This is a genomic window from bacterium, assembly GCA_035549195.1.
Taxonomy (GTDB): Bacteria; Oederibacteriota; Muellerivitia; order Muellerivitales; family Muellerivitaceae; genus DASZRK01.
This window is the reverse complement of the sequence record DASZRK010000018.1, coordinates 1-56,810: the sequence shown is the minus strand read 5'-3', so window position 1 is coordinate 56,810 and position 56,810 is coordinate 1. Positions and strand designations below refer to the sequence as shown.

Here is a 56,810-nt window from a genome sequence, read left to right as displayed (position 1 = left end):
TCACTATCACCACCCACAGCAAGGATATCCGCCCCGGAGGGATGTGGCATTACACCATGCACGGACCCGACGGCGTCGACTACGTCAACAAGACCCGGTATTTCGAGGTCGAGCCCTTCTCCAAGATGGTCTATGACCACGGCGGCAACGACGAGCAAAAGCCCCTGTTCCGGGTCACGGTCCTCTTCAAGGAATTGGACGGCAAGACCCACCTGGACATGACCATGGCCCTGCCCACGGCCGAAGCGGCCGCGGAAACCCGCAAGTTCATCAAGAAGGCGAACGGCGATTCCACCTGGGACCGGTTGGCCGAATACCTGGAGAAAGGGACCTCGCGCAAAGAGATCTTCGTCATCAACCGCTCTTTCCAGGCGCCCCTGGAGTTGATGTACGACCTTTGGACCCGCCCCGAACATGTCGCCCGGTGGGTTCCCCCGACCGGGTTCACGATGAAATTCATCGAGGTGGACATGCGGCCCGGCGGCAAGAGCTTCTATTCCATGACCGACGCCAGCGGCCAGCACACGATGTACGGCAAGACCCAGTACCTGGAGTTCACCAAACCGAACCGCATCGTCTATACCCAGCAATTCGCCGATGCGAAAGGCAACGTGGCCAAACACCCGATGGCCCCCACTTGGCCCGAGACCATGCGCACGACGGTGTTGCTCACGGCCGAGGGTCCCGAACAGACCCGGGTGACCGTTATCTGGGAGCCGGTCGATCCCTCGGCCGCGGAGACCGACACCTTCATCAAGGCCCGTTCCGGCATGCACGGCGGCTGGACCGGTTCCTTCGACAAATTGGACGAATACATTCCGGAACATCAAGGAGCGGCAAAATGAAAAAGGAACAAATGGTCGAGGTGACTTATTTCTTGCTGAGGGTGGTGGCCGGACTGCTCTTCCTCCAGGCGGGCGGGGTCAAGATCCTGGATTGGTTCGGGGGCGTCCCGGCTCAATTTGGGGGCCATCCTCACTTCCCCGCAGAGGTTTGGTTCGCCGGGATGCTGGAATTGATCGGCGGGACCTTGATCCTCTTGGGGCTTTTCACCCGCTGCGCGGCTTTCGTCGTTTCGGGCGAGATGGCGGTGGCCTATTTTCAGGCTCACTTCCCCCAAGGCTTTTGGCCGGTCCAGAATCACGGCGAAACGGCGGTGCTCTTTTGTTTCGTCTTCCTCTTCTTCGCCGCTTATGGAAGCGGAGCTTGGAGTTTAGACACCTTGATCGCCCGTAAACGGGGCCGGTAAAGCCCGTGCTTCATGCCTACTGGATCTTCTGGGAACAGGCCCTGGACCGTTTAGAGGCTTACTTAAATAGCTTTAAAAATAGAGGAGGAAATGGGCGATGGAACTGAGCAAAATGAAGGATAAGGTCATCGTGTTCAAAAGGACCTTCCAGGCCCCCCGGGCCCTGGTCTTTGAGGCCTTCACCAAACCCGAGCATGTGAAGAACTGGTGGCCGCCCAAGCCCTATACCATGCCGGTCTGCACCATGGACCTGAAGGTCGGCGGGGCCTGGCACTATGTCTTCCGCTCTCCCGAGGGCCAGGAACACCCTTGCGACGCCATCTACGAGGTCGTCGAACCGCCCGCCAAGCTGGTCATGACCCAGGCCGTCCCGATGCCGGACGGAAAACCCTTTTTCAAGATCCGCCAGACCATCACCTTCGAGGAAAAGGATGGAGCCACGGCCCTCACCTTTGAGGTGAGGATCCTGGAAGCCAACCCGGGCAGCGAGCCTTTCCTGGGCGGCATGGAACAAGGCACGAACATGACCCTGGACAACCTGGCCGAATACTTGGCCGGCAAGAAATAGCTACGCTTTCATCGCCCTTCTCCCTTGAGGGGAGAAGGCCGGGATGAGGGTGATGATGACCAGTTCAAGTCACCTCTCACCCTCCCCTAAGGGGCGGGGTCAAAGACAAGGAGAAATAAAATGCAAAAGATCACCAATTGCCTTTGGTTCGACAAGCAAGCCCTGGAGGCGGCCAAGTTCTACGTCTCCATCTTCAAGAGGGGATCCAAGATCCTGGATGTTTCCTATTACGGCAAGGAAGGCCGCGAGGTCCACGGCATGCCCGAAGGGACCGTCCTGGTCGCCGAATTCAGCCTAAGGGGCCAGCGTTTCACCGCCTTGAACGGCGGTCCCCTCTTCAAGTTCACCGAAGCCATCTCCCTCCAGGTCCATTGCAAGGACCAGAAGGAGATCGACCATTTCTGGAAAAAGCTCTCCCAGGGGGGCGATCCCAAGGCCCAAGCCTGCGGCTGGCTCAAGGACAAGTACGGCGTTTCCTGGCAGATCGTGCCGGCCGCCATGAAAAAATGGATGTCGGGCAAGGATCCGGTGCGCCGGGACCGGGTCATGAAGGCCTTCCTTCCCATGAAAAAACTCGATATCAAGACCATCCAAAGGGCTTACGAAGGCCGGTGACCCATTGTTTTCCGCCAGCCGTTCTTTTAGCATTCCCTGCCCCCTCACCGGGACAGGATCATTCCTCAAGGAGAGAGACTCATGTTCAAGAAGATACTGATCGCCTTGGCCGCGGTCATCGCCGTCATCCTCGTCGTCGCCGCTTTTCAACCGGCCGACTTCACCGTCGCCCGTTCCGCCACCATCGATGCTTCCCCCGCCAAGGTCTTTGCCCAGGTCAATGACCTGGGCAACTGGAACAACTGGGACCCCTGGGCCAAGATGGACCCGGCCATGAAGGTCACCTTCGAGGGCCCCGCCGCCGGCATCGGCGCTTCCTACGGTTGGGTGGGCAACAGCAAGGTGGGTGAGGGCAAACTCACCATCACCGGCAGCAAACCCGCCTCCGAAGTGGCCCTGCGCCTGGATTTCGAGAAGCCCATGAAGGATACCTGCAACGCCGACTTCACCTTCAAGCCCGAAGGCAAGGGGACCCAGGTGACCTGGACCATGACCGGTAAGAAAGCCTATCCGGCCAAGGTCATGTGCCTCTTCATGAGCATGGACAAGATGATCGGAGGCCAATTCGAGAAGGGCCTGGCCGACATGAAGACGGCCGCCGAGAACGCCAAAAAGTAGGCGCCACCCACCGGCCGGGCGCGGACCGCCCGGCCCCACCCCGAAGGAAACCCATGGCCCCCGCCGCCGTCGACCGCAAGAGATTGGTCCCTTGGATCAACTACCTCATCTTCTTCTGCGTGGTGAACGAGACGGTCTTCAACGTCTCCACTCCCCGCATTTCGGAGCAGTTCGGCCTCACCCCCGCCGGGGTCAGCTGGATGATGACCTCCTTCATGGTCTTTTTCGGGGTGGGCTCCCTCATCTATGGGAAGCTTTCCGACATTTACAGCCCGAAGGGCCTCATCTTCATCGGCACCGTTCTTTATAATTTCGGCTCCCTCCTCGGGTTCCTCTTGCGGGATTCCTACGGCTGGGTCCTGCTGGCGCGCGCCGTCCAGGGCATGGGGGCTTCCGCCATCCCCGCCCTGGTCTTCGTGGTGGTGGCCCGTTATTTCCACCCGGACGAAAGGGGCAGGGTCTTCGGCGGCATCACCTCCACGGTCTCTTTCGCCATCGGCGTGGGCCCGGTCCTGGGGGGCTTCGTGTCCGGGTCCCTTCATTGGTCCTACCTCTTCCTGGTCCCTTTTTTCACGCTTGTTTCCCTCCCCTTCTTCAACCGGGAACTGCCCTGGGAGGAACGGCGGGAAGGGGGCCTGGATATCCTGGGCGCGGTCCTGGTGGCCTGCACGGTGGGCACCTTGGTCGTCTTCCTGAACTTCAACCGTGGGACTTACCTCATCCTCTTCCTGGCCGCCCTTTCCCTGTCCCTTGGGCGGATGTTCACCGCCCGGTCCCCTTTCATCCCGCCGGATCTCTTCCGTAACGTCCGCTTCCGTAATGGGGTCGTGGTGGGGCTCGTCCTTTTCTCCATCGTCATGGGGATCTTCTTCCTGATCCCCTTGATGCTCCACCAGGTCCACGGGTTGGGCACGGCCCGGATCGGGCTCATCCTGTTCCCGGGCGCCATCAGTTCGGTCTTCTTCGGCCCCTATGCGGGGCGATTGGCCGACCGCCGCGGCAACCCCTTCGTGGTGGCCATCGGGCTCACCCTGGTCATCGCCAGCATGGGCCTGATGGCCCTCTTCCTGGGGTTTTCCCCCACCGTCATCGCGGGCTCGCTCCTCTTGACCAATGTTGGTTTCGCCTTTTTCCAAACCGCGCTGATCAACAGCGTCTCCCGGACGCTGGGGCCCCAAGAAACGGGCATCGGCATGGGCGTCTTCAACCTGGTGGCCATCATCTCGGGGGCCCTGGGAACGGCCCTGGTCGGAAAGGTCCTGGATGGCGGCTGGTTGGACCACCCTTTCCTTCCCACCCTTTCCCGTGGCCATGCCTACGGCAATCTCATGCTGATCTTCGCGTTGATCTCCATCGGAGGCTGGATCTTCTACCAATTCAGCTACGGGGAACAAAAGGGGACCCCTTCCGGCAACGGCGCTTCCTTGGATCCTTCCGGCGATTAGTTGCGGATTTCACCCGGTCCTGTTTCGGACTTGTTACAAATACCCGGCCCAAAGCGACAAAATTAGTTCATTTTGGCCCTTTCCATCCCGCCCTTCCGTCCGACCGATAAAAAGCGGGCCAAAAAATTGACCCGGCGCCAAATACCCCTACAATCCATAGGTCATTTCTTTGGAACCGGTCCCAAGATCCGCATATCCACTGGACCGATATCGGCGGGAACCCATGGACGATAATTTCGACCTGAACGACAACCTGGAGATAACGGATAAGTTCTTCGAGAAGGAAGGGACCGCGCTCCTGACGGTCCGAGGCGAGATCAACTCGGTCACCGTCCACGGGTTCGAGAAGAAGCTCCTGTCGGTCCTGGGCGAGGGCCGCCTCAAGGTGATCCTGGACCTCCGGGACGCCACCTACATCAGCAGTGCGGGCTGGGGCATCCTGGTCAGCCAGATCAAGAGGATCCGGGGCCTGCAAGGCGACCTGATCCTGACGGGAATGCGGGTGGAAGTGGAGGAGATCTTCAAGCTTTTGGATTTCCACCGGCTTTTCAAGGTATTCCCGGACCCCCAAGCGGCCCTTAAGAGCCTCTGATCCGTCCTTTCTCCACCCTAATGCCCAACTCCTTCCCTTCTGGTATAAGTAGGTCATGATCCGCCACGACCCACGCTCACGGACCTTCCAATTGGAGGGACAGGGTTTTTCCTACCTTCTGGGCGTTTCTCCCCGGAAGGACCTCCACCATCTCCATTGGGGCGTCCCGCTTTCCCCAAAGGCGAAAAGAGCCCTTCTTTCCGATTGGGAAAAAAGGGCCCTCGAGGACGAGCACCACATCAGCCGGGAGTTCCAACGTCGGGAATTCCCCGACTTCGGACACAACGACCTCCGGACCCCCGCCTTTCTCCTGGAACACACCGACGGCACCCGGGTCAGTGAGTTTCTTTACGATTCATTCAAGGTCCTTCCCGGAAAGCCCGATTTTGGGCCAGGCCCCGCCTCCCGGTCCAAGACCGGGGACCAGGCGCAGACCCTCAAGATCGTCCTGGTGGACCAGCTCCAAAAGCTGGAGTTGGACCTCTACTACACGTTCTACCCTTCCTACGGGCTCCTCGTCCGTCGGACCATCCTGCGGAACCAGGGCCGCAAACCGGTGGATATCCTGAAGCTCGCAAGCGCCTCCCTCGACCTTCCGCCCGGCCCCTGGAACCTGGTGCGCTTCCCCGGTAAATGGGCGGGGGAACGGCAAATGAAGGACGGTCCCCTCCAGGAAGGGACCGTCCGTCTGGAAAGCCGCCGGGGTATCTCCTCCCACGAGATGAACCCCTTCGCCATGGTCACCCGGGGCGAAACCTCCGAGGAAAAGGGGGAGGTCTTCGCCTTGGCGCCCGTCACTAGCGGCAATTGGCTGATCGAGGCGGAACTTTTCCGGGACCGATCTCTCCGGATGACCGTGGGCCTGAACGACTTCGGGTTCAAATGGCGCCTGGAGCCGGGCAAGGCCTTCGTGACGCCCGAATCCCTCCTGGCCTATTCCGGGGACGGCTTCTCCAACTTGAGCCTCCGGCTCCATCGTTTCGTCAAGGACCGGGTCCTGGGCGGCCACTGGCAAAAAAGACCCCGCCCCATGCTCATCAACAACTGGGAAGCCACCTACTTCAAGTTCGACCAGGAAAAACTGCTCAAGATCGCGAAGGCGGGCAAGGATGCCGGCCTGGAACTTTTCGTCCTGGATGACGGCTGGTTCGGGAAACGGAACGACGACACCACATCGCTGGGGGATTGGACCGTGGACCGCCGCAAATTGCCGGAAGGACTGGGGGGCCTTTCGGAGCGCATCCATGGGATGGGCCTGAAGTTCGGCCTCTGGATCGAACCCGAGATGGTCTCCCCCAAGAGCCTTCTCTACAAGAAGCATCCCGATTGGTGCCTGCACGCCCCCGGCCGGGTCCGTCGGGGCTCCCGCAGCCAGTTGGTGCTCGACATGGGAAGGCCCGAAGTGCGGGATCACCTGTTCAAGGTCCTCACGGCCGCCCTGGAGGAAGCCAAGGTCGATTACGTGAAATGGGACATGAACCGCTCCCTTTCCGAGGTCCACAGCGCGGCCCTCCCCCCCGACCGGCAAAGCGAGGTCTATTTCCGATATGTCATGGGGGTCTATGACCTGATGGACCGCCTTAACCGGCGTTTCCCCCGGGTGCTCTTCGAGGGATGCTCCGGGGGTGGAGCCCGCTTCGACCTAGGAGTGCTCAACTACCATCCCCAGATCTGGACCTCGGACAACACCGACGGCCTGGACCGCCTCAAGATCCAATACGCCACCTCCTTCGCCTACCCGCCGCTGGTCATGGGCGCCCATGTTTCCAGCGTCCCCAACCACTTCACCCATCGCTCCCTTCCCTTGAAATGGCGCGCCTTGGTCGCCATGTCGGGCAATTTCGGGGTGGAGGCGGACCTGACGAAATGGAGCAAGAAGGACCTGAAGGAATTGGCCGGTTATATTTCCCTCTACCGGGAGATCCGTCCCCTGGTCCAATTCGGGGACTTCTACCGGCTGGAGAGCCCTTTCGCCGGGCCCCGGGCCTCCTGGCTCTTCGTGAGCCCGGAGCGGTCCCAAGCCCTTCTTTTCATCTTCCAGACCGAACCTTGGAAGAGGGGAACGAAGGTTCCCCCGGTCCGCTTGCGGGGGCTGGCCCCTTTGCGGCACTACTCCATCGAAGGGGCCGGGAAGTTCAAGGGAGACCGGTTGATGGAGGTTGGTTTCCTGCCCGCCCCCTTCCGCTCGCCTTCCCAAAAATTCATCTGTGGGCTTTACCACCTGAAGGGATAGGCCATGGCCAAGCACTACAACCAGATCGCCGGGGGGAACCACGAACGCCTGGCCGCCCTTTCCGACGGCCTTTTCGCCATCGCCATGACGCTCTTGATCCTCGACCTGAAAGTTCCCGAAGGGACCCTATCGGGTGATGGAGAATTGGCGGGGATACTGCTCGCCCTTTTTCCCCGCTTCGTGACCTTCCTGATGAGCTTCCTGACCCTTGGCATCTTTTGGGTGGGCCAACAAACCCAGTTGAACCAATTGGTCCGGGCCGACCGGGACTTCACCTGGATCAACCTGGCCTTCCTGGCCCTGGTGGCGGTCGTCCCCTTCTCCACCGCCCTGCTCGCCTCCCATATCCACCTGCGATCGGCCCTCCTGTTCTATTGGCTGAACATCCTGCTGTTGGGGGTCGTGATCCTGGCCAGTTGGAGCTACGCCTGCCGGGCCAACCTGCTGGGGAGGAAGAGCACCGAAGGGGTCTACCATGCGGTACGGCGGCGGGTCCTGGTGGCCCAGGCCTACTACGCCTTCGGGGCCGCGCTCTGTGTTTTTGGGACCGCCTGGAGCATCGCCTTCATCGTGTTGGTCCAGTTGAACTACGCCTTCGCGCCGAAGTTCACGGCCAAATGGACGGCATAACGGCAAAGCTTCGGCCGCAAATTTACGCAAATGAGCGCGGATTCAAAAAGCCGACCCAGGCCCGAATGACTTTTATCTTCAGGTTTTAATTCGCGAAGATCCGCGCCAATTCCCGGCCATCTTGTTAGAAGATCTTCCCGCATTGAGGGCAGGACCAGCGGGCCCGGAACCAATGCTCGCCGCCAGGGGCGGCGTCGGGGAAGACCTCCAACCGGACGGAAACCGCGCAGGCCGGGCACTGGTTATCCTTGCCTAAGCTGAGGATCTGCCCGACCTTGACCGCATCGGCGCCCGAAGGATCGACCATCAGCTTGAAGGAGGTCTCGGAGGGCCCGACCTCGCTGGTCTGGACCAGGTTCTTCACCTTGCTGAGGATCTGGCGGGGAGTGTAGAAACCCTTGATGGTGTAGTCGTTGGCCCCCATATCCATGGCCTTCTTGATGTCCTTCTCGTCGCCCATGACCGAAAAAATGATGATGGGAATGGACCGGGTGGCCTCGTCCTCCCGGATGCGCTTCAGCACCTCGAAACCGTCCATCTTGGGAAGCCCCAGGTCCAGCAGGACCAGGTTGGGCTTGCGGTCCCGGATCATCTGCCAGCCCTTTTCCCCGTCCTCCGCTACCACCACTTCGTAACCCGCATCGGACAGGACATCCTCGTAGATGCGCCGGAAACCCGGTTGGTCCTCCACGATCAGGATCAAGTTCTGGCTGGTCATGTTCCCATCCCTTCCTGTCCCGTGGCCTTGGGGATCGTGACCCGGAAACAGCTTCCCTTTCCCAGCCGGGACGTGACGGTCACATCCCCTCCCTGGAGCTTCATGAAACGCTTGGCGATGAAGAGGCCCAGGCCGGCCCCGGCCCGGGAGGCTTCGGCGCCCAACACCCGGTTCTTGGTGAAGAGGCTCTCCAGTGTGGTGGGGGACATCCCGAGGCCCGTGTCCTCCACCTCCAAGGCGACCTCGGCGCCCTGGTCCAGGACGCGGACCGTGATCGAACCTTGATCGGTGAACTTCAAGGAATTGTTCATCAGATTCCGGAGGGTTTCAACGGTTTTGTCCTGGTCCGCGAGCACCCGGACGTCCAGGTCCAGCCCCTCCAGCACCAATTTCAAGCCCTTGCGCCGGATGGAGGTCTCGTAGTCCCGGATGGCCAGTTCCACCAAGCGTCGGGGCGGGACCTCCTTCGCGGTGATCGCGATGACGCCCCTTTCGATCTTCGAAACGCTCAGCAGATCGCAGATCATCCGGTAGTTCTCCAGCCCGATCTCCCGCATCTCCTCCAGGTAGCGCCGTTGCCGGGGCGCCAATTCGCCCGAGAGCCCGTCCAACATGTTCTCGATATAGCCGTTGATCTCGGCCACCGGCGTCTTCAGCTGGTGGGAAACGACCGAGATGAGGTTCTGTTTCATCTCATCCACCGTCTGGAGCTTGTGCACGAAGGTGTTGAAGGATTCCGCCACTTGCCCGATCTCGTCCCGGCCATCCACCTCCAGGCGCTCCGAAAGGTTCCCTTCGCCCATGGCGATGCCCTTCATCTTCTCGACCACCTGTTGGAGCGGCTCGGTCACCCGCCGTTGGAGCCGGTCGGCCACCAGGGCCGACAGAAGCAGGGAGACCACCAGAACGACGCCGGTCGCCATGGCGGTATTGAGGAGCCGGCTGTTCATCTCCTGCATGTCGGAGACCAGGTAGAGGGTCCCCAGCCGTTCGGGCCCGGCCAGGACATAGTGATAGAGCCAGGCCTTGTCCCGGTCCATCCAGATCCCTTCCCGCAAGGGTCTGGCCGGGACGGCGGGAGGCGTCCCGGTCTGCGGGAACCAGGCGACGACCCGGCCCCGGTTGTCGTAAAGGACCGCTTCCAGGATATGGGGGTTGTTGTGGAGCGTGCTGACCACCTCCTGCGCCGTCTTTTCGTCATTGAAGGTCAGGGCCGCCGTGCAGTTGTCCCCCACCAGGGTGGCGAGGTTCAAGAGCTGCTTTTCCAGGATGCCCGGGAAGGTCAGACGCTCGTTCAGGAGGATGAGACAGGAGGCCAGGGCCAGGGAAAGGGTGCTGGAGGCCACCGCGATGAGGAATATCTTCCGCTTGAGGGCCAGGTCCTTGAAGTTCCAGGCCATGGTTCAGTCGTCCCCGTAGGTCCGGCAGACCTGCAGGAGCCTGGCGCTGAACTGGAGTTGGGCGCCTTTGGCGGCCTTGGGATTGACATAGAGCCTTATCTTCTTGCCCTCCTGGTCGAAGGCCAGGATGCCCCCATAGAGGGGGAATTTTTCGATCTCGGATACGGTCAGGACGGGCGCCCGCCTGAGGATCTTGAGGATGATGGGCAAGCGATCTTTTTCGGACCCCGCCACGAACAGGACATGGCAGGCCCGAAGGTCATCCCCTTCCTCCGGGTCATATCCCCCGAATTTCTTGATGATCACGGTCCTTCCGTTGAAAAGGCGGCCGGAGGTCAGGCGGGAGAGCTTCTCCCCGAACGGGTCTTCCCCCAGTACCCCGATCACATAAGGGGATTTAGGGTCGGCGAAGGCACTTTCGGGCCAACCCACGAACTCAAGGAAATGGACCAAATAGGCCGCTTCCAGCTCATAAGGGTCCACCGCCCGGGAAGATTCCGCGCGGAGCCCCAAGGGCCCGGTCAGGAAAGCCAAAAGGAAGATAAGGATCAGGCTTTTTCGGGTCAAAACCGCTCCTAAAATTCGAGGCTCCAACGGGTGTAAAGGGAGGTCGCCACCTGGACGGGGTCCACGAAAGCCGAAGGAAGGGTCTCCTTGTAGCCCCCTTCCAGGTCCGTGGCGCCGATCTCGAAACGCATCCCCTCCGGGCTTTTCCAGGCCAATCCCAGGTCCCACCGGCAATAGGCCGGCACCACATGGGTATTGTCCAACAGGTCGTAGAGGGTGGTGGTGTCGGTGAAATAGAGCGCGCTGTTCAGTTCCCAGTCGGGCAAGGGATCGAAATAGACACGTCCATTGGCCAGGTGGTGGGGAGGGGGTGCGCCCGTTTCGATATTGGAGGCGGCCACCATGTTCTGGTCATAATCCTGGTAGGTGTAGGCCGCCATGAATTTCAAGGACTTCATCGGTTTCCATTCCCCCGCGAGCTCCAGGCCATAGATGGCGCCCTTACCGCCGTTCTGGGGCTGGACCACCGGCAAATAGGAACTATCGATCACTCCTCCGGCGGGGGAAGGGTAGGTGCCGTTGACCGGGACGAAGCGAAAAAGGTCGGTGTAGTCGTTGAAGAAGAGGGCCAGGTCCAGGGAGGTTTCTTTCGTAGGATTGGTCCGATAGCCGAATTCATAGGAGATCAAGTTCTCCACGTTCAGATCCTGGTTGGGGATGAAGGCGCCATAGGTGTTCACCGGGGGGGTCCCAGGCCCGATACCATCCGCCGGGATCCCGCCGAAATAGATCGTCAAGTTGGTCCCGACCTGCACCGGGATGCGGACCGCCTTGGATACCGCCACCCAAAGGCTGTTCTTGTCGTCCGGGGTGAAAAGGAGGCGTCCCGAAGGCTGCCATTCCCCGCCCGTGAAGGAATTGCTTTCCAGTTTCACCCCTCCGGTGAAGAAGAGCCGCCCTTCCAACAAGGTCAATCGGTCCTGGAGATAGCCTCCATAGATGTCCAAGGTCAGGTTGTCCGGTGAATAGAAAAAATAAAGGGGGTTCAGGAATTGGTCGGAATAGTTCCGGTAATTCCCCCCATAGGTGATCTCGTTCCAGGACCCTAGGAGGAACCGGTGCTGGAACTGGAGCTCGAACTGCCCCAGGTTCTCGACCCTCGGGTCGTTGGTGTAGGTGAGGTTGTGGTAATCGTAGGTGGCCAAGGTCTGCAGTTCGGAGCCATCGGAATAATCCCGGGTCCACCGCAACAAAAGATGGGCGTTCTGGTCGATCTCCGTATTGAGGTCGTTGATGTCCTGGAAGGTCGTGGGGTCGAACAAACTGTCGACCGCGGTCGTGAGCCGGGCGTAGTCGAAATGGCCCTTTTGGAATTCACTTTCCCATGTCACCTGATCGGTGGCGTTGCGCCAATCCAGACGTCCCCCCACGCGGAAATCGTACCAACTGTCGTTCCAAAAAGGGCCCAAGTCATCCTCATAGGGATCCACCTTGGGGTTGATGGAAGGGGCCTCGCTGGAGAATTGGCCATAGATCCGGTAATTGGTATTGGCGGCCAGCGCTCCTCCATAACGGATCAGGAGCCGACTGTCCATGATGCGAGGATCGGGCCGGGAGCCATAGAGGTCGAGGCCGGCCAAGGTGGAAAGATAGGTGCCCTGGGTGCTCTTGGAATCCTTGGTGATGATGTTCACGATCCCGTTGACCGCGTTGCAGCCCCAAAGGGTGCCGCCCGGACCCCGGATGACCTCGATGCGCTCGATGTCGGGCAGGAACAGGTCCAATTCGTTCCACTTCACCTTGCCGAAGGTGGGGTCATAGACGTTGCGGCCGTCCACCAGCACCAGCATCTTGTTGTTGTATTGGGAGTTGAACCCACGGGCGCTGATGGCCCACTCGTTGCCCGACTGCCGGGCCACTTGCACCCCCGGCACCATGGCGAGAAGATCGGGCAAGGTCCGGGCCGAACTGCGCCGGATGTCCTCGGCCGTGATGACATAGATCGCGGAGGTCGCGTCACGGAGGGATTCGGACTTCTTGGCCGAGGAGGTCACGGTAACGTCCAGGTCGGCCAATTTCTCCAGGCTCATTTGGGAAAGATCGGGAGCGGTGGTTCCCCCATCCGCGTCGTCGTCCTCGTTCACGGCGGTTTGGGAGGTGGGTTGTGCCTTTTTAGCCTGGGCAGGATGGGGAAAGGACCATCCAAGGGAGAGGATGAACGTGAAAAATAATGGACCTATTCCACCGGCGAAATAGGACTTGTTCATAGAAGACCTCCATACCCCGCTATTTTAACGCCCGGTTTTGCCGGATCCGTTCGGCTAACAATCATAACAAACGGAAAGACTTTCCGAGCCCCGGGGACAGCTTTTCAACATAAAGAAAAGCCTTTAAGTGGAGAAGGTCCGGCCTTTTGAAGGAAAAGCAGACGAATCAGATGATCAAATGAAGAGGGTCCCGGAGACCTGACCTTCCATCAGGCCGATCGTGTCGGAGGAATCGCTCATATTGACCGTCTGGCCCAGGCGCAGGCGCAGGTCCACCCGGCCGAAGACCTCCTGCAAACCAGCCCCCATGTCCAGGACCGTGTCCAAGGTCTCATAGGAAGCGCCATCGGAATGGTCGATCTCCCCGGTCAATCCCAACCGCAAGGCCCAGGTCGACGAGATCCACTTTTCCCCGCCGAAGGCGATCTGGGAACGGTCCAAGCCGCTCAAGGTCCGGATCCCTGTCCATTGAACGCCCACCAGATGGTCCCGGGGAGAGTCCAATCCCACCCCTAAGCGGGTCGCGAATTCCTCGTAGGGACCCGGGGCTGAATTCGCATCGGTGGTGGAGTCGCGAAAATAAGAAAGACCTCCGCCCAGCTTCAGGTCCTCGGTCTCGAGACCGGCCACGGTCCATTTGAAGTTCCAATCCACTCCCAGGTTCCCGGTCCGGAAAGGGGGAGCGGGCCCGGAAGTGGTAAGGGTTACGGGGGCGGTGGAGGTCTGCGTCATTTCCATCGAAGCATCCTCCTCATGGACGTCCAACATCATCTTCAGGATCCCCGGGACCTCCATCGTGGCCTCCCCTCCCCATTCCACGGAACCGCGGGTGGCCCAGACCTGGGTCACACCGATGGCGGGCGGCGACAGGGGTTCGATCCGGAAAGTCCTGGTCTCGGCCGGATCACCCAATGAGGTTCCCCAAAGGACCCCTACCCGGAACCGGGTCTGGTCGGCGGTGTAACGGTCCGGAAAGGTGGCGGCCACACCCAGCTTCAAACGGGTGGACCCTTGTGCGCTGGAACCGGCAAGCACTTGATCATCCGGATCATAGGAACCCAAGGCATAGGACTTGTCCGTTTGGATGCCGGCCAGTTCCATCCCCAAGCAGGCAAAGGGTGCCGCGTAGCTTCCCCGTAATATCCCCAGGTATCGCGTCAGGTCCTGGTCATCGGCCAGAAGATCGGGAGCGGAAAAACCTTGCCGGGAGAGGACTCCACCCGAGGCCTGGAAAGCCCAATGGGGGTCCGGGAAGACCATGACCCCTCCATAGGAAGGAATGGTCTCGAGGGCGTTGGGGAAACTGCTCAGGACCGTGGTCCTCTCCGAACCCCAAGGACCCTCCTGATCGCTGGAGGACCATTCCCCCGACAGGTCGAGCCGGTCCTTGGTGTTCAGGTAGAGGAGCCCGGCGGGATTACCGTCCAGGTAAAGGTTCAGGTCGGCGGTCTCGTCCTCGAGCAGGGTGCCCAATCCCCCCGTGGCGGCCACCCGGGTCTGGGAAGCGGAAAGAACCGGTGGAAAAAGAAGGAACGAAAAAAAGGCCGAAAGTAAGGCGAAAAACGGGTTCGATGGCTTCATGATCTTCCTGAAAAGCCGGGCTGATGGGACCGGGAAAGTATAGCACGGGGGATGTGGAGGCCCTTCCCGCCCATTTTTGTTCCGGGACCAAGGGCCTGGACGGATAATGGCCGGGCCGTTCCGATCCATGGCCGCGACCGGGCCTTCCGGCGCCTCTCATCTATATTCGGCCGACCTATACCCAAGGGGCCCTATGAACCTTGCCCTCCGCTCGCTGGAAGATCTCTTCGCTTCCCTGCCCCTTCCCCTCCTGGCGGTCTGGGGCCAATTGGCTTTCATCATCGGCTTCGCCCTGGCCTTGGCCGCCTTCGGCGGCTTCACCTTCCGTCCCGGGGGCCACTGGGGCCTGGGCCGGGAACACCAGGCCTGGGATACCAAGGCCCTTCTTTCCATCCCGCTGACCTTCCTGCTCATCGTCCTGACCGGTTATATCGGTTCCTTCATCGTGCTGGTGCCGGGCGCCCAGACCTTCGAGTCCTTGAAGGACCTGACGGTCTTCCTCTGTGTGGTCCTTTTCGGCTATCCCGCCCTCTTGACCGTCCCCTTTGCCTATGGGCTCTCCGACCTCATCGAAGGCGTGCCGCCCTCCTTCTTGATGGACTGGTTGCCGGGTTATTTCATCAATCCCACCTGTTTCTGGGTGGCCTACCAGCTTTTCGGCAAGGATCCCGATTTCCGCAAGGCCCGGACCTGGGGCCTTTATCTTCTCTTCCTGGCCTCTTTCATGGTCTTCGAACCCGTTCTTTGGGGCCACATCTGCGCCGGCAAATTCACCCCGGAGATCTCCTACCGCAACATCACCTCGGCCCTCGCCTTCACCACCTCCATCACCTGGCTGATCGCACCCTTCGCCATGTTGGCGGCCTTTCCGCTGGTCCGGAAACTGGGGATGTTCTGGGCCGATATCCCCGGCCATGTCCGGGAACGGCGACTCGGATCCCGGGAGTGGGCCTGGACCTCCGGGGGCGCTCCGATCGGGCAAGGCCCGCAAGGACTGCCCATAAGGCTGGTCGTGCTGGCGCCCTTCCTGTCCCTGATCCTGGTGATGGTCGGGGCCACCGCCTATGTCACCTTGAAGAGCGCCCGGGAGGACGCTTACAAGCTGGCAGGCCGGCTCCACGAAGAGATCTCCAAAGGGATCGACCTGAGCCTGGACGATTATTTGGACCATGTTCCCAAGGGCGACGACCCGGAACAGGGCATCGGGGAACTCCTCCGGAAACTGCCCGTGGCCAAGCACGGCATCGCCCTTGTCGTGGGCCGCGACGGAAGGATCGTTGCCTCCTCTTCCCCCGACCCCGATGGGGTCCAAACCCACGCCCTGGAAAGCCTCGATGCCGCCCACCAGGACCTGGGCGCCCTGCAGGACGGCGTTCTTTTCCATTTCGACCATGTCACCGAGAAACCCCTGGACCGGGTCACCTGGCTCGGAAGGGCCATTGCCTATCAGGACCGCCGGGGGGGCCACCGGGATTGGTTGTTGGTCACCTTGATGCCCGAGTCCTATTACCTGGCGGGGGTGGCGGAAGGCAATAGCCGCTCCGCCATGATCTCCGCCGTCGCCTTGCTTTCAGGCCTGGGCCTGGCCATTTTCCTGGGCACCTTGATGACCAGCGGGCTTCGGCGCCTTTCCCTGGCCACCCAGGCCCTGGCCCGGGGGGACCTGTCCCAACGGATGTCCGGGAGCCGCCTGGAGGAACTCAACGACCTGTCCGACTCCTTCAACCTCATGGCCGACCGCCTCTCCGAATCCATCGGGCAGCTCAGGGCGGAAGTGCGGACCCGCAAGGAACGCGAGGAGGAGTTGGAACTGGGCCGCAACCGCCTGGAGGTCGCCCTCAAGGCGGGGGACCTGGCCATCTGGGACTGGGACATCGTGGAGGACAAGCTCACCTGGGATGAGGCCATGTTCCGCCTCTACGATCTTCCGGCCGAGGGTTTCAAGGCGAACTTCCAGGCCTGGGCCCGCCTGGTGGACCCGGACGATTTCATCCGCGCCGATTCGGACCTGCGGGCGGCCATCCGCGGGGAAAGGCCCTTTAACACCGAGTTCCGGGTGCGTCTAAAGAGCGGCGCCCGTCGCACTATCCGCGGCATGGGACAGGTCCTGCGGGACGGGAACGGTGTCCCGCTCCGGATCGTGGGCATCAATTGGGACGCCACCCAGCGGCTGGCCTCCGAGGAGGCCCTGCGGCAAAGCGAGACCTTCCTGCGCCTGGCCCAGGAGGCCGCCCATGTGGGGAGCTGGGAATGGGACCTGGGCTCCGGGACCTTCAAATGGTCCGAGGAGTTGGCCCGCATCCATGGCATCAAGCTGTCCGAATTCGACGGGCGGGTCGAGACCCTGATGGCCTTCTGTCATCCCCAGGACCGGGACCGCCTGAGGGCCGCCATGGCCCGGGTCGCCCGGGAAGGCGACGACGCCGGCTTCGAGTGCCGCATCGTGCGCAAGGACGGGATCGAGCGCGACCTCTGGTTCCTCGGCCGCCCCCTGAAGGGCCCCGAGGGCGACACCCTCAAGGTCCTGGGCATCGCGTTGGACACCACCGAACGCAAATACCAGGACATCCTCATGGCGGAAGAAACGCGCCTTTTGGAGATGATCGCCTCCGGAAGTTCCATGCCCGAGGTCCTGGATGCCATGGTCCGCGGCATCGAGGCCATCTCCAAGGACATGACGGGCTCCATCCTCCTGCTCACGCCCGACGGGACCCGTTTCGAGCGCATCGCCGCCCCCAGTTTGCCGGAGGTCTATTGCCAAGCCATCCTGAAAGAGCCCATCGGCCCCCAGGCCGGCTCCTGCGGCACCGCCGTCCACCTTGGAAAACCGGTCATCACCCAGGACATCCAGACCGACCCGCTCTGGGAAAAATACAGGGATTGGGTGGAGCCCTTTGGCCTCCGGGCCTGTTGGTCCACCCCCATCCGGGACGCCCAAGGCAAGGTCCTCGGGACCTTCGCCATGTATTACAAGGAACCGCGCCTGCCCGGTCCGGAGGACCAGATGCTCATCCAGCGGGCCACTCACCTGGCCGGGGTGGCCATCGAGAAATGCAGGGTCCGGGCGGAAAATACCCAGCTCATGCACGACCTGGGTGAAAGGGTGAAGGAACTGACCTGCCTGAAAAGCGCCGCGGAGGTGCTCCGCGACGAGGAACTCACCAACGCCGATTGGATCCGGGAGGTCTGCCGCCTTCTCCCTCCCGCCTGGCAGTATCCGGAAGTGACCGAGGCCCGGATCCGCCTGGGGGACGTGGAATATGCCACCCCGGGCTTCCGGCGGTCGTCCTGGGTCCAGGAAAGCCGTTTCACCACCTCCCGGGGGAAGGAAGGCACCATCGAGGTGGCTTACCTCGAGCCAAGGCCGCCCGAGTCCGAAGGGCCCTTCCTCCGGGAAGAGCGTAACCTCATCGATTCCATCGCCGGGATGCTACGCATCTCCATCGACCGCCGGGAATCGGAGGGCGACCGCAGACGCCTGGAACAGCAGTTCCAACAGGCCCAGAAGATGGAGGCCGTGGGACACCTGGCGGGTGGCATCGCCCACGATTTCAACAACATGCTGTCGGCCATCATGGGATACGCCGACCTCCTGAAGGGCGAGATGGACCCCCAGGACCCGCGGCGCCACGACCTGGAACAGATCCTGACCATCTCCGAGAAGGCCGCCGGCTTGACCCGGCAATTGCTCACCTTCAGCCGCAAACAGGTGATCCAACCCGTGGTCCTGGACCTGAACCAGAGCGTGGAGAACGTGCTGAAGATGCTCAAGCGCGTCATCGGGGAGGACATCCACGTCTCCACGGACCTCTCGCCCGCCCCGGTCCATTGCAAGGCCGATCCCGGACAGATGGAACAAGCCATCCTCAACCTGGCCGTCAACGCCCGGGACGCCATGCCCAAGGGAGGGGGCCTTTATCTGTCCACCTCGAGGGTCCGGCTGGACGAGGACCATTGCCGCCTCTATCCGGGGGCGGTCCCCGGGGACCATGTACTGCTCACGGTCCGGGACACGGGGACCGGGATGACCCCCGAGGTACAAGCCCGGATTTTCGAGCCCTTCTTCACCACCAAGGAAGCGGGCAAGGGGACCGGCCTGGGAATGGCCATGGTCTATGGCATCGTCCAGCAGAGCGGCGGCCATATCGCCATCGACAGCATTCCGGGCCGCGGGACCTCTTTCCTGCTCTACTTCCCCGCGGCGGCCTCAAGCGCGGGTCCGGTCCGTGAAAAGGCTCCCGCCCCGGAGCCCGGGCATGCCCGGAACGAATTGATCCTTTTGGTGGAGGACGAGGAATCCCTGCGTCGCCTGGCCTCCCGGGCCCTGACGGACAACGGCTACCGGGTCCTGAGCGCCTCGTCGGGCCACGACGCCCTTCGGGTCCTGGACGAGCACGGCCCGTCCATCCAGCTCTTGGTCTCCGACGTGGTCATGCCGTCCCTCAGCGGTCCCGCTCTGGCCGAGATGGTCCGTGAACGCTTCCCGCACATGCCGGTGCTTTTCATCAGCGGCCACGCGGACCATGCCGTCTTCGAGCATGGGCTCCAGAAGGACAAATTCGACTTCCTGCCGAAACCCTATAAGGTCCAAGAGTTGTTGGTGAAGGTCCGGGAAGTCCTGGACACCCGGGAGAAACAACAGGGCGTCCCCTCTTCGACGGCCTAGCCTTTCAATGCGGTTTCCGGGCCGCCCGTTGCGGGAAAAGATGGATGGAGCCCAAGATGAAGGCCAAGAGGACACCCGAGGCCCCGTAACGGCTCAAGGCCAGCCCGCCATGGTCCAACGGCTTGTCCAGGAAATCCCCCAACACCGCTCCCAGGGGCCGGGTCAGGATGAAGGCGGCCCAAAAAAGGAAGGTCCGGGAGACCCGGGTCCGGAAGTACAGGATGGCCAGAAGGGCCAAAAGTCCCCCGAAGATCACCATGCCCCCGCCATAACCGAACTTTTCCGTGTCGGCTACCCAATCCCCCAGGGCCGTGCCCAGGGTCTGGGAGAACATGATGGTCGACCAATAGAACATCTCGGTCTTGGGACCCTTGACCGTTTCGATCGCCACTGATCCCATCGTGAAATACCAGGCGGCCAAGGACCCTAAAAGGAGGGCCAGCAGAAGTGAGGAACCTCCGGCATAGCCGATCCCCAACGACCGATCGGCGAAATCGGCCAAGGTGGTGCCCACGGTGGTCGTGGCGATGATCGTGGACCAATAGATCACGGGATGGAACTTCTTGGCCTGGATCTGGACCAGGACCGCTCCCGCGAAAATGACGGCAAAAATGGCCGTTCCGACCAGGTAGCCCAGGTTCATGGACATGGAGACCATGTCGCCTCCGGTCTCCCCCAGGGTGGTGGCGGCGATCTTGATGATCCAAAAGATCAGGATCACTTCGGGGACCTTGGAAGGGCTTGAAGATTGGCCGGACTTTTTCCTCATGAGGCTCCTTTAGGGCCGGTATGGAAGGCCCTATAATGGCCGAGATCCATCGGTTTTTGGGCCATAAACCGCCTCAAGAAAAGACCCGAACCGACGTTAGGAATGTCATGGAAAACATCAATAACCTGCCGCCCCAATTGACCCCGAGGGAATCGCAGAGCATCCCGGCCAAGCCCATCGAGGCCGCCGCCCAACAGACCAAGCAATTGGCCGAATTGGGGCAGGAAAAACCGGTCCAGATGCCCGACCTCGGGACCAAAGTCGACCTGAAGGTCTAAGAGGTCCCTAAAATAAAAAAAGGCCTGCCCGGCCTTTTTTTATCGGTCTCACCCCCTTTCGGCTTCGTCACTTTATTTTTCGATCCTCACCCCAAGACCGGCCATTTGATCATCCAAACGTATCCCTGGCCCTCTATTAGGAAGGCCTCGCATGATCCGTTGGTCTTGAAAGGATCCAAGCGAAGGCGGGGTTTCGGTCCGATGGAAGCAAGATAAGGAAAGGAACTCCGACAAGATTAGCAAAGGGATGGATGAAATTGACGGGTTCCCTCAAGTTAAGACCCCCAACTCTAAAAAAGAACCCGTCCCCGTGGAACGCGCTGTTATCTTATCGCCCATGAATTCCTATGACGTTCTCATCCTGGGCGGCGGGGCCGCGGGGCTCATGTGCGCCGCTGAGGCCGCGGGACGAGGCAAAAAGGTCCTCGTCCTGGAGCAGTCCCAAAAACCGGCCCCCAAGATCCTCGTTTCGGGGGGCGGCCGCTGCAATTTCACCAATATGTACGCCAAACCCGCCAACTACGTCTCGTCCAACCCCGCCTTCATCCATTACGCCATGGGTAAATTCACCCCCAAGCATTTCATCGACCTGGTCAAACACGCCGGGATCGCCTTTCATGAAAAGAAGGACGGCCAGCTCTTCTGCGACACCAGCGCCAAGGAGATCATCGACCTCCTCGTGGACCGGGCCCGGGAAAAGGGCGCCAAGATGCTGTTGGGCCAAAAGGTGGAGGACTTTAACCATCAAGAAGGCACCTTCACGATCCAGGCCAACGGAAAGACCTACACAGCCCCCAAACTGGTGGTCGCGACGGGGGGGCTTTCTTGGCCCCAACTGGGTTCGACCGATCTGGGATTCCGGATCGCCAAACGCTTCGAATTGAAGGTCCTGCCCCAATCCCCCGCCCTCTGCGGCCTGACCTTCGGCGAAAAGGATATGGAGCGGTTCAAGGACCTGTCGGGGGTCCATGGCCGGGCCTGGGCCTCCACCGGCAAATGGAAGATGGAGGAGGACTTCCTGATCACCCACAAGGGTTTGAGCGGGCCCCTCCTGCTCAACTGTTCCCTCCATTGGAACCCGGGACAGGAGGTCACCATCAACTGGATCCCCGAGATGTCCGCGGAAGAGACATTCCAGCAATTGAAGAAGGACAAGGTCGCTGGGGGACGTGGCGAATACCGCAAATGGTTCGAGGGGCGCCTCCCCCGCCGCCTGGCCGAGCGTATCGCCTGGAACGCCGGGGCCCGGGGCGCCTGGGCGGCCCTGCCCGATGACGTGCTTTTGACCCTGGCCAAGGACATCAACGCCCTCACCTTCATCCCCTCCGGGACCTTCGGTTACCGGATGGCGGAAGTGACGCGGGGCGGGGTGGATACCCGGGAGATCTCCCGGGAGACGATGGAAACAAAGAAGGTCCCCGGGCTTTACTTCATTGGAGAGGTCCTGGACGTGACCGGAATGTTAGGCGGCTTCAATTTCCAATGGGCCTGGGCGTCCGGATGGACTTGCGGCCAGGCGCTTTAGCGCCGGGTCTGTTCCGAGGCCTCAAGCCGAGGAACAAGGTTTGACGGTACGAACTGTATGAGACAGTTCGTGCCAGGCGCTTTAGGGCCTGGCCTTTTCTGTCATTGCGAGGAGTGACCCGCGAATAGCGGAGCGAAAACGACGCGGCAATCTCAGTTTGAAATAAGCCGTTTCCCAAGGAAGTTATTCTGGAACTGGGGTTGGTTCGTCATGAACGACCGCCTAATCGGTGGTCCACCCCTCGCAATGACAGCTTTATTTTCCATCGGGAAGTGGGATGAACATCAGCCCATCGTCAAGAAAAGCCTTCCGCTGGCCCTTTTTTCCGCATTTCACATTTTCGCAGTGATATTCCACCTTGTAGTTAGGCGTTCCCTTGGCCACTTCCCCCTTGATGATCTTCCGGGAAACCTCGTTCATTTCGCTTCCACATCCAAGGCAGACAGGCATTCAAAACCCCCAAGGTGATTTTTAGGCGTGGCAATCCGTCTCGGCCAGTCGGCGGTCCCTCGGGAATTGGCCCCATCCCTTCTGGGCGGCATATTGAAGCACCAGGGGAATGCGTTTCTCGAACATCCCCTTCCAACCTTTTCCCATCATCTTCTTGATGAGGATGCCCTTGAGGCTGTTCGGGATGCCCTCATGGAGCAGGGTCAAGCGGGTCCCCGGGCCCTCCTGCTTCAAGGTCCAGGTCATGATGAAAGGGTCCTTCCCTTCGTCGTTGCCGCACTGGCTCCACACGATCCTATGGGGCTTCTCGACCTCCAGGACCTCACAACGGGCCTTCCCATCCCAACCCATGACCGGTTTGGCATAAAAGTTGAACTTCTTCCCTTGGACCGGCTCGAACCCCTCGTTCTTCATGAGCCATTGTTCCAAAGCCTCTGGTCGCGTCAGGGCCTCCCACACGTTCTCAATGGAATAGGGATAATAGGCCTCAAGTTCGATCTTGCCCATGTTTCCTCCTCAAGTAGTCGCCCAAAGCCGCCATCTTGACCACCCAATAGGCCTTGTGGGAGGAGACCCAATCCTCCACTTCCTTCAGGGGCGTTGGCGTGAGCCGGTAAAGGCGCTGGCGCCCTTCCCGGCGCTCGCTCACCAACCCGGCTTTCTTCAGGACCGTCAGGTGTTGGGAAAGGGCGGGTGCGGTGGCGTGGAAATCCTTCGCCAATTCGGCTACCGGCAATTCCCCCTTTTCCAGTAGCTCCAGCAATTTGCGCCGGGTCGGGTGGGCGATGGCCTGGAAGACGTCTTCGTGGGCAGGTCGTCGGTTCATGGGAGAATATTATTAAGCGATAGCTTAACTGTCAATCGAAATAATTAAGCAAAAGATTAATCGTTTGAAGAAAGGCGGGGAACTTAAGGCGCGAACTTCTGGACCTGGTTAATGCCGTCGCTGACGTAGATCTTGCCGGAAGGATCCAACGCGAGGCCCAAGGGGCTCGAGATCCCGGTTTTGCTCCCCAAGAAGAACCCGGTGGGACTGAAGGACAATAAGTTGTTATTGGCATTGTCCACCACATAGACGTTCGTTCCGGCCGCGTTTACCGCCACCCCGTAAGGTTGGCTGAGGCTGAAACCCGATCCCGATGGGCCCCACTTCGTCAAAAAGGTCCCGGACGGGCTGATGGCCTGGACCCGGCTGTTCCCAGTATCCGCCACATAGATCGTGGTCCCCGAGCTATTGATGGCAATGCCCTGGGGATTGTTGAATTGTCCATCCCCTGCGCCGCTGGACCCCAAGGTCGCCAGGTAAACGCCCGTCGGGCTGTAAGCGTAGACCCCAACGGTCCCATCGGCCACATAAAGGGTGGTTCCCGCGGAGTTCAAGGCCATCCCAAAGGGATCATAGAGGGTCGAGAATTTGCCCAAATAGGTCCCGGTCCCGCTGAAATATTCGATCCGGTAGTTGTTCCCCCTGCATAGGACATAGATGGTCGTGCCCGCGCTGTTCGCTACGATCCCCGATGGGGTCTGCAGTTCTCCGTCGGCCGAACCCAAGGTCCCCCATTTGCCCAGGAAATTGCCCAAGTTATCGAAGAATTGGACCCGGTTGTTGGCTTGGTCCGCCACGAAGACCGTGGCCCCGGCGCCATCCGTGGAGATGCCATAGGGTTGGCAGAACTTCCCATCCGGCACCGCTCCAGCCGTTCCAAAATCCGTGATGTAATTCATGGCCCCGTCGAAGAGTTCGACCCGGTTGTTGCCTGAATCCGCGATGGCCACGGTGGTCCCAGCGCTGTTCACGGCGATCCCCTGCGGATAATTGACCTGACCGTTCCCGTTCCCCAAACTCCCCGCCGTTCCCAGGGAATTCCCCGTCGCCGGGTCGAACATCTTCACGTTGTCGAAATAGGGGTCGGTGACATAGAGGGTCGTTCCCGCGCTGTTCAAGGCGACCCCGGTGGGCCCCAAGAGGAAGGTGGGCCCTGGGGCTCCCACAATGCTGCCGATGGAGACTCCCGCCGAGTCGAAGATCATGATCCGCTGGTCGTCCCGGTCCGCCACGTAAATACTGGTCCCGGCTGAATTGATCTCGACCTGCTGCGGATGGGAGAGCTGGCCGGAACCGAAATTAAATAGGGAAACCCCGGCTGAGCTATAAGCGAAGATCTTGCTGTTGTCCGTATCGGTCAAATAAATGGTCGTTCCTGCCGAATTGGCCTTGATCCAATAACAGTACACAGTCGATGGCGTCGAAAAACTCGTCAGATAGGTCCCCGTCAGATCGAAGGAATTGATTTTCTGTCTCGTAAAGTCGTTCACAAAGATGGTCGTCCCCGAGGATGGCCGGGATAAACTTGTCGGATAGTAGAATTGACCGGGGCCGGAGCCATTCGAGCCCCATTTCCCCAGGAAACTCCCTGAGTTGGTGAAATATTGAACGCGGTAGTTATTGGTATCCATTGCGTAAAGGGTCGTTCCCGAGGAATTCCAAGTTACATCGTAAGGATAAGCCAACTGGCCGTCGCTGTTGCCGCTGGTGCAGCCGGTACCGCCCCATTGAAGGAGGAAGGTCGGATTGTCCAAGGTCGGGGTAGCGGTCACGGTGGGCGTGCTGGTGATGGTCGGGGTAGAGGTCTTGGTCGGGGTCTGGGTGATCGTGGGCGTTGGCGTAGCCGAAGGTGAATCGGTGGGTGAAGACGACGGTGTCGCCGTTGTCGAATTCGTGGGGGTAAGGGTGATGGTAGGGGTGGCCATGGGCGTGGGGCTGGACGTTGGCGTGGTCGACGGCGACGCCGTGGGCGAATCGGTCCCCGTATGGGTGGCACTGGAAGTGGCGGTGGAAGAGACCGTCAGGGTCGGGGTGGTGGAGGTGGTGGAACTCGGGGTCGCCGTAACGGTCGAGGTCGCGGGATTGTTCGGGGTGGTAGGGTTGCTGCTCCCGGGACACCCTTGGAGGAAGGACAAAAGAAGGACCGCCGGGATCGACCACAGGATGGCTCGGACCTTCATGATGGACCGCATGATTCCCCATTTCCAAGCTTTGGAATGGGCGGATTCTAACAGAAGCCCGGGATGATTCCTCCACCCAGGTCCAAAAGAACGGTCCTGCCTGGTACTACACTTTTAGTGTAGTACCTCCCGAAGGGCAAACGGTTAATGGGTGGATTTCAGGGCCTCAGGCGTGACAGCCGCCTTGACCAGCTTCCGATCCTTCGGGACATTTTCCCATCCTTCTGGGCGCATATTGAAGCACCAGGGGAATGCGTTCCTCGAACGTCCCCTTCCAACCTTTTCCCATCATCTTCTTGATGAGGATGCCCCCGAGACTGTTCGGGATGTCCTCAAAGATGGGATCGGCCGGACCTTGGATGGCTAGGGCTGGAACTTTTGGACGGTGTTGTTGGTGGCGTCGGTCACGTAGAGGTTCCCATTGGTATCGATCCCCAGGCCGCCTGGGCGCAGGAACTGACCCGCGGCCGTCCCATAGGTCCCCCATTGGTATTCATAGGTCCCCGAAACGCTGAATTCCTGGACCCGGCTGTTATAACCGTCGGCCACATAAAGGTTGCCACAACCGTCCAATCGCACGCCGAAGGGACCGTTGAATTGTCCGTTACCCGATCCCGTGCTTCCGATCGAATAGGAATAGGCGCCTGTCGAGGTGAAGACCGCGATCCGATCGTTCCCGTAATCATCCACATACACGCTCCCGGAGGAATCCACATCCAATGGTCCGGGTCCCGAAAGGAGCCCGCCTCCCATCTGGGACAGATAACTGCCGGCGGAAGTGAATTTTTGGATGGTGCCCAAGCCCGAATCGACGACATAAACGTTCCCGGAACCGTCCACCGCGATGCCGTCCGGCGTGTGGAATTGGCCGTTCGAGGACCCGTAAGTTCCCCATTGGGAAAGGTAGGTCCCCGAGCTGTTGAATTTTTGGACCCGGCTGTTCTGGTAATCGGTCACATAAATGTTCCCGGAGGCATCCGCTGCCACGCCCGTGGCGCCGTTGAATTGACCGTTCCCGGATCCCACCCCACCCCATTGGGACTGGTAGGTCCCGGAGGAATTGAAGACCTCGACGCGGGAATTCTGGAAATCGGCGACGTAGATCTTGCCCCCGGAACCGGAGACGACAGCGGCCGGGAAGGAAAATTGACCGTTCCCGGTCCCGTTGGAGCCCCAGGTCAGGATGTAAGGATGGGGGCCTGTGGAGCAATGGGTGACCGGCCCGGAACCAGAGCTGACGGGGGCCAGGGAATAATGGGTCGTGCAAGCCCAAGGCCAAATCACAAGGATGGGCAGGAGCCATAGGAACGGCTTTCTCTCCACGGCACCCTCCCGGCCCAAAAATTCAGTGGCGTCGGCCGATTATAACAACAGAAAAGGATATCCACCCGACCCTCATCTTCACCGCACCTGTGTCAGGTAAAGCGGCGCGCCATCGGGATCGAAGAAAAAAGCCAGGATATTGACCTCGTTCTCCTGGAAATGGAACCGCACCCCCTTGGCTTCCATCTCCTTGGCGGCGGCCCGGATGTCCTTCACCTCGAAGCCGATGGTGAGGTTATGGGGCTGCTGTGCGTGGGCCGCACCTGGTTTGTGCCCAGCCGAGGCGCCGGAGCTTGCGACGGCGCCACCATGAGGATGGGCAACCGCCCCCCAGCCCATCTTGGCGGCCAGCTCGGGTGAAGAGTCCATCTTCTTGGGATGCAACCCGATGGTGATGCCCTTCGTGACCATCTCGGCCCAGTTATCCCCGAAACGCAGGTCCTCCACGAGCCCCAACACGTTGGTGTAGAAGTCGATGGACCGATCCAGATCGTCGACCATCAGGGTGGCGTAGGCTTTCTTGATCTCAGGCATCCCTCAACTCCCTTTCATCGGAAGGCCCCGAGGATATCGTCCTCGAAAAGCTGCTCTTCCTTGGTGTAAATGGTGTCATCCGGACTGTCCGCGGTCACCACGCAGACCAGGTCGGCTTCCGGCGACACGAAAATGGCCTGGCCCTTGTAGCCATTGGCGAAAAAGACCTGGACCGTCTTTTCTTGATAGCCCATATCCTTGAGATGCCAGAGATAACCGTAACTATGGTGGAAGGAAGTCCCCTTGGCCGCATGGAGGCTCGTGGCGTCCTTCACCCAGGCCTCGGAAACGACACGCTTCCCTTTCCACATCCCTTGGTTCAAGTAGAGCTGTCCCAGTTTTCCCATGTCCCGCGCTTTCCAGGCCAACCCGTAATCCACCCGGTTCACACCCGAAGGCCCGGTCACCCAATCGCCTTCGGCGATCCCCAAGGGGTCCAACAGGTTCTTCTTGGCGTATGTGGGAAAAGCCAGGCCGCTTTTTTCGGCGATAAAATTGGAGAGCAGGGACAGGCAACAGCCGTTGTAGGTCCAGACCTTCCCCGGATCATGGGCCATGGGCAGGGCGAAGATGAAGCCCAACCAATCCTTCGATCGCCCCATTTGGGACCCGCAATTGGCGTCCCCCACTCCGACGTCGTCGCAATCCAGCCCCGAGGTCATGGAAAGCATGTTCCCGACGGTGATGTCCGCCTTGCGCGCGTCCCATCCGGCCTTGCCCCGTTCGTCGGGATAGAGGTCATAGAGCTTTTGGTCCACGCTCAAAAGTCCCTGGTCTTGGGCGATGCCGAAGACGGTGGAAAAGACCGACTTGGTGCAGGAAAAGAGGGGATGATCGGTCCTGGCATCGGCCCCGTTGAAATATTCCTCCAGCAACAATTTCCCGTGCCGGAAGACCAGCAGGCTTCGCATACCGGATAGCTGGTTCAGGTCGATGCTATTCACGGCATGGGTGATCTTTCGAAGATCGCCCCCTTCATGGCGCAGGTCCCCCACCGGCCAGCCATCGTGGAGGTCCGGGGGGATCCGGTAATGGAACGGGACCGGGGTATCGGTGGGGATGGGTGTCGGCGCGACCAAGGGGGGAGGCGGGATGTCCTCATCGGCCAAGGCTCCCGGCGGAGCGGACAAAAGCGGCAGGACGAATAGGGATAAAAGGATCCTTCTTTTCATGGGTCCAAGAATAACCGATGCCGCAGAAAAGGCCCCTGGGAAAAATGGACCCAAACACCCCTTTACCCGGACGCCAGGTTGCGCTCCAATGACCGGGAAAATCCAAGGAGCGCCCCATGAAAAAGCTGGCCCTTATCCTTTGCCTGGTCTCCCTCGCCGGATGTTCCACCTTGAAGGACTTCGCCAAGGCCCTCACCCTTTCCAAGTGCGAATATCGCCTCGTCTCGGTCTCGGACGTGGCCATCGCCGGCATCGGCCTGCAAGGCAAGACCAGCCTTTCCCAGTTCGATGCCATGACCCTGTTCAAGCTCCAAAGGGCGCTCAGTTCGGGGGCCCTTTCCCTCACCTTCACCCTGAACCTGGAAGGCCGGAATCCCAACGATTCCCCCGCCGCCATGGGACATTTCGCCTGGATCCTGGAGATCGACGGTTCCGAACTGACCCGGGGTGATTTCGCGAGGAGCATCCAGATCCCCGCCCAAGGGGGCGTGGCGCCCATTCCTTTGGCCGTCTCCCTGGACCTCAACAGGGTCCTGACGGGCAAGACCTTGGACTCGATGTTGAACTTGGCCTTGAATGTCGCCGGCGAGGGCACCCATCCCACCCACGTCTCACTCAAGCTCAAACCCTCGGTCCAGGTGTCGGGCCACGACCTCGACTACCCGGATTACATCACCCTCTCCCAGGATTTTGGCGAAAGGTGATCATCCCTCGCCCCCCTTGTCGAAGTCCTCGTAGCCCAAAAACTGTCCGGTTTCACCCTCCTATCCCCGCTCCCCCTTCCCCGATCCTTCCGAGACGGTAAAAACACCGTCAAGACATACCTTTTCCACGTTTGTGGACGCTTGAAGGTTCAAAAATCCCTAATATTTCTCCATGCCCGTATATAAACACCGTATCTCAAAGAACCTGCGGCGGATGATCCGGCAAAGCGGCTTTAGTGCCGAAAAAGTGGCATTTGGATCGGGGGTTTCCAAGTCGGCCCTTTCCAACTATATGAGCGGGAAACGCATCCCCAGCATCCACGCGCTGGAACTGATCGCCGAACATTTGAAGCGCGATTTCATGGATTTCTTCAAATAGGAGAGGCGCATGGCCCCCTACCGCGGAGAGACAATGCACGTCACGGATTTCTTGACCAATTTCGAGCATTTGGCCAAGGAAAAGGTCCAGGAAATGAAACTTGCGGCCGAAAAAAAGCTGCGGGAATGCCTTCGTGAGGAGGTCTTCCGGTCCGTCCGCTACGAGGACCTCTTGAAGAGCGGGGTCCGTTGCCAGTGGATCCAGTACCTGGGCGGCATCAAGGAAGACCGGCTCACGGAACAGGAATTCAACATCGGCATGACGGTCTTCGAGATCCTCTATAAGTGACGCTTCGCTTCGGGATAATAACGCCGGTCATGGACGCAAAGAATTCGCCCGCCTGAGATCCACTTTTCATTTTCCATCAGCAAAAACCGCTTCAGGCCATTCTTTCGAATGAGTTCCAGGTTCTCGATCTCGCTCATTCCGAACTTCGACCGATAACGGGCATCCAGCTTCCTCAGGCTTTCGCAGGGAAAGTCCTTACAAGCACAACAAAATCGACCGTGACGTTTCGGGCAAGACCGCATGGGGCACCGGGCCCGGGTCTTGGGCGCGTCCGGTCCTAACCGGCGGCATCCCGGGCAGGGGTTCGCGGCTCGCAAATGGGCCCGGCATAAACCACAATTCATCCCACAGGGGGCTATCAGCCATGGATCGAACCCGGAACCTTTTGTGTCCATGAAGACAGTCCAACACCCAAAAACCTATCGTTCCATGACAAGGCTCACAACCCGGACCAGAAGATGGGGAATGGAGATGATCGAGGCCTGGGGATCCACGGGTTGAAAAACCATCCGGGGTTATCCAACTTCCTTATCGTTCAGGAAGGTCCCCAGGGCGTCGATCTTAAGAAGCTTATAGATGCTCTTTTTGAGTTCCTTCAAGGGCGCGGGCTTGTTGAAGAAGGTGATGGTGTCGTAGCCCTTGGCGGCGAAATCGTCCACCAGCCCCGAATAGGCCCCGGACACCACCAGGGCCGGAAGGGCGGGATATTTCTCCCGAAGGATGGCGAAAAGGTCCATCTCATCCATACCCGGCATATGAAGGTCCAGGACCAGCAGGTCCACCTTCTGCTTTTCCAACCGTTCCAGCACCTGGCCGGCGCTTTCGCAAAGGATGACCTTGAACCCGTCCGGGACAAAGGATTTTTCGTAGATCTTGCGGATCGGGGCCTCGTCATCGGCGAAAAGGAGGGTGAGTTCGGAGGGTTTCATGGGTCCTATCAGGATCGGGATCGAAAGCCTGCGATCAGTTTACACCAGGCCCATGAAGCCGTGGGCCGATGACAAAATAAGGGATCCCTTCATCCCCATGTTAAATCCACCGAAAAACCGTTCTTCATCATGATTTCGGCCATCCAAAAAGACCGGCGGAAGCTTAACGTAGTCCAGGAAACCATGAAAAGCCAAAAGGAGCCCGCCATGTCCATGACCAAGGAAGAAAAACTGGAACTGAAGATCGGGAAGGCCAAGGAAGCGGCTCCCGCCGGGCCTCAGTTGGACCCCATGGATGAAAAGTTGGAAGCGGAGATCGAAAGGGCCGCCGACCTCAAGGCCCATGGCATCAAGGTCGTCTGCCGCGGCGGGTGGGTCACCTTGATCGGTCAGGTCAAGGACCCGGGATCCAAAAAAGCCCTCGGGGCCGAAGCCTCCAAGGTCCCGGGCGTGAAGGGCGTCACCAACCGCATCCACATCCGCAAGGACTGACCCAGCCGGGCCCGACGCCCGTTCCATCCAGGGTCTGGTGGAACCGCTCATGGCTGATCCGGATGGTCGGCGCGCGCGGGACCAAGAGCCCCAGGCCCATGTAGGCGGTGGAAGGACCCGGTGGCGAAGAGCAGGCGGCTCCCCACGAAGGGCGCGGCGGAATAGAAGCGGGCCAATAGGACGTCGACCTTCCCGGGCGTTATTACCTTGTCGCCGGCCTCCCGAAGCCCCGCAAAAAGGCCGTCATTCCCATCCCCTCGCGCAAGGCCATTCCCCATGACCCTCCTCATAGAGGGCCCGCCCCTCTTCCCCTACCTTAAAGACAAGGGTTCCACCTTGAAGGGAGGGCTCCATGAACGACCGCAAAGGCACCATCGGCATCATCGGCGCGGGGGTGACCGGGTTGGCCGCCGGCTGTTACGCCCGCATGAACGGCTATGACACCACGATCTTCGAATCGCACCATATCCCCGGAGGGCTCTGCACTTCCTGGAAGAAAGGCGACGACTACACCATCGACGGCTGCATCGAGTGGCTGGTAGGGGTCGCCCCCTACGGACCCTTGCACCAGGGATGGCTGGAACTGGGCGCCCTCCAGGGCAAGCGGATCGTCCACCCGGAAGTCTTCATGACCTACGAGGCCGAAGGGAAGGCCCTCCATCTCTACAGCGACGTGGACCGCCTGGAGAAGCACCTATTGGGTTTCTCGCCCCAGGACGCCAAACCCATCCACCGGCTGACCGACGCCATCCGGCTCTTCGCGCGCCTGGACAAGTGGAATTTCCATTGGGATGACCTTCCCCTGGCCCCCGTCTATTTGGAAAAGGCCGTCTGGGCCCTCCGCACCAACTTCCGCCGTTTTTCCCTGCAGTTCAAGGACCCCTTCCTGAGGAACTTCTTCGGAACGGTCTTCGGCATGCCCGAGATGTCCATCCTCATGCTCATTACACCGCTCGGCTGGCACCACAACAAGAACGGCGGTTATCCCATCGGCGGATCCCTGGAATTCGCCAAGTCCATCGAAGCCCGCTATCGGGGATTGGGCGGGAAGGTCCAATACGAGGCCAAGGTGGAGAAGATCCTGGAGATGAACGGGAAGGTCTTCGGACTGGAGCTGGCCGATGGGACGGAACATTACTTCGACCGCATCCTGGCCGCGGGCGACGGGCACATGACCTTCGAGCGCCTGCTGGAGAACCGCCACAACGACGAGGAGCTCTACCAGCGTTTCAAAAACCTCAAGCCTTTCAACCCCATCGTGGTCTGTTCCTACGGGGTAAGGCGCGACATGTCCCACGAACCCCACGGGCTCCTCCTTCCCCTCGATCCCCCGCTCGAGGTCGCGGGAAAGCCCCAGAAGTACCTCTATGTCCGGCACTATGCCCACGACCCGACCTTGGCGCCCAGAGGCCGCACCATCGTGAAGGTGAGCTTCCAGACCGACTACGGTTACTGGAAAGCCCTTCATGCCGACCCGGCGAGATACGAGGCCGAGAAACACGGGCTTTCCCGGAAGGTGCTGGCCCTTTTGGACAAGCGGTTCCTGGGGATCACCAGCCAGGTGGAAGTGACCGACGTGGCCACCCCCACCACCTTCGAGCGTTACACCCATAACTGGCGGGGCTCTATCGAGGGTTGGCTTCCGGACCTGAAGAGCTTCCTCAAGCCCTTGCCCAAGACCTTGAAGGGCTTGCGGGGACTCTACTTCGCGGGCCAATGGGTCCAGCCCGGCGGGGGCCTTCCCACCTGCCTGATGACCGGCAAGGACATCATCAAAAGGATCTGCAGGGAAGATGGGAAGGCCTTTACCACAAACCTGCCTCCCGAAGGCCCCGCCCAGGGCGGACCGCTCCCGGACCCGGTCGGGGAGAAGGATCCCACTTACAGCGAAGAGCTCTTCGCCCACAAGGATTGATCAGGAGCGCACCATGGAGACCCACAGTCTTACCCCGCTCGACAAATTCCTCCCCGATTGGCGCCTGCGCCAAGTGGACCGCATCGATGTGACCACGCCGGCCGACCAGGCTTGGGCCGCCGCGCGAGAGCTCGATCTTTACCGACTCGGTTTCGTGAAAGGCCTCTTTTGGCTGCGGACGGTCCCGGACCGCCTCCTCGGCCGGGGCCCCAAGATGCCGCCTCAAATGACCATCGACGACATCTTCAGGATCCCGGAGCCGGGTTTCCGGTTGCTCGAGGAACAAAAGGGCCGGGAGGTCGCCCTGGGCGCCATCGGTAAAGTATGGAAGTTGAAGATCCCCTTCCTGGAGGTCCCCGCCTGGGAATGGCGGCGTTTCCACGACCCCGGTTTCACCAAGGTGGCCTGGAGCCTTTCGGTCGATCCCCTTCCCGGGGGCGGCTCCACCCTCAAGACCGATGTACGCGTCACGGCCACCGACGAGGTCTCCTGGCGGAAGTTCCGGGCCTATTGGTCGCTCATCGGCCCCTTCTCCCACGCCATCCGGCGGGTCCTCCTCGCCCATTTCAAGAAGGCGCTGGGGGAACGACCGGCCCCCGACCCCGAATCCCTCGCCCTTTTCGGCGACGACCTGATCCCCCGCCCCAAGGCCCAGCTCACCCTGAGCCGCCTCATCGAGGCCCCGGCCTACCGGGTCTGGCCTTGGCTGGCGCAGATGGGCTGCCGCCGGGGCGGCTGGTACAGCTACGACCGGCTGGACAACGGCGGCGTTCCCAGCGCCCTCTATGTCCACCCGGAACTCCAAAGGATCCAGGTCGGCGACCTCTTCCCCGCCACCCCGAAGGACACCGGCGGCTTCGCGGTGCTCCGGATGGAAATGGGCAGGGGCCTGGTCCTCGGGTCCCCTGAATTGCTCCCACCGGAACTCCGGAAAGGGGCCTGGGGTCTTCCCTACCGCTCCACCTGGCAGTTCGACCTGGTCCCCCACGGCCGGGACGCCTGCCGGCTCTATGTGCGGGTCCGGGGGGAATTCGAGCCGGGACTCAAAATGTCCCTGGGGGGGCCGATCATCCTGCTCGTCCACCGCTTCATGGAATCCGAGCAACTGAAGAACCTGAAATCGCGTTGTGAAGCGGCCTCTCTCGGCGTTGCCTAGGTAAGACCCTATGACCTTCCAGGATTTGGCCGGGAACCCCCGCCGCGGAAAGATCGGCTTCCTGTCCATGCTGTCCGTGGGTTTGGGCTACTCTCTGGTCGCCCATTTCCTGGACCTGCTCCACGCCCCTCCCGTTCCTCCGCCATTCCTCGCCATCCCGGCCGACCGTTATTTCCATTGGGCCGCCTGGTTCTACGCTCCCGGGATGCTCCTGGGCTGGATCCTGGCCTCGGCCGTGATACAGATCTTCTCCAGGCTCCTAGGGGGCCAAGGAAAATTCGAGGATACCCTGGCATTGACGGGCTGGGCCTCCGCCTTGGGGACCCTGGCGACCCTTCTCCCGGACCTGGTCCTGACCTTGGTCCAGGTCGCCGGCTGGATGGATTACGGTCATTGGCGGGGATCGGTCGACCACGGGGGCCCCTGGTTCTATATCGTCTGGGCCTACCTGTTGCTTTACCTCGGCCTTTTCCTTGTTTTCTATCCCCAGGTCGTGTGGACCGTTCACCGCCTCTCCGGGAGAAGGGCCGTGGGGGCCGGCTGGACCGGCTTCCTGGTCTACCAGGGTTTTCTCATGCTATTCGCCAGGTAAGGAGCGGACCATGAATGAAAGATCGAAGGGACCGGACTTGGGAGCGATCCCCCTCCTTTCCTATCTGGCCGCCTTGGCCGTGGCCATCGACAGCATCGGGGGCATCTGGCTTCCTTCGACCTACGCCCGGGAAACACCCTCCTGGGCCGCCCAGGGAATGGGCCAGGATTACGTGGACCTCTTCTTCGTGGTGCCTTTGATGCTGGCGGTCACCTTCCGGGCCGCCCGGGGTGGCCGGGTGGCCCTCCTTGTCCTCGGCGGCCTCTTGGGGTACCTGGTCTATTCCTTCACCCTTTACGCCTTCTGTGTGCACTTCAACAGACTCTTCCTCGTATATACAGCCGCCCTTGGGACCTCGGGTTACGGCCTGGTGCTGGTCGCCTTGAGGCTCCAAAAGGAAAGGGCGGATATCTGGTTCGACCTGGAAAGCCCCACCCGTTTCCCCGCCCTTTATCTCATCCTCACCGCCCTGGTCTTTTATTTCCTTTGGCTTTCCGAGGACCTGCCCGCGCTGGTCCAGGGGACCTATCCCAAAAGCCTGGACGAGGTGGGGCTTCCTTCCAATCCGGTGCACGTCCTGGACTTGGGGTTCACCCTTCCCGCCATGGTCCTGGCCGGCTGGGCCCTCCTCAAAAAAAGACCCTTCGGCTATTTCTTTTTCCCCACCGTGATGACGCTTTGTGCGGTGATGGCGGTGGCCATCGGAGGGATGACGGTGATGATGGCCATGAAAGGGATCACGACGGACCTGACCATCACCTGGGTCTTCGGCGGGATGGCCCTGGCGGACCTGGCGGTCCTGATCCATTTCTTGAAGCGGCTCAGGTCATAAGATCGCCCAAAACCTGGGGCGAGTGGGGGCCGGTCGTCTTCTTCGACCCGAAGGAAGAGCGCACCCGGGAGTTCCTCAAGGCGGTCCTTGAGGCCTGACCCGTTGTTCCCCGAGAAAATCATCGATCCCTTCAAACGTTTTAAGCCAAGCTTTATCCATCAACCAATGTCGGATCGAAAGAACATGGTTTCACAGGCTCCCCATCCTCAGTTACTATCACCCATCCTTCCTTGAGTCGTTCCCCACTTCGTCCAGGGAAAATTTAAAAGAGGTCCTATCACGTGACGGGAAAAAATTGGTTCCAAGAGGTTAAACGCAGAACCCTATTGGTCATTGGGATTTCCATGGCTGGCCTGTCGCCGGCCTTGGCCCAGATCGCGGCCATCCATAAGACCATGAGCTTCCCCGAACCGAACAACGGCGCCCCGGCCACCGTCTGCATCACGGTGGACACCGCCAGCGCCATCCCCTTGGCCGACATCCTCTGGGTCGTGGACCGATCCACCTCCATGAATTCCGGGATCTCGCAGATCAAGGCCAACATCGCCAATTTCACTTCCCAACTCTCCGGGCAGAACATCAATTACCGCATCGGGCTCATCACCTTCACGGGCACCACCGGCCACCCCAACATCACCAATTACGGTTACGCCTCCAGCGACTCGCAGTTCGAAGGCTGGCTCACCGCCATCACCACCACCGGCGGGGTCGAACCCACCCTGCAGGCCGTCACCCTGGCCGGGGCCGGACCCTGGCGTACCGACGCCTCCCGCACCATCATCCTGGTCACCGACGAACGCGTTGACTGCGCCGAATACGGCAGCGGTCCCCTGACCATGTCCTCGGTGGCCGCCAGCCTCTACGCCCAGGGCATCGTGATCCACGGCGTCACCAACGACCTCGACCCCACCACCGCCCCCGAGAACCGCTGTAACCCCAAGACCCTTCCTCCCATGGCCGGAGGCACCTGGCTCAACTACTCCGCGCCCGCCTCCCAGTGGACCACCTTCCTCGGCGACCTGGGACGTGTCACCGCCCAGCTCACGAACCTCGTCATCCACGATCCCCTGCCCACCGGGCTCGCCCCCGTGGCCGGAACCTACGGCAGCGCAACGCTCAGCGGCAATGAACTGATCTGGAAACAACCCGCCATGGACCGCGGGGACACCTGGCAGGTCTGCTTCCAGGCCAATGTCACCGCCCCACCCGGCACCACCCTTTCCAACACCGCCTATTTCTCCGCCGACCAGGTGCCTGAGATCAGCTCCAGTTCCGTTTCCTATACCCTGAACACACCGACCATCACGGCCACCCATACCCCCACCCAGACCGCGACCCGGACCCCCACTTCCACGGCCACCGCGACACCCAGCCACACCGCGACCCCGACGGCCACGAACAGCGCCACTTCCACCACGACCAGCAGCGCCACTTCGACCCCGACTTCGACCACCACTTCCACACCAACGGCCACCACGACCAACACCACCACGAACACCGCCACCTCCACGGCCACGGATTCGGCCACACCGACCGCCACTAACACAGCGACCTCCACGGCCACTTCCAGCGCCACCTCCACACCGACGGATACGGCGACCCGAACGGCCACTTCAACACCCACGCCCACCGCCACCGATACGGCCACGGATACCGCGACCAACAGTGCCACCTCAACGGCCACCTCCACCGCTACTTCGACCGCTTCCCCAACCACCACTTCCACCCCGACCGAGACCGCGACGGACACCACGACCTCCACCGCGACGGATACGGCGACCAACACCCCCACCCCGACCCTGACCCACACCGCCACCGAGACCCCCTCGGTCACGCCCACCTTCACCTTCACCAAGACCCCCACCCTCACCCCGGCCTCGGCCTTTACGGTCTACCCGAACCCTTACAACCCCGGCACCGCCGTGCGCGGGACCGTGAAGGTCCTGGGCATGCCGGCCGGCGCCAGCTTCAATGTCTACACCGTCTCGGGTGAACTGGTGCACAGCCAGGTGGCCTCGGGTGGACCGGTGGAATGGGACGGCCTCACGACCGGCGGGCGGCCGGTGGCCGCGGGGACCTACTATTACGTCATTCGCCAGGGCTCGAACACGCTGGCGACCGGCGTACTGGTCATTTGGAGGGATAGGCCATGAAAAAGGGACCCTTCCTGGCCGGGATGCTCCTGGTCCTCCCCTTCCAGGCCTTCGGCGAAGCGGGTTACACCAGCGCCAACTTCCTGAAGATCGGCACCGGCGCCCGGGCGGCCGCCATGGCCGACAGTTTCACCGCGGTGGCCGACGACCCCACGGCGCTCTACTGGAACCCGGCGGGCCTGGCGCTCCTTTCGGGCACGGGCCTTTCCACCACCCACGGCCAATGGCTCCAGGGCGTCACCCAGGACTACCTGGCCCTGGCCCACAAGCTCCCCGACGCGGGCGGGGTGGGCTTGGGCCTCACCCTGCAGGACACCCAGGCCTTCCACGCCACCCTCGAGGACCCCCTGGGCAACTACGCGGGGACCGGCGGGGCCGTCTCGGCCTCCGACTGGGCCCTGTCGCTCGCCTACGCGGACAGCCTGGGCCGCTTCCTTCCCGGGGAACTGATGGCCAACACCTACGCCGGGCTCAAGGTGAACATCCTGGGCCAGGACACCCCCAGCTTGGGGGACACCGCCCTTTCCTTCGACGCGGGTTTCCTGCATTCCATCCCCTCGGCGCACCTTCTCTTCGGGCTGGCGTTCCAGAACATCGGCACGGACCTGCTGGACCACTCCCAACCCTTCCTGGTCAAGGCGGGGGCCTCCTGGTACCAGCCCGCCGCCTTCGCTCCCGGCGACCGGCTGACCCTGGCGGTCGACAGCGACATCCATGAGGACACGGGCTTCCAACCCAGCTTCGGCGCCGAGTACCGCACGCCCCTTACCCAGGACCTGGCGGGGGCCCTTCGCACGGGGGTGCGCACCACCGACGACCTGCAGGGTTTCTCGGCCATGACCTTCGGGGCGGGCCTGCAGAAGGATTTCGGGGACCTCGCCGCCGGGCTCGATTACGCCTTCGTGCCCTACGGGGCCATCGGCGCGACCCACCGCTTCACCTTGAACATTTCCTTACCGCAGGGAGGATCCCCGGCCGGAAGACAGGACCTGTCGGCACCCGCCCAAGGGGTTCCCCCCGCGGGCTCGGTCCCGATGGTGGGTCCGGCACAAGCTTCCCCGGGAATGGATGAGCTTCGTTATTCCGCCCAAAACAAGAACCCCTCCAATAATCAACTGGAAATGGGCCGTCAGGCCATGGACGCGGGAAAATTGGACGACGCGCGCAGGATCCTCCAGGAGGCCCTCGATCAGGACCCCTCGAACACCACCGCACGCCAGTTGTTGGGGAATTGTCTGGTCAAGATGGGCCGCTTGGACGAGGCCCAGAAACTATTCCAACCCTAATAATTACGAGCGGCCCTAAGGCCCTCCGATGACCAGGAACTTGCCTTTGTAGGACACCCGGTCCCCGTTCCGGATCATGTAGAAATAAATGCCCGCGCTCACCGGAACACCCTTCTCGTTCTTTCCATTCCAGACCGCTGTGAAAGGGCCCCCGTATTGGAAGGCCGAATCACTGATCGTGACCACTTTTTCCCCCGCAACGGTATAGATCTCGGCCCGGGATCCCGGCTCCAGGCACCCGATCTTCATCACCCCATCCACCGCGTAGCGGGGATTGAAGGGGTCCGGCCAGACCAGCGGCACGCAGGTGGGAGTGGAGGTGGGCGTGAAGGTCGCCGTGGTCGTGGGGGTGTAGGTGGGGGTCATGGTCGGCGTTAGGGTGGGAGTATAGGTCGGCGTCATGGTCGCGGTCTTGGTGGGGGTATCGGTGATGGTCGGTGTCGGGGTGTCCGTCGCCGAGAATTGGAAAGTGAAGGTCGGCGTAGGGGTCCGGGTCCAGGTCGGCGTGAAGGTCGGGGTCGGGGTGAAGGTGTTGGTGGGGGTGCAGGTCGGGGCGGTGCTGATGTTGCACCAATCCAGGCCATAGGACCAGCCGGTCGAGGTATCCCCATTGCAGTTGGGAATGACCTGGACGGTCACGAGATTGGAGCCGTTCAGGTTCAAAGGCACCGTGCCCTTCGCCCCAACGCAACCCGTATCGAAAAGGGTCACGCCCCCGCTTAAAACGAGGATCCGGTCCGGAATGGACTGGGTATCATAAAAGAAAGTGAAAGCACCCGATGTCACACCGAGGTCGTAGATGCCCGTCACCGGCTGGTTGCCGCCTGCCACGACCTGGGGATTGCAATTGCAGTCCGCGGCAAAAAGCGGTGACACGGCCAGGAGCAGGAAAGCCACGGGAAGGACAAGGCGGTGGACCGGGATCGGACGAAAAGCGATCCTTTCAAGGTGGCTCATGTTCCGGTCTCATCTTTCAAAGAAAATAAGGCTCAAGACGGCGACATCCATTGGCAGGAAGGATATCGCATCCATCGGTAAATCGGAAACCTTCCGAACCTTCCCTTGAAGTGACCGTTAAACCGGATAAGGGGCTTTCAGGCCTTTTAGAGGGCTAAAGGGTGGTACTATTGGGCCGTTCTCGGCTGTCAGAACGAAATCCTCCCAGGACCCGGATGAAACCAGGCCATCTTTTCTTGATCGCTCTTGTGGGGGCGGCCCTGTTTGCGGCTTCCTGTTCCCGGGACATCGTCGTCTCCCCCAACCCCGTCGCCCTCTATACCCATACCCCCACGCCTACGAACAGCCCCACGATCACGCCCACTTCCACTCCCACCGATACAACGACCCTGACCCCGACCCCGACTCCTTCCCGGACCTTCACGCCGACCCTCACTCCCACGTCCTCGTTCACCCCGACCTTCACCCCCACCTTTACGTCCACCTACACCTTCACCAGCACGAACACCGGCACACCCACTTCCACCCCTACGGCGACCCATACCCCGACCGTGACCGACAGCCCCACTGACACCCCCACCGACACTCCCAGCGATACGCCCACGGTCACGCCCACCGATACCCCGGCCTTCGTCTGCGGCGCCACGCCCGTCGGCGCGGCCGCCTACACCGAAGTGGAACTCCCCACCCAAGGCGGCCCCACGGGCACCAACGACTCCTGCGCCACCGCCGAGAACATCGGGACCGTCTATTCGGGCACGCCCCTGGTCATCTCCGGCGTCCTGAACCCGGCGGGCACCAATGCCTACAATGGGGACACGGACTATTACCTTTTCACGGCCGGTTCGACGGGGACCTATACCCTCACCGTGGACTGCTATTCGACCGGCTCCGACAGCAATTTGTTGGACATCGTCATCTTCGACACGGGCTGCAACTACCTCTTTGATCCCGGGCCTGCCCAGCCGGGCAATTCGGCGAACGCACCCCTGAACCCGGGGGACAGTTTCTATTTCATGATCACGGCCTATAGCGGCGCGGCCCCCATCCCCTACCACTTCACCATCACGCCGCCTTGAGGGGACCATCTTGAACGGGAGGAAAACCATGCGACGATCGACGGTCTTGGGAATGGCGGTGGTCCTTCTGCTCGCTTGCGGTCTAGCCGTCGCGGGCGAATGGAGCTCAAAGGTCCCCGCCGGCCGGCGCGTCGGGCCCAAATACGGCGACTTCCTCAAGAAGGAACGGGTTCCCGCCCGACCCAAGAGCCAAGGGTCGAAGAAGATCGAAAAGAAGGACCCAGGTTCCCCGAAGGAACCTTGAGGCAGGACCCGCTCAAGGCCGCCGTTCGATCTCCAGGGCGCAGACCTTGGCCTCCCCGGCGGAAGCGGCGAAACCCAGGGTGATCTCGCCTTCCTGGTTCGGGGATACGTCGTCGAAGCTCTTTTCGAGCGCCCGATCGGATCCCCCCGCTTCTTCCAGGATGTCGAAACCCGTGAGGACCTTCCGACCGTTGATCGAAAGGTCGAAGACCCGCTTTCCCTTTTCCCGCACGCTGGTCTCGGCGAACTTGAGGCGCACCCGGTACTTGCCCGGCGGGACCGGAAGGGTGTAGCTGAATTCCCTGCCCTGACGCTCATGCTGGAACAGCTCCGCTTCCCGGGTCCCCGCGATGCCGCCCCATGAGCGGGAGGTCTCCCCGCCCGAATAGCCCAGGTCCCAGGACCAGAGGTTCCCGGCGCGGTCCCGGTAGTCCTCCCGGTCAGTGAGGATGCGCCAATGGTCCGTGGGGGTCAGGGGCGTGGGGGCGGGCCTGCGGGTGACGGCGCCGATCGCGGGGACACTGTCCGGCGTCAATTCGAACCACCCGAAATCCGCGTAGGCCTCCGAGGACCTCCCATGGGAGGTGGCGTAAAGGCCCAGGACCGTCCCCGTAAAGCCGCCCGCCTTCTCCCGGGAAAGGTCCGCGCTGGGCGAAACGGCCAGGGTTTTCCAGGTCTTACCGTCGATGGACCAGGCGAAGCGGTACTTGGCTTCGTTGCCCGATATCTCCAGTTGGACCTTGTCCGACGCAAGCGGCCTTTGGGCGATCCAGTGGTCCCGGTTCTTGATCCGGTTCCTCACGAAGAGTTGGACCTGGCCGCCCAAGCGACCGACGCCGATCTCGTAATGGTTCCCTTCGTCGGCCCTCACGCAAAGGCCCGCCTCCTCCCCGTCCTGCCGGGGCGCGAATTCCAGGGCCGTCCGGGCGGTGAAACGCAAAGCCGGTTGACGGACCCCCACGAAAGCGGGTGCCTCCCAACGGCTGTCAAGACCGTCCTTGGCCGCGTGCAGGCGCAAGTATCCCGGACGTTCCTCCAAAGAGACATCCTTCGGGTCGCCATTTCGGATATGGAGCCATTCGGGCCCCAGGCCCTTCGAGCCCTGGGTGAAAAGGGTCCTTGGAGGATTGGCCTTCACGGGGAACGGCTTCAACCGGGGTGCCGCCATCCGCAGGGCGACGTGATGGTCGTTGCCCACCACCGGCCAGCCATCCTTCGTCCAATGCACCGGCGCCAGGAAGGTCTCCCGGCCCAGCACCGACATGCCCTGATAAGGCCGGGTCCCCAGGAAGACCGCCCACCAACTCCCGTCCGGGGCCTCCACCAGGTCGGCGTGTCCCGCGCATTGGATGGGGCTCCGGGGTTCGTCCCGTTCGGTCAGGAGGGGGTTGTGGGGACTGGAAACAAAAGGACCCCAGGGGCTCTCCGACCGGGCCACGACCTCCTGGTGATGGGTCTCGGTCCCCCCGGTCGCGCTGATGAGGTAATAGTTCCCTTGGGCCTTATAGAGATGCGGGCCTTCGTTCCATTCCCCCGGGTATTCCCAGATCTTCCTCAAGGGACCCTTGAGCTTCAGGCTGGAGGGGTCCAGTTCCCCTTGGGAGATGCCGTTGCCGTTGTCGGCGCCCGCCCGGTGGTAGTAGATGCGCCCGTCGTCGTCGAAGAAGAGGGACCCGTCGATGCCGTAGTCGCCCAGCCAGACCGGGTCGGACCAAGGGCCCGCCGGGTCCCTGGCGGTCACGATGAAGTTCCCGCCCCCGCTCACGTTGTCACAGATCAGGTAGAAGGTCCCCTTCCAATAGCGAAGGGTCGGCGCGTAGAGCCCGCCCGAATCGCTCGCCCCTTTCAGGGGCAGTTGGCCGGGCCGCACCAAGGCGTTCCCCACCTGCTCCCAATGCACCAGGTCGCGGCTGTGATAGATGGGAAGCCCGGGGAAGAACTCGAAGGTGGAGTTGGTGAGGTAGAAATCGTCCCCCACCCGGCAGAAGGAGGGGTCGGGATGGAACCCGGTCAGGATGGGATTCTGAAAGGTCCGGGCCATGGTCTTGGCCTCCAAGGGAGCGGCCGCTCCGGCGAACAGCAGGGCGGAAAGGGCCCAGGCGAAAAAGGGGTCCTGGCGGACCTTCCGGTCCCTGGTCGGGACGGATCCACGGCTTTTGTGGGATCGCATGGCGCCCATTCTAACTTCCAACGAGGTGGATCGTTCCGAAAACCTCCGCTCGGCCAATAAAAAAGGCCGGGGAGGTCCCCCGGCCTTTTCGCGTCCTGGGATGTTCCGTCCGTCCTACCGGGTCGAGCCCATTTCCACCGCGGGCGCCGACTGGTTGGCCCCGATGATCTTGTCCTCGTGCTGGCGCTGGTCGGCGACCTCCTTGTCCAGATCGGCCATGGCGGCCTTCATGTCCTGCTGGGTCGCCAGCTTGTGCTGGCTCTTCAGGGCCCGCTTCAAGGCGGCCTCATAGGCGTCATAGAGCCCGTCGCCGATGTCCATCCGGGCCAAGGCATAGAGGGCGCCGGTCTCGGGGTCGGTCCAGCGGTCCACGATGTGGCTTCCCACCAGCACCTGGTCCACCACCTGCTTGGACACCACCGTGGTCATCTCGTCCGATCCCGCGGTGTTGGCCTGGTCGAAATAGTCCTTGTGGTCGCTCATGTAGTCGGAGGTGAGCTTCTTGACGGCCACCTTGAGCTGCGCCGCCAGGTCGGCCCGGGCCCGGCTGTCCGCCTTCTCGCGCATCAGGGAGATGTTCGGTCCCTTATCGGCGATGCCCACACCCTCGACGATGGAGCCCTTGTCGCCCATGTAAACGCCGCCCTTGTCCACCCAGGCCGGCTTGACCGGTCCTTCCACCTGGGCCTCGGGCTTCACTTCCGCCTTGTTCCCGCCGCAACCGGCCGCCAGCAGGCCCGCCGCCAACAAACCCATCAGGATCTTCTTCATCGTAGCCTCCTCGAGAATGGAACGACTTTTACGGACAAAAAAACCGGGCTTGGGGCCCGGGATCAGGTGATCCCCCAATTGCAGAAGAAGCCGATCCCATATTGGGAACCCTCATTATAGAGGCCGTTGGGGATCCATTGGCAATCCAGGCCGAAATCCATGGTCTGCAGGAACATACCGCTCTTGTGGAAAATGGTAAATCCACCGCCGAAGACGAACCCGCCCGAAAAGCCGCTGACCAGATCGTAGGTTTTGCCGGAGTCCGGGTCCTTGGCATCGATGACGGACCACTCTCCCACCAACCCGACCTTCAGGAAGGGAATATGGGCGTCCGATTTGACGGTGCGCAGGTATAGGTGGGCATCCACCTCCACAGGGATGTGAAAGCCGTAGGTATCCCAGCCCAAGTCCTTATAGGGGCTATTAGCCGTGATCTGGTTCCCCCCCAGGTCAATGCCTAGCCCCAAACTGGCGCTGAGTCCCCAAATGTCCTTCTCATAGGAATATCGGCCATAAAGGGAACAGCCGAACACTGGATCGACCCCCGTGTAATAGAGCCAACGATAGCCCCAACCGATGTTGGAGAAGGCCTTGCCGGGCAGGACCGCCTCGGCCACGTTGGGCATGTTCCAGGGGTCCGCTTCCTTGTTGTAGGCCCCCCCGATATAGGAAGGGCTCACCTGTCCGTAAACTTCCTTGTCGTAGTTGTTGATGATGGCCTTGTATTGGTCGATGCCGATATAGGCCAGGTAGGTGACCTTGTCGTCCCGGGGGAACTCCTTCAGGAAGCGGGTCGTGATGGCGTTGCGCACGTCCTGGATGTCCCGGAGCTTCTCATGGATCAGCTCTTCCTTGAGCTCCTCCATCGCGGCGGTCATGTGCTCCACGTCGTCCATGTCCTCGACCGTCTCCACCTTTTTTTTGTAATAGTACTTGCCGCCGTCGGTGAGCATCCGCAAGCGGGCCATGTTGTCGTTGTATTCGGCTTCCTTCTGGCGGATCTTGGCCAGGGCGTCCTGGATGATACGCTGGGCCACCGGGCGGGAGACCGAGGCCTGGGTGGTGACCAGGTGGTCCGCTTGGTCCACCTGGGGGCGGGAGAGGTCCACTTCCCGCAGGAGCTGGACCACCCGGGTGACGGTGATGCGCTTGAAGAATTCGCGGGTCTTGCCGTTCTCCTCGACCGTCTTGTCGATGGTGACGTTCTTCACGTAGGTGAGGATGTTGGCCGAAAGGTCCTGCCGGGCCTTGTCCTGGGAGGCCTGGATGGCCCGCGGCAGGTCGTCCGGGCCGTCGAACTTCTCCGTGCCCCATCCCTGGATGGGCCCGTTCGGGGAGGGCGTGGCCCCCCGGGCGGCGGGAAGGAAGGGTCCCAGCGTCAGGAGCAACAGGAGGGACCCGGCGCGCATCAGGGAAAAGGGTCGCATGGGCCGCCTACTTCTTGCGGGCCGCGTTGGTCAGCACGGTCCCGTCGTCGAAGACCACCTTGCGCACCTGGACGGACACCCGGGCGGTGCCGTTCTTGGCGCTTTCCCAAAGCAGGTCATAGGGTTCCCCGTTGATATAAGGATTGTCCTTCCAAACGAAGAAGGCGTCGTTGCGCATCTTCTCCCCGGGGTCGATCGACACCTCGTCATCGTGGGAGAACTGGAAAAGGAGCTTGTGGAAGGAGTTGGTGATCCTCACCGTGACCGAAACCCCCACGACCTTGCGGGAACTGTTGTTCTGGTAGTGGAGGAAGAGCCGCACCGCGTCGGACCCGTTCACTTCCGACTTGTCCAGGGTGGTGTCCCAGACCTCGACCGCCTCCGCGGCGGTCCGGGGATCCCCGGCGGGCTGGGCCGCGGGGGCCGGCGCCTCCCCTTCTTGCTTGCGGCCGGGTTGGGCGTAATCCCAGGTGAAGTCGCCGTGCAGGTCCACGACCCGCCCATCCTTGAGCGTCACGCTCTCCTCGACGCCCTTCTTGAAGTTGGACTCGAAGGCCTGGTCGTCGATGACCGGGGTGATCCTATTGGGCGCGGCCCCGACCGGGGCCGAGAGGATGGAAGATAAGAGCATCGCGCAGATCAGGATTGCCAGGGGTTTCATAAGGACCTTTCAGATAAAAAAGTGGGCCAATTTTATTCCATCCGGACCTTCGCGGGGGTAAATCTTTCGGGCCGGGACTTGTCCCGGATCCATATGGATCGGGGGACTTCGGGGAAAGGAACGGGCGGGACCGCCCTGGGCCTAATCCAGGTCGAGCTGGGCCGGGTCCTCGCCCTGGTAATCGGCGATCTCCACCAGCCGCTCGTTATAGCCCTTGAGCCAGACCTGCAGTCGGGGCGGCTCCTCCACCTCGGGGGCGAGGAACAGGTCGTTGGTCCGGCGGATGCAGTCCAGGGCCTTATGCAGGGCCGACCGGTCCGGCGCCGCCAGGCAGACATAGAGGTCGGTCGGGGTGATGCCGATGGAATGGCGGCATCCCATGGCTTCCCCCTCCAAAGCCAGGGAATAAGGGAAGAAACCGCTGACCGCGCCGGTCGGCCAGGAACAAAGCGCGAAATAGGCCGGGAGGGTCTTGCGCAGGATGAGCCTCTCGTCGACCTCACCGCTGACCAGGAAGACCGTGGTCTGGAGCTCCTTCAACAGGCCGGCGAAGATCGATAGGACCTTCTCGGCTTCGGTTTCGGTCATGGGGACCTCTTTGGGGGAAGTCGGAATGCCCATCAATACCATCCAGGCCGCCAAAAAGCCAGCGCAGGTTTTGGGTCGGGGCCATCCGTTCCCCTCCCCGGACCAAAGATCCCCAAAACAAAAAAGCCGGCCCCCCTCCGGGAACCGGCTCCCAACGAACGACCGTCACATCTCAATCATGCCCGCAGCCCTCCCGGTCGTTCGATCCGAACTGGTGGAGGTGGCAGGTTCCATCCCAATGGTCCACACCCTTGAAACCCTTGAAGCCTCCTTCGCATGGATGGTTATCCACGACCGGGGTCGGGGTGGGATCCGCCTTGCGGGAAGGCGTCGGTTTCGCATCGACCCCACCGGTGGAACTGTCCGTGGGGGCCGTTTGCCCCAGGATCAAAGCGGGCATTGCGGCCGCCAACACCAGGGCCAAGACCATCAACGAGACCTTTTTGTGTCTTTTCATCTCATCCTCCTCGCGGAACGTCATGCGACCAAGGGGCTAGGTTTCAGCCTAGGAGGGGGTTGTTCCCGGGGTGACCGGGAGAGGAACGATGGCTTGCCTCGTCACGGGGCCATCATTCCGGGGGAAAAAAATAAGGAACGGTCCCCGCCTGAAGCGACCAGGAAGGGGCCGAAAACCCGGACTACCGCCTTGAAGGGGAAAACCTAAAAGATCGGAAGACCGGGGATGAATGGAACTTTTGGTGGGCAAACCAATGGAACGGATCGGAGTGGCTAAAAGCGCTGGAAGAGGACCTCTGTCGGGAAGCCGTTCTTCTTATCAATAGGCTAGCACTGTCATTCCTTGAACACCAACTTCACCCAACGACCAAACCCGTGACAAGGGGCTTCCCCGTTGGGGAAAACCGTTTTCCTGGTTTTTTTAGGGAAAGATCGAGGAACCGGCCGAAAGGGCCGGGGGGCGGGATCAGAAGGGGGCGAATTTCTCCACGCGATTGGTGCCGGCCGCATCTCCCACATAGACGTTCCCGGCGCTGTCCACCGCGATGCCCGTGGGATAGTTGAACTGGCCGTTCCCCGAGCCGGCGCTTCCCCACTGGGTCAACTGGACCCGGCTGGGGTTCAATTTGCGCACCCCGGGAATGACGCTGTCGGACACCAGGAAATTGCCCGCGGCGTCATTGGTGATGTAGTCCCAGCCGCTCACGCCCTGGTTATTGACGAAGCTCCCGGTGGATTTGTTGTACCAGCCCAGGGTGCCACCATCGAAGACATAGACATAGTTGGCGTCAAAGGCGAAGGCCGCCACCGAACCGGACACGGTGAAGTTGACGAGCGCGCTCCCGCCGGTCGGCGCGTAGCAAAAGACCGAAGCGCCGCCGCCCACCCAGACGTTGCCCGTATAGGGGTCCACCTTCAGGTCCGCGGCGCCCCCAAGACCGGTGACCTTCCAGGCGAAGGGGTTCCCGCCCACCAGGTCGGTGCGCACGATCGAGACCCCCGTTCCGTCATATCCATCGGCGGTGAAGATGGAGGTCCCGGCCGAATTGACCGCGAGCCCCTCCACGTTATGGCCGTCGGGCCAGCTCCCGATGTAAGCCCCGGTGGAACCGTTGTAATACTGCACTTGGAAGGCGTTGGGTCCGCTGACATAGACCGTGACCGGGCTGGAGCCGTTCACCGCGACATAGCTGACATCCAGGATCGTGTTGGGCGCCGATCCGGCGATGTTCAGCGACCAAGGATAGACCGCCGTGTTGGTCGCCGTCGGGGTGAAGGTGAAGGTGGGCGTGAAGGTCCTGGTGGGGGTGCCGCTGGGCGTCGCCGTGGCAGTCTGGGTGATGGTGTTCGTCGAGGTGCCCGTGGCGGTATCCGTGGGCGAGGAGGTGGGGGTATGGGTCGGACTTGCGGTCGCCGTATCCGTCGGGGTGGATGTCGCCGTGCGGGTGGGGGTTTGGGTGGGACTGTCGGTGACCGTCTGGGTCGGGGTGCCCGTGGGCGTGGCCGTGAAGTCGTTGGAGCAGAAATCCAGGATATAGGGCATGCTGAAGGGGTAAGAGAACCCGCCCGAGACCACCGGGGAGAAGGTCGTCCCCATGTAATAGGTTGGGGTCGAATTGGTGCTGTCGAAGGGCCAAGTCCCGCCCTGGAACTCATAAGCCACCCAGTAGCTCCCCGCCGGCAGGTAAATGTCGGAGATATCCAAGACCACGGTGGTGGGCCCCGTCAGGCTGGCGACGGAGGAAAGGGTCAAGAGGCTCACCGGCGCCGTGCCGGAACCGTTATCCGAATAGATCGCGGCCCTGACCGAACAATTGATGCCCGAGGAATTGCCCGTGATGCGCACCCGCTTGACGTAAGCGTTGACGCCTAGGTCCACCCGCGAGGCCAGGGCGATGGGATTGTTCCCGCTGCCATCGCTGAGACCATGGTTGATGGTCGCCGGGAACCCGGCGCAGCCCGAGGTCTGGGTCGGGGTGGGCGAATAGGTGAAGGTGGGGGTGAAGGTCACGTCGCTGGTGCAATAGTCCAGCGCCGCCGGGATCCCGAAAGAATCCGGGGTGGCCCCGGACCCGTTCGCGGGTAGGGTCGTCCCCAGACGCACGGTCGGATTGAGCGCGGTCGGATATTGGATGGGGAAAGTGCCGGACGCTTGCGTCGCATAGGCCACCCAATAGTCACCGGGGGGCAGGAGCATATCCGGGATGTCCAAGGTCAGCGTCACGGCCCCGACCAAGCTACCCGAGGTGGACCGAACGATCATGGCCCCGGGCTTGGTGCCGGACCCGTCATCCGCGTAAAGGGCCCCATCCAGGGCGCAATTGGTGGAGGAATCCCCGACAAAACGGATCTGTTTGACCCAACTGTTGTAGTCCAAATGGACCTTGGCCGCCTTGGCGGCGATACCGCCACCATTATTGTTCGTGATCAGCACCCCTGCGCTGGAACCGGCCCCGGCACAGCCGGAGGTCTGGGTCGGGGTAGCGGTGGGGGTATCCGTGGGAGTGGATGTCGGGGTGGCCGTCGCCGTATCGGTGGCCGTGCTGGTCGCCGTCGAGGTCGGTGTGTCCGTGGCCGTGTCCGTGGCCGTCGAGGTGGCCGTGCTGGTCGCTGTCGGGGTCGGCGTGTCCGTGGCCGTCGACGTGGCGGTCGAAGTGGCCGTATCCGTGGGCGTGTCCGTCGCCGTATGGGTCATGGTCACGGTCGGGGTCGAGGTGGGCGTGGAGGTCGCGCTCGAAGTGGCCGTATCCGTGGCCGTGTCCGTCGCCGTATAGGTCATGGTCACGGTCGGGGTCGAGGTGGGCGTGGAGGTCGCGCTCGAAGTGGCCGTGTTCGTCGCGGTGGCCGTGGACGTCGAAGTGGCCGTATCCGTCGGGGTCGCCGTGGCGCTATCCGTGGCCGTATCGGTGGCCGTGGCGGTGGCCGTGTCCGTGGGGCTGTTGGAAGGGGTGAAGGTGGTCGTCTCCGTCGGGGTTTCGGTGGGGGTGAAGGTCGGGGTGGCGGTGAAGACCGGCGTCTGGGTCAACAGCTTGTCCCCCAGCCGGTCCACGGCGCTCTTGATCGCCCGGATGATGCCCAAGTGCAGTCCTCCCGCCATGGCCCAGTTGGGGGCCAGGCAGGCCAGAAAGGCGACCGCCAGGAGGATCGGTTTGATTCGCTTCAATTCAACAGCCCCTTAAAAAGGATAGAAGTAAACGCCGCCCTCGAAGACCCATTCCACATCCCCCAGGGAGACCTGGTGGGAGGAGAGGTCGATGACGGGCATGGAAAAATCGATCAGGACGGAGAGGTTCCGGTCCATGAAATAATCCAACCCCACCAAGGGGGCGATCTCGTAACCGCTCCCGGAAACCTGGAGGGTGTTGTTGGAATTCATCGTGTCGAAGGTGAAGTAGCCGAACTCGGCCCCCGTCTGCAGGCTGAAATTGCCGTAACGCAGGAAGCTCCAATAGCCCCGGGCGGCGTAGACATCGATGCCGTCCCCGGTGGCGAAGCGCGCTTCCAGGCCCAGGTCATTGTTGAAGAAGTACTTGGCGCCCACGTAGGGCCAGCCCACGCCCAGGGAGAACCCGGGGCGGATGTTGGAATCCATGACAGGGGCGGGGGTCGCCACGGGTCCGGCCGTCTTCGCGGCCTTGGCTTCCTTGGCCATGGAAGGAGCAACGGCCCCAAGGAAAGCCAGAAGGAAGAATGAAATTTTGAAAAGAGACGATTTCAAACCGGTTCCCTGTTCAGGACGGGACCAAGGGTTGAACCTTTTCCCGATCGAGGTCAAAAAAAGCCCCCGCGAGGGGGCCGAAAGATGCAGGACTTTATCCTGCGGAGGAAGGCCCGGCAACCTTTTATTGGCCTTGCCGTGAAAATTCTTTGTGAACATTCCTGTCGGAAGTCAAAAAAGGAGCCAGGCCGACGGGACCCTTACGTGCGGATCAAGGACAGGCCCAGAATCCGTAAAGCTGGGGTTGGCAACAATAGCTGAAGTTGGCCGAGGGATAGGTGGAAGGCAGGGCTCCAGCCCCCGGGTTGGTCGGTTGGACATTGGTCCCCGTGCTGGCCGTGACCGAGTAAAACAACTCACCCGGGCTTCCGACCGCCACCCAATAGGTCCCCGCGTAGAGGACCAGCGGGGTCGAAAGGGTGACCGTCACCGGGCTGAAAGGACCGCCGGGACAACTGCTGATGACTTGGCTGGCCGCGGGGCCCATCAGGGTGCCCGGTCCGCCTGAAGCGTCCGAATAGATCCCGAAGTAGGCCGTCGTTGGGCCGCTTGAGCCGCAGATCCCGGCGGCAATGGCCGTCACCGCGCCGTTGGAGGCCATGGTGAATTGCGTGGCCATGTTGGTGCTGCTTTGGGTCGAATTGACCCCGTCGGTGGTGGTCAGGCCGAATTGGCCGCTGGCACCGCTACAGGTCAGGGTCGGGGTATAGGTGGGCGTGGGGGCCGGCGCGGCGGGTGTTTCCGAACATCCAGTATTAAGGAAGATCGCCAGAACGGGCGTCAGGCAGAACAAGAGGATCCACAGGCGTTTTTTCATGGTTCGGTTCCATTCCGAGGATTTTGGTGGGCACATTAAAGGACCCAAAAGAAGGGAATGCAAACCAAATGCAGTTAACAAAGATCGGATGACCATGGGGATCGGCTAGGGTCTATGGCCTGGATCGCGGCATCGCCTCGGTGGCAGATGGGACCGGAGAGGCGGCGAAAAAGTCCGCCTCGAAATCGCTGGGCGTCATGCCCTACGCGGTGGACCCGGATGTGGCGGAGAGGCTTTGGAACTCGGTAAAGAGTTGGGAGAAAGCTGAAAATCCAAAAGTGTAAAATGGTGGCCTGGCCCTTTGTTCTCGACCCTTTTGATGAATGCTTAATGGCAATAAAGCTTACGAACGCGATCATTCCCTGAATCAACAACATAAACATCACCCGCGTTGTTCACGGTTAATCCTGAAATGAAACCAGAAAATTCAAACTGTGCCGAAGTCGCCGGGCCACCATCTCCCGAGAAACCATAGGATCCATTCCCGGCAATCGTGGTAATGGTTCCGATGGGATCCACCCTGCGGATCAAACTATTGCTAAAATCGGTATAGTAGAGGTTCCCCCAACCATCCAAAACAACCCCACGGGGTGACAGTTGAGCTGAAGTGGCGGGAACCCCGTTCCCCAGGTAATTGGTCCCACCGCCTGCCCACGTGGTGATGATCCCGGTCGTATCCACTTTCCGGATCCGTCCATTAAAGGAGTCCGCAATAAAAAGGTTCCCCACACCATCCACTGCCACTCCAAGAGGGTAATACAATTGTGCCATCGTGGCAGGTCCTCCGTCCCCCGAGTAACCGGGCCCTCCGTAACCAACGGCCGTCGTGAGGATCCCTGAAGGATCTACTTTCCAGATCCGGGAATAGTTCTTATCCGAAATATAGAGGTTTCCCGAGTTATCGACCGCCACTCCCGTGGGCCCACCCATGACCACTAAAGTAGCCGGGACGCCATTCCATGCGTAACTGACGCCTCCCCCGGCCACTGTGGTGATGGTCCCTGTTACGTCCACCTTCCGGACCCTTCCGTCAGCGTAATCCGCGATGAATAGGTTTCCCGCGCCGTCCAAGGCGATCCCGGCAGGATTACCCAATTGGGACATAGTGGCAGGACCGCCATCACCGCGACCACTGGTTCCACCCCCGGCCACCGTCGTGATGATCCCGGATGGATCCACCTTCCGGATCCGATCATTTATGCCGTCTGAAAAATATACGTTTCCCGAATTATCCATCGCCACACCATTGGGACCCAGTTGTACCGTGGTCGCAGGACGGCTATCGCCCACGTAAAAAGTGGTCCCATTTCCGGCGACCGTCGTGATATTGCCGGTTGTATCGACCTTTCGGATCCGGTTCCAACTCGAGAACAAAAGGTTCCCCGCTCCATCCAAGATCAGGTTCGAAGGCTGTTGCAGTTGCGCCAAAGTGGCGGCTCCCCCATCTCCAGGAATGCTGGCCCCACCCCCAGCTACGGTCGTGATCATCCCTGTCGTATCCACTTTTCGGATACGGTTATTGCCCCTATCCCCGATGTAGAGATTATCCCCGCCGTCGAAGACCAAACCAGAGGGTTGGTTCAAATACGCCAAAGTAGCTGGGCCACCATCCCCAAGGGGTTGGTAATTTCCATTACCCGCCACGGTGGTGATGTTCCCCGCCAGATCCACTTTCCTGATCCTGAAATTTTGGGTATCGGCCATATAAAGATTCCCCAAGCTATCCCAGGTTATCCCGGAAGGGCTGTTCACTTGCGCCAGAGTGGCCGGGCCACCATCTCCGGAAAAACCATAGGTCCCATTACCCGCCACCGTCGTGAGAATCCCGCTTGTATCGACCCTACGAACCCTGGTTCCGTCGCCAAAATAAAGGTTTCCCGCACCATCGATAGCTAGGCTCGTAGGACTCAATTGCGCCAAGGTCGCAGGGCCGCCGTCTCCCGGGACATTGGAACCGCCTCCAGCCACCGTGGTGATCACCCCTGTCGTATCCACCTTCCGTATCCGTCCGTTGTTATTGTCGGCGAAATAAAGGTTCCCACCAGCGTCCAAAACAACTCCACTCGGGTTATAGATCCTCGAAGTAACGGCAGCTCCTCCATCCCCCATGAACCCCTGGACGCCGGTCCCCGCGATCGTGGAAATAATACCTGTCGCATCCACTTTCCGAACGCGGTCGTTGTTCGTGTCCCCGAAATAAATATTTCCAGCGGCGTCCATCGCCAAACCGCTTGGCCCAATGGAGGTCGAAACAGCCTGGTCGCCATCCCCGACCCCGCCGCCCGCGAACGTGTCGACATAATAAGTGCAAGCCGGCGTCAAGGTCCCGGACGGTGTCCATGTTTGCGTCGGCGTCCAGGTATAGGTCCAGGTCGGCGTCCAAGTCCGCGTAAAGCTCGGGGTCATGGTCGGCGTCCATGACGGGGTAGGCGTGATGGTCGCGGTCGAGGTCAATGTGGACGTTCCCGTAGGCGTGGATGTTACTGTCAAAGTCGAAGTCATTGTCGGCGTTCGGGTGAAAACAGGGGTCGGGGTCCCGTGGAACCTCAAGGAGTGTTTGATGGCCTGGATAGGCCCAAAATTGAGCTCCGCCGCCGCTGGAAGGACGAACACGGTCAGCAGAGCAGGGGCCAAGAGCAGACCCAGGAATCTTTTATTTTTGTTCTTTGGCATTTTCTTCACTCCGGCGTTTTAAAAGGGATAGAAGTAAACTCCGCCATTGATGACCCACTGGACATCCGAAAGGGTGACTTCTTGCCAGGACGGAACAATGACAGGCATGGTCACATCGAAGAGGAGCGAAAAGCGTTGGCCGAACTGGTAATCCACCCCCACGAAGGGGCCGGCTTCCCAGCCATGCCCGGAAACACGAAAGGTATTGTCCGCGTTCATCGTATTGAAGCCGAAATAGCCGACTTCGGCCCCCGTGAGGATGTCGAAAGGCCCCTGTCGGGCGAAGCTCCAATAGCCACGGCCCTGGAAAAGGTGGACCCCATCCTGGGCGGCAAAGCGGAACTCGGCCCCAAGTTCCCCGTCAAAATAATCCCGCACACCCACGTAGGGCCACCCAACGCCGAAACTGATCCCCCTGGGGGCTTGGGCTCCATGATCGGACTTTAGGACAGAAACATCCCTAACCTGACCGGGGACTCGGGCCGGGCCATTCAAGGTTTGTGAAGAAGATGGAAGGAAGGACAAAAAGAAACCGGCGAAGAGAAAAACGGTCCATTGGCCCAGAAAAGATCTCATATAAGCCCTCGGATCTTATTAATATCCGGTCATTTTAGTTTCAAAAGGTCCCAAAGCTAATATCTTTCGACACGATTCCCGATTTTGTGCAGTATCGGTCAAGACGCAAAAGGAATGGGCAGGGTCCATGGCCAGGATCGCGATGTGGCCCCGGCATACCTACCCAATGACCACAAGTCATTGGGTACGAATGGGTAATCCCGGACCCATGCGACTTCCCACGGGAAAGAGCATAAAAAGGATCCGGGAGTGGATCTGGCGGAGGATACCGCCAAGAAGTTCGCCTCGAAATCGCTGGGCGTCATGCCCTACGCGGTGGACCCGGAGGCGGCGAAGAGGCTTGGGGAACTGTGTGAACGGTTCGCGGAGAACGGAAAACCCAAGGATCTAGGCCCAGCCCCTTCGTTCTATTTTCATTCATTCTTGGATGACCAAGACCGAATAGGCCTCCAGGGATGGAAGCACGACCTTCAGTTTCCTATCCGAATAGCTGTATTTCAACGGCTGGTCGGAGGAGCGATCGGGTGAAGCCCAAGTGACCGTCTTGGGGGAAGCGTCCAGGGGGACCGTGACCAGGACGTTGCGCTGTTCCTGGAACCCCTTGTCATAGTTGTGGTTCACCAGATGCACCAAGACCCGGCCCTTCCCTTCCATCACCGACACCATGGCGCCGGGGAGCGAACAGGCGGCCTCTTTGTCCGACGGCTCGACCTGGTGATAGAGGGCCGCGTGGGAACGGTAAAAGGCGGTGTAGCTTTTGAAAAAGGGCATCATGCCCTGCTGGTCGGCGGTAGGTTCGCCGGTGGCGGTCTTCAAATGGAAGGCGTAAAAGATCCCGTTGGCGTAGGCCTCGGCGGCGTAGAGCCGCCAATAATCCTCCCGTTCCTTTTGGGGCAGGGCCGTGTAGCGGTTGAGGGTGGGCGTGGGCCAGTCGATGAAAAGCACCACCGGCGCCCCCGGCGCCAATAGTTTCGACTGCGCCCGGAAGCGGCGGAACACGCTTTGCAATGAGACCTTCCCGTTCAAATGGCCGTCGATCACCGGCGTGTAATCGGCCATGCTCCCGTTGTCCCCGTCGTGGTTGTAATCCCAGAGGCCGATGCTCTCGAAATCCACGTTGGGCAGGATGCCGTTGCCCGTGATGAGCAATTTCCTCCCGTATTTTTCCTGGGCGTAGTCCTTGAGCTTGCGGACGATCTCGCCGAAATAGCGGTAGGGCTCGGCGGCGGCGGTGAAGCTCTTGGCCCCCGGCTCCACGTGGTCGTCGTAGGTCCTTCCCCATTCCTGGGCCAGCGGGTTGGCGGGTGACAGGGGGCTGTTGGTCCAGCCGTTGTCGGCCAGGTAGCGCAGGTAATTGAAATTGCGGCGCAGGTCCCCCGGCGGCAGGTCCCGTCGCAGCATGTTCCCCGGCTTCATCCCGAAGAGCTTGCCGAAGTCGGTCCCTGCCGGGTATTTGGCCAGCAGGTAGGCGTTGAAATCGGCCAGGTGGTAATCGTCGAAACCCTCGTTGTTGTCGTAGTGTTCGCCCTGGTAGTCCTGGTCCACCTCGTCGAAGAAGATCCCGTCCACACCGCCGTCGATCTGCACCTTGCCGATGTTCACCAGGTAATCCCGGTATTCGGGGGAGGCCAGGCTTCCCCGGTGGGCCCCGGGCACGATGTTGTCGTGGGGCACGATCTTGCCCGAGGCGTCCCGGCAGGCGATGCGGTCGAAGTCGTCCGGGGAGAACTCGTCGGCGAAAAGGACGGTCGCCGTGGTGCCGCCGATGAAGCGGATGTGCCCGGCGTGGCATTGGTCCACGT

Annotated in this window: 53 protein-coding genes (1 of these 53 running past the window's edge); 24 read left to right on the top strand and 29 right to left on the bottom strand. The window is 61.1% G+C overall.

All coding sequences use genetic code 11. The features are described from left to right. The 9 genes from VHE12_05565 to VHE12_05525 all read left to right on the top strand — a co-directional run. On the top strand, window positions 1–845 hold the 3' portion of the coding sequence (locus tag VHE12_05565; protein HVZ80258.1) for an SRPBCC family protein. It extends 124 nt beyond the left edge of the window; only the last 845 of its 969 coding nucleotides appear in the window; its start codon lies off the left edge, out of view; it ends in the stop codon at window positions 843–845. Further along, window positions 842–1,249, top strand: coding sequence for a DoxX family protein (locus tag VHE12_05560; GenBank protein ID HVZ80257.1), 408 nt, complete (start codon window positions 842–844; stop codon window positions 1,247–1,249). The genes VHE12_05565 and VHE12_05560 overlap by 4 nt, the downstream gene beginning before the upstream one ends. A gap of 97 nt (window positions 1,250–1,346) precedes the next feature. Beyond that, on the top strand, window positions 1,347–1,817 hold the full coding sequence (locus VHE12_05555) for an SRPBCC domain-containing protein (GenBank protein ID HVZ80256.1): 471 nt from the start codon (window positions 1,347–1,349) through the stop codon (window positions 1,815–1,817). Window positions 1,818–1,937: 120 nt separating this feature from the next. Further along, window positions 1,938–2,432 (top strand): VOC family protein, encoded by a 495-nt coding sequence (locus tag VHE12_05550; protein HVZ80255.1) that lies wholly within the window; start codon window positions 1,938–1,940, stop codon window positions 2,430–2,432. 81 nt (window positions 2,433–2,513) lie between these two features. Then, window positions 2,514–3,050, top strand: a complete 537-nt coding sequence (locus VHE12_05545) for an SRPBCC family protein (protein HVZ80254.1) — start codon at window positions 2,514–2,516, stop codon at window positions 3,048–3,050. 53 nt (window positions 3,051–3,103) lie between these two features. Further along, a complete protein-coding gene (locus VHE12_05540; protein ID HVZ80253.1) occupies window positions 3,104–4,495 on the top strand; it encodes an MFS transporter in 1,392 nt (463 codons plus the stop codon). Between the two features lie 223 nt (window positions 4,496–4,718). Then, entirely contained in the window at window positions 4,719–5,087 is a 369-nt protein-coding gene (locus VHE12_05535) for an STAS domain-containing protein (GenBank protein HVZ80252.1), read from the top strand. A 55-nt stretch (window positions 5,088–5,142) separates the two neighbouring features. After that, window positions 5,143–7,320: an alpha-galactosidase gene (locus VHE12_05530; GenBank protein HVZ80251.1), complete on the top strand. Its 2,178-nt coding sequence runs from the start codon at window positions 5,143–5,145 to the stop codon at window positions 7,318–7,320. Window positions 7,321–7,323: 3 nt separating this feature from the next. Next, the gene (locus VHE12_05525) at window positions 7,324–7,950 is read left to right on the top strand and encodes a TMEM175 family protein (GenBank protein ID HVZ80250.1); all 627 of its coding nucleotides are present in this window, start codon (window positions 7,324–7,326) and stop codon (window positions 7,948–7,950) included. A 124-nt stretch (window positions 7,951–8,074) separates the two neighbouring features. Here VHE12_05525 and VHE12_05520 read toward each other — a convergent pair whose 3' ends face one another. The 5 genes from VHE12_05520 to VHE12_05500 form a co-directional block, all read right to left on the bottom strand. After that, window positions 8,075–8,668, bottom strand: coding sequence for a response regulator (locus tag VHE12_05520; protein HVZ80249.1), 594 nt, complete (start codon window positions 8,666–8,668; stop codon window positions 8,075–8,077). Further along, the gene (locus VHE12_05515) at window positions 8,665–10,068 is read right to left on the bottom strand and encodes an ATP-binding protein (GenBank protein ID HVZ80248.1); all 1,404 of its coding nucleotides are present in this window, start codon (window positions 10,066–10,068) and stop codon (window positions 8,665–8,667) included. Before VHE12_05515 ends, VHE12_05520 begins: the two co-directional genes overlap by 4 nt. A gap of 3 nt (window positions 10,069–10,071) precedes the next feature. Continuing rightward, window positions 10,072–10,635, bottom strand: coding sequence for a YfiR family protein (locus tag VHE12_05510; protein HVZ80247.1), 564 nt, complete (start codon window positions 10,633–10,635; stop codon window positions 10,072–10,074). A gap of 8 nt (window positions 10,636–10,643) precedes the next feature. Beyond that, window positions 10,644–12,842, bottom strand: a complete 2,199-nt coding sequence (locus VHE12_05505; GenBank protein HVZ80246.1) for a TonB-dependent receptor — start codon at window positions 12,840–12,842, stop codon at window positions 10,644–10,646. A 174-nt stretch (window positions 12,843–13,016) separates the two neighbouring features. Beyond that, complete coding sequence (locus VHE12_05500; GenBank protein ID HVZ80245.1) at window positions 13,017–14,423, bottom strand: hypothetical protein; 1,407 nt, start codon at window positions 14,421–14,423, stop codon at window positions 13,017–13,019. A 193-nt stretch (window positions 14,424–14,616) separates the two neighbouring features. Here VHE12_05500 and VHE12_05495 point away from each other — a divergent pair, with 193 nt between their 5' ends. Beyond that, window positions 14,617–19,089 (top strand): PAS domain-containing protein, encoded by a 4,473-nt coding sequence (locus VHE12_05495; protein HVZ80244.1) that lies wholly within the window; start codon window positions 14,617–14,619, stop codon window positions 19,087–19,089. A gap of 4 nt (window positions 19,090–19,093) precedes the next feature. On the opposite strand, the gene VHE12_05490 is transcribed toward VHE12_05495, so the two are convergent. Beyond that, the gene (locus VHE12_05490) at window positions 19,094–19,858 is read right to left on the bottom strand and encodes a hypothetical protein (GenBank protein HVZ80243.1); all 765 of its coding nucleotides are present in this window, start codon (window positions 19,856–19,858) and stop codon (window positions 19,094–19,096) included. A gap of 107 nt (window positions 19,859–19,965) precedes the next feature. Here VHE12_05490 and VHE12_05485 point away from each other — a divergent pair, with 107 nt between their 5' ends. Both VHE12_05485 and VHE12_05480 read left to right on the top strand, forming a co-directional pair. Further along, complete coding sequence (locus VHE12_05485; protein HVZ80242.1) at window positions 19,966–20,136, top strand: hypothetical protein; 171 nt, start codon at window positions 19,966–19,968, stop codon at window positions 20,134–20,136. 337 nt (window positions 20,137–20,473) lie between these two features. Beyond that, window positions 20,474–21,661: an aminoacetone oxidase family FAD-binding enzyme gene (locus VHE12_05480; GenBank protein ID HVZ80241.1), complete on the top strand. Its 1,188-nt coding sequence runs from the start codon at window positions 20,474–20,476 to the stop codon at window positions 21,659–21,661. Between the two features lie 255 nt (window positions 21,662–21,916). Here VHE12_05480 and VHE12_05475 read toward each other — a convergent pair whose 3' ends face one another. The 7 genes from VHE12_05475 to VHE12_05445 all read right to left on the bottom strand — a co-directional run bounded on the left by VHE12_05475 (window position 21,917) and on the right by VHE12_05445 (window position 28,146). Continuing rightward, window positions 21,917–22,081, bottom strand: coding sequence for a hypothetical protein (locus VHE12_05475; GenBank protein ID HVZ80240.1), 165 nt, complete (start codon window positions 22,079–22,081; stop codon window positions 21,917–21,919). 51 nt (window positions 22,082–22,132) lie between these two features. Then, window positions 22,133–22,618, bottom strand: coding sequence for an SRPBCC domain-containing protein (locus VHE12_05470; protein ID HVZ80239.1), 486 nt, complete (start codon window positions 22,616–22,618; stop codon window positions 22,133–22,135). Next, window positions 22,599–22,937, bottom strand: a complete 339-nt coding sequence (locus VHE12_05465) for a metalloregulator ArsR/SmtB family transcription factor (GenBank protein ID HVZ80238.1) — start codon at window positions 22,935–22,937, stop codon at window positions 22,599–22,601. Before VHE12_05465 ends, VHE12_05470 begins: the two co-directional genes overlap by 20 nt. Before the next feature lie 83 nt (window positions 22,938–23,020). Beyond that, window positions 23,021–25,129, bottom strand: coding sequence for a 6-bladed beta-propeller (locus VHE12_05460; protein ID HVZ80237.1), 2,109 nt, complete (start codon window positions 25,127–25,129; stop codon window positions 23,021–23,023). Between the two features lie 351 nt (window positions 25,130–25,480). After that, a complete protein-coding gene (locus tag VHE12_05455; protein ID HVZ80236.1) occupies window positions 25,481–26,440 on the bottom strand; it encodes a 6-bladed beta-propeller in 960 nt (319 codons plus the stop codon). Between the two features lie 78 nt (window positions 26,441–26,518). After that, window positions 26,519–26,974 (bottom strand): VOC family protein, encoded by a 456-nt coding sequence (locus tag VHE12_05450; GenBank protein HVZ80235.1) that lies wholly within the window; start codon window positions 26,972–26,974, stop codon window positions 26,519–26,521. Between the two features lie 14 nt (window positions 26,975–26,988). Continuing rightward, a complete protein-coding gene (locus VHE12_05445) occupies window positions 26,989–28,146 on the bottom strand; it encodes a serine hydrolase (GenBank protein ID HVZ80234.1) in 1,158 nt (385 codons plus the stop codon). Between the two features lie 116 nt (window positions 28,147–28,262). Between VHE12_05445 and VHE12_05440 the strand changes: the two genes are divergently transcribed. From VHE12_05440 to VHE12_05430, 3 genes are all read left to right on the top strand, one after another. Continuing rightward, window positions 28,263–28,850, top strand: a complete 588-nt coding sequence (locus VHE12_05440; protein HVZ80233.1) for a hypothetical protein — start codon at window positions 28,263–28,265, stop codon at window positions 28,848–28,850. A gap of 172 nt (window positions 28,851–29,022) precedes the next feature. Further along, complete coding sequence (locus VHE12_05435) at window positions 29,023–29,229, top strand: helix-turn-helix transcriptional regulator (GenBank protein HVZ80232.1); 207 nt, start codon at window positions 29,023–29,025, stop codon at window positions 29,227–29,229. 9 nt (window positions 29,230–29,238) lie between these two features. Continuing rightward, window positions 29,239–29,517, top strand: coding sequence for a hypothetical protein (locus tag VHE12_05430; protein ID HVZ80231.1), 279 nt, complete (start codon window positions 29,239–29,241; stop codon window positions 29,515–29,517). On the opposite strand, the gene VHE12_05425 is transcribed toward VHE12_05430, so the two are convergent. Then, window positions 29,508–29,654 carry a hypothetical protein gene (locus tag VHE12_05425; protein ID HVZ80230.1) on the bottom strand — a complete coding sequence of 49 codons (147 nt, stop codon included), beginning with the start codon at window positions 29,652–29,654 and terminating at the stop codon, window positions 29,508–29,510. The two genes, VHE12_05430 and VHE12_05425, sit on opposite strands and share 10 nt — an antisense overlap. A 378-nt stretch (window positions 29,655–30,032) precedes the next feature. Beyond that, a complete protein-coding gene (locus tag VHE12_05420) occupies window positions 30,033–30,446 on the bottom strand; it encodes a response regulator (protein HVZ80229.1) in 414 nt (137 codons plus the stop codon). A 183-nt stretch (window positions 30,447–30,629) separates the two neighbouring features. On the opposite strand from VHE12_05420, the gene VHE12_05415 reads away from it, so the two are divergent. Continuing rightward, window positions 30,630–30,938, top strand: coding sequence for a BON domain-containing protein (locus VHE12_05415; GenBank protein ID HVZ80228.1), 309 nt, complete (start codon window positions 30,630–30,632; stop codon window positions 30,936–30,938). A gap of 47 nt (window positions 30,939–30,985) precedes the next feature. On the opposite strand, the gene VHE12_05410 is transcribed toward VHE12_05415, so the two are convergent. Continuing rightward, window positions 30,986–31,216, bottom strand: a complete 231-nt coding sequence (locus VHE12_05410) for a hypothetical protein (GenBank protein ID HVZ80227.1) — start codon at window positions 31,214–31,216, stop codon at window positions 30,986–30,988. 74 nt (window positions 31,217–31,290) lie between these two features. On the opposite strand from VHE12_05410, the gene VHE12_05405 reads away from it, so the two are divergent. The 6 genes from VHE12_05405 (at window position 31,291) to VHE12_05380 (ending at window position 38,872) form a co-directional block, all read left to right on the top strand. Next, a complete protein-coding gene (locus VHE12_05405; protein ID HVZ80226.1) occupies window positions 31,291–32,853 on the top strand; it encodes an NAD(P)/FAD-dependent oxidoreductase in 1,563 nt (520 codons plus the stop codon). 13 nt (window positions 32,854–32,866) lie between these two features. Next, entirely contained in the window at window positions 32,867–34,009 is a 1,143-nt protein-coding gene (locus VHE12_05400; protein HVZ80225.1) for an SRPBCC family protein, read from the top strand. 10 nt (window positions 34,010–34,019) lie between these two features. Further along, the gene (locus VHE12_05395; GenBank protein HVZ80224.1) at window positions 34,020–34,601 is read left to right on the top strand and encodes a YIP1 family protein; all 582 of its coding nucleotides are present in this window, start codon (window positions 34,020–34,022) and stop codon (window positions 34,599–34,601) included. 10 nt (window positions 34,602–34,611) lie between these two features. Beyond that, on the top strand, window positions 34,612–35,433 hold the full coding sequence (locus tag VHE12_05390) for a hypothetical protein (GenBank protein ID HVZ80223.1): 822 nt from the start codon (window positions 34,612–34,614) through the stop codon (window positions 35,431–35,433). A gap of 344 nt (window positions 35,434–35,777) precedes the next feature. Further along, on the top strand, window positions 35,778–37,586 hold the full coding sequence (locus VHE12_05385) for a vWA domain-containing protein (protein HVZ80222.1): 1,809 nt from the start codon (window positions 35,778–35,780) through the stop codon (window positions 37,584–37,586). Further along, on the top strand, window positions 37,583–38,872 hold the full coding sequence (locus VHE12_05380; protein ID HVZ80221.1) for a PorV/PorQ family protein: 1,290 nt from the start codon (window positions 37,583–37,585) through the stop codon (window positions 38,870–38,872). Before VHE12_05385 ends, VHE12_05380 begins: the two co-directional genes overlap by 4 nt. 15 nt (window positions 38,873–38,887) lie before the next feature. On the opposite strand, the gene VHE12_05375 is transcribed toward VHE12_05380, so the two are convergent. Next, window positions 38,888–39,829 carry a hypothetical protein gene (locus tag VHE12_05375; protein HVZ80220.1) on the bottom strand — a complete coding sequence of 314 codons (942 nt, stop codon included), beginning with the start codon at window positions 39,827–39,829 and terminating at the stop codon, window positions 38,888–38,890. A 236-nt stretch (window positions 39,830–40,065) separates the two neighbouring features. Between VHE12_05375 and VHE12_05370 the strand changes: the two genes are divergently transcribed. Further along, complete coding sequence (locus tag VHE12_05370) at window positions 40,066–40,908, top strand: hypothetical protein (protein ID HVZ80219.1); 843 nt, start codon at window positions 40,066–40,068, stop codon at window positions 40,906–40,908. A 28-nt stretch (window positions 40,909–40,936) separates the two neighbouring features. Next, window positions 40,937–41,152, top strand: a complete 216-nt coding sequence (locus tag VHE12_05365; protein ID HVZ80218.1) for a hypothetical protein — start codon at window positions 40,937–40,939, stop codon at window positions 41,150–41,152. A gap of 12 nt (window positions 41,153–41,164) precedes the next feature. Here the strand turns inward: VHE12_05365 and VHE12_05360 are convergent, their stop codons facing one another. From VHE12_05360 to VHE12_05305, 12 genes are all read right to left on the bottom strand, one after another. Continuing rightward, window positions 41,165–43,321 (bottom strand): family 43 glycosylhydrolase, encoded by a 2,157-nt coding sequence (locus VHE12_05360; protein ID HVZ80217.1) that lies wholly within the window; start codon window positions 43,319–43,321, stop codon window positions 41,165–41,167. Window positions 43,322–43,435: 114 nt separating this feature from the next. Further along, window positions 43,436–44,092 (bottom strand): LPP20 family lipoprotein, encoded by a 657-nt coding sequence (locus VHE12_05355; protein ID HVZ80216.1) that lies wholly within the window; start codon window positions 44,090–44,092, stop codon window positions 43,436–43,438. Window positions 44,093–44,154: 62 nt separating this feature from the next. Then, the gene (locus VHE12_05350) at window positions 44,155–45,519 is read right to left on the bottom strand and encodes a hypothetical protein (GenBank protein ID HVZ80215.1); all 1,365 of its coding nucleotides are present in this window, start codon (window positions 45,517–45,519) and stop codon (window positions 44,155–44,157) included. A gap of 7 nt (window positions 45,520–45,526) precedes the next feature. After that, window positions 45,527–46,180 (bottom strand): hypothetical protein, encoded by a 654-nt coding sequence (locus VHE12_05345; protein HVZ80214.1) that lies wholly within the window; start codon window positions 46,178–46,180, stop codon window positions 45,527–45,529. A gap of 141 nt (window positions 46,181–46,321) precedes the next feature. Further along, window positions 46,322–46,768: a hypothetical protein gene (locus VHE12_05340; GenBank protein HVZ80213.1), complete on the bottom strand. Its 447-nt coding sequence runs from the start codon at window positions 46,766–46,768 to the stop codon at window positions 46,322–46,324. A gap of 172 nt (window positions 46,769–46,940) precedes the next feature. Beyond that, a complete protein-coding gene (locus VHE12_05335; GenBank protein HVZ80212.1) occupies window positions 46,941–47,225 on the bottom strand; it encodes a hypothetical protein in 285 nt (94 codons plus the stop codon). Window positions 47,226–47,690: 465 nt separating this feature from the next. Further along, a complete protein-coding gene (locus tag VHE12_05330) occupies window positions 47,691–50,387 on the bottom strand; it encodes a hypothetical protein (GenBank protein HVZ80211.1) in 2,697 nt (898 codons plus the stop codon). A 12-nt stretch (window positions 50,388–50,399) separates the two neighbouring features. Beyond that, the gene (locus VHE12_05325) at window positions 50,400–50,876 is read right to left on the bottom strand and encodes a hypothetical protein (protein HVZ80210.1); all 477 of its coding nucleotides are present in this window, start codon (window positions 50,874–50,876) and stop codon (window positions 50,400–50,402) included. Between the two features lie 277 nt (window positions 50,877–51,153). Further along, window positions 51,154–51,759: a hypothetical protein gene (locus VHE12_05320; GenBank protein HVZ80209.1), complete on the bottom strand. Its 606-nt coding sequence runs from the start codon at window positions 51,757–51,759 to the stop codon at window positions 51,154–51,156. 327 nt (window positions 51,760–52,086) lie between these two features. Then, the gene (locus VHE12_05315) at window positions 52,087–54,432 is read right to left on the bottom strand and encodes a hypothetical protein (GenBank protein ID HVZ80208.1); all 2,346 of its coding nucleotides are present in this window, start codon (window positions 54,430–54,432) and stop codon (window positions 52,087–52,089) included. Between the two features lie 18 nt (window positions 54,433–54,450). Beyond that, window positions 54,451–54,816, bottom strand: a complete 366-nt coding sequence (locus tag VHE12_05310; GenBank protein HVZ80207.1) for a hypothetical protein — start codon at window positions 54,814–54,816, stop codon at window positions 54,451–54,453. A gap of 609 nt (window positions 54,817–55,425) precedes the next feature. Further along, on the bottom strand, window positions 55,426–56,810 hold a 1,385-nt coding region (locus VHE12_05305; GenBank protein HVZ80206.1), incomplete at its 5' end, for a hypothetical protein.

What these genes read in the sequence shown, in the direction of transcription:
- VHE12_05560 (HVZ80257.1), top strand. Translation starts at nt 842, where the DNA reads ATGAAAAAGGAACAAATGGTCGAGGTGACTTATTTCTTGCTGAGGGTG.
- VHE12_05555 (HVZ80256.1), top strand. Translation starts at nt 1,347, where the DNA reads ATGGAACTGAGCAAAATGAAGGATAAGGTCATCGTGTTCAAAAGGACC.
- VHE12_05550 (HVZ80255.1), top strand. Translation starts at nt 1,938, where the DNA reads ATGCAAAAGATCACCAATTGCCTTTGGTTCGACAAGCAAGCCCTGGAG.
- VHE12_05545 (HVZ80254.1), top strand. Translation starts at nt 2,514, where the DNA reads ATGTTCAAGAAGATACTGATCGCCTTGGCCGCGGTCATCGCCGTCATC.
- VHE12_05540 (HVZ80253.1), top strand. Translation starts at nt 3,104, where the DNA reads ATGGCCCCCGCCGCCGTCGACCGCAAGAGATTGGTCCCTTGGATCAAC.
- VHE12_05535 (HVZ80252.1), top strand. Translation starts at nt 4,719, where the DNA reads ATGGACGATAATTTCGACCTGAACGACAACCTGGAGATAACGGATAAG.
- VHE12_05530 (HVZ80251.1), top strand. Translation starts at nt 5,143, where the DNA reads ATGATCCGCCACGACCCACGCTCACGGACCTTCCAATTGGAGGGACAG.
- VHE12_05525 (HVZ80250.1), top strand. Translation starts at nt 7,324, where the DNA reads ATGGCCAAGCACTACAACCAGATCGCCGGGGGGAACCACGAACGCCTG.
- VHE12_05520 (HVZ80249.1), bottom strand. Translation starts at nt 8,668, where the DNA reads ATGACCAGCCAGAACTTGATCCTGATCGTGGAGGACCAACCGGGTTTC.
- VHE12_05515 (HVZ80248.1), bottom strand. Translation starts at nt 10,068, where the DNA reads ATGGCCTGGAACTTCAAGGACCTGGCCCTCAAGCGGAAGATATTCCTC.
- VHE12_05505 (HVZ80246.1), bottom strand. Translation starts at nt 12,842, where the DNA reads ATGAACAAGTCCTATTTCGCCGGTGGAATAGGTCCATTATTTTTCACG.
- VHE12_05500 (HVZ80245.1), bottom strand. Translation starts at nt 14,423, where the DNA reads ATGAAGCCATCGAACCCGTTTTTCGCCTTACTTTCGGCCTTTTTTTCG.
- VHE12_05495 (HVZ80244.1), top strand. Translation starts at nt 14,617, where the DNA reads ATGAACCTTGCCCTCCGCTCGCTGGAAGATCTCTTCGCTTCCCTGCCC.
- VHE12_05490 (HVZ80243.1), bottom strand. Translation starts at nt 19,858, where the DNA reads ATGAGGAAAAAGTCCGGCCAATCTTCAAGCCCTTCCAAGGTCCCCGAA.
- VHE12_05485 (HVZ80242.1), top strand. Translation starts at nt 19,966, where the DNA reads ATGGAAAACATCAATAACCTGCCGCCCCAATTGACCCCGAGGGAATCG.
- VHE12_05480 (HVZ80241.1), top strand. Translation starts at nt 20,474, where the DNA reads ATGAATTCCTATGACGTTCTCATCCTGGGCGGCGGGGCCGCGGGGCTC.
- VHE12_05475 (HVZ80240.1), bottom strand. Translation starts at nt 22,081, where the DNA reads ATGAACGAGGTTTCCCGGAAGATCATCAAGGGGGAAGTGGCCAAGGGA.
- VHE12_05470 (HVZ80239.1), bottom strand. Translation starts at nt 22,618, where the DNA reads ATGGGCAAGATCGAACTTGAGGCCTATTATCCCTATTCCATTGAGAAC.
- VHE12_05465 (HVZ80238.1), bottom strand. Translation starts at nt 22,937, where the DNA reads ATGAACCGACGACCTGCCCACGAAGACGTCTTCCAGGCCATCGCCCAC.
- VHE12_05460 (HVZ80237.1), bottom strand. Translation starts at nt 25,129, where the DNA reads ATGCGGTCCATCATGAAGGTCCGAGCCATCCTGTGGTCGATCCCGGCG.
- VHE12_05450 (HVZ80235.1), bottom strand. Translation starts at nt 26,974, where the DNA reads ATGCCTGAGATCAAGAAAGCCTACGCCACCCTGATGGTCGACGATCTG.
- VHE12_05445 (HVZ80234.1), bottom strand. Translation starts at nt 28,146, where the DNA reads ATGAAAAGAAGGATCCTTTTATCCCTATTCGTCCTGCCGCTTTTGTCC.
- VHE12_05440 (HVZ80233.1), top strand. Translation starts at nt 28,263, where the DNA reads ATGAAAAAGCTGGCCCTTATCCTTTGCCTGGTCTCCCTCGCCGGATGT.
- VHE12_05435 (HVZ80232.1), top strand. Translation starts at nt 29,023, where the DNA reads ATGCCCGTATATAAACACCGTATCTCAAAGAACCTGCGGCGGATGATC.
- VHE12_05430 (HVZ80231.1), top strand. Translation starts at nt 29,239, where the DNA reads ATGGCCCCCTACCGCGGAGAGACAATGCACGTCACGGATTTCTTGACC.
- VHE12_05425 (HVZ80230.1), bottom strand. Translation starts at nt 29,654, where the DNA reads ATGAGCGAGATCGAGAACCTGGAACTCATTCGAAAGAATGGCCTGAAG.
- VHE12_05420 (HVZ80229.1), bottom strand. Translation starts at nt 30,446, where the DNA reads ATGAAACCCTCCGAACTCACCCTCCTTTTCGCCGATGACGAGGCCCCG.
- VHE12_05415 (HVZ80228.1), top strand. Translation starts at nt 30,630, where the DNA reads ATGAAAAGCCAAAAGGAGCCCGCCATGTCCATGACCAAGGAAGAAAAA.
- VHE12_05410 (HVZ80227.1), bottom strand. Translation starts at nt 31,216, where the DNA reads ATGGGGAATGGCCTTGCGCGAGGGGATGGGAATGACGGCCTTTTTGCG.
- VHE12_05405 (HVZ80226.1), top strand. Translation starts at nt 31,291, where the DNA reads ATGAACGACCGCAAAGGCACCATCGGCATCATCGGCGCGGGGGTGACC.
- VHE12_05400 (HVZ80225.1), top strand. Translation starts at nt 32,867, where the DNA reads ATGGAGACCCACAGTCTTACCCCGCTCGACAAATTCCTCCCCGATTGG.
- VHE12_05395 (HVZ80224.1), top strand. Translation starts at nt 34,020, where the DNA reads ATGACCTTCCAGGATTTGGCCGGGAACCCCCGCCGCGGAAAGATCGGC.
- VHE12_05390 (HVZ80223.1), top strand. Translation starts at nt 34,612, where the DNA reads ATGAATGAAAGATCGAAGGGACCGGACTTGGGAGCGATCCCCCTCCTT.
- VHE12_05385 (HVZ80222.1), top strand. Translation starts at nt 35,778, where the DNA reads ATGGCTGGCCTGTCGCCGGCCTTGGCCCAGATCGCGGCCATCCATAAG.
- VHE12_05380 (HVZ80221.1), top strand. Translation starts at nt 37,583, where the DNA reads ATGAAAAAGGGACCCTTCCTGGCCGGGATGCTCCTGGTCCTCCCCTTC.
- VHE12_05375 (HVZ80220.1), bottom strand. Translation starts at nt 39,829, where the DNA reads ATGAGCCACCTTGAAAGGATCGCTTTTCGTCCGATCCCGGTCCACCGC.
- VHE12_05365 (HVZ80218.1), top strand. Translation starts at nt 40,937, where the DNA reads ATGCGACGATCGACGGTCTTGGGAATGGCGGTGGTCCTTCTGCTCGCT.
- VHE12_05360 (HVZ80217.1), bottom strand. Translation starts at nt 43,321, where the DNA reads ATGCGATCCCACAAAAGCCGTGGATCCGTCCCGACCAGGGACCGGAAG.
- VHE12_05355 (HVZ80216.1), bottom strand. Translation starts at nt 44,092, where the DNA reads ATGAAGAAGATCCTGATGGGTTTGTTGGCGGCGGGCCTGCTGGCGGCC.
- VHE12_05350 (HVZ80215.1), bottom strand. Translation starts at nt 45,519, where the DNA reads ATGCGACCCTTTTCCCTGATGCGCGCCGGGTCCCTCCTGTTGCTCCTG.
- VHE12_05345 (HVZ80214.1), bottom strand. Translation starts at nt 46,180, where the DNA reads ATGAAACCCCTGGCAATCCTGATCTGCGCGATGCTCTTATCTTCCATC.
- VHE12_05340 (HVZ80213.1), bottom strand. Translation starts at nt 46,768, where the DNA reads ATGACCGAAACCGAAGCCGAGAAGGTCCTATCGATCTTCGCCGGCCTG.
- VHE12_05335 (HVZ80212.1), bottom strand. Translation starts at nt 47,225, where the DNA reads ATGAAAAGACACAAAAAGGTCTCGTTGATGGTCTTGGCCCTGGTGTTG.
- VHE12_05325 (HVZ80210.1), bottom strand. Translation starts at nt 50,876, where the DNA reads ATGGCCAAGGAAGCCAAGGCCGCGAAGACGGCCGGACCCGTGGCGACC.
- VHE12_05320 (HVZ80209.1), bottom strand. Translation starts at nt 51,759, where the DNA reads ATGAAAAAACGCCTGTGGATCCTCTTGTTCTGCCTGACGCCCGTTCTG.
- VHE12_05315 (HVZ80208.1), bottom strand. Translation starts at nt 54,432, where the DNA reads ATGCCAAAGAACAAAAATAAAAGATTCCTGGGTCTGCTCTTGGCCCCT.